Raw genomic sequence first — 40,453 nt, forward strand, 5'->3', positions numbered from 1 at the left:
GAGACCAACCAGACCCACCACGAAGACAGGAAGACGTCAACGAATCCTTAAGGGGGATTAGCTCAGCTGGGAGAGCACCTGCTTTGCAAGCAGGGGGTCGTCGGTTCGATCCCGTCATCCTCCACCACTTTGAGTTGCCGTGACTTCCCGCAAGTACCCTAAGTCGTTGAAAGACAACGGATAAATGGAAATTTGAGTTGCCATAAAGGTGCATAAGTTGCCATACAATCCGCTTCAATTGAGTACACAATTAAGTATCTCGATTGAAAAAATAAGTACATCGCCTATTTCGCTTTTTTGCTTTCAGATTCAAGCATCTAAAGCAAAAATCCTCTTAATTCAAATTTTAGGAGATAAGCGATGGCATTATCAGAACTCAGAGTTAAAAACGCACAGCCCAAAAAGAAACCATACACATTGACGGATGGCGGCGGGCTTGGTCTTTATGTCACACCCAAAGGTTCAAAGGCGTGGCATTTCCGGTACTACTTTCAGAATAAGCAATTCCGTATATCACTAGGAACTTATCCGGCTGTTGGTTTGAAAGATGCGCGTCTTCTACGTCAGGACGCACAGACGCAACTTGCCAAGGGAATCGATCCGCAAGAAGAGCGCAAGGCACTGCGTCAACAAGAATCCCCAACCCCCAATCAACTTACCTTTGCCGAATTTGCCCAGCAGTGGCAGATATTTCGCATTAAAAAACTCGGGCACGATCAATCGACACACCGGCAAAGTACAGTGGTGCAGATCGGTCGCTACATGCAAAAAGACTTCCTGCCCGCCATGGGAGATATGGCGCTTGGCGACATTACCCGCGCTGATGTACTCAAGGTCATCCGTGGTATTGAAAGCCGTGGCGCACTGTCCATGTCGGTCAAATGCCGGGGCTGGTTGAATGAACTGTTCCGGCACGCTCTGGCCGAAGGGCTGATCAACAGCAATCCGGTTGCCGATCTGGACATCGTAACCTTGCCTGCGCTACCGGCACAGCACAATCCCTTCCTTAAAACCAGTGAACTGCCCGGCTTTTTAGCGGTGCTGGCGCATTATCCAGGCTATGAGCAGACCCGTTTGGGGATCAAGCTGCTATTCCTGACAGGGGTGCGCACGGGCGAGTTACGCTATGCGGAACCGGAACATTTTGATCTGCAAAACAAAATTTGGCGGATTCCGCCGCAACTGGTCAAACAGTTGCAGCGCAAGGTACGTACTTCAAACTCCAACATTCCGCCTTACCTGGTGCCGCTGCCGGATCAGGCGGTGGCGATTGTGCAGCGTCTGCTGGAGTGCCGCTTCCCGTGGCAGAAATACCTGCTGTGCCACCAGTTCGAGCCAAAGAAAATCATCAGCGAAAACACCCTGAACTACGGCATCCGTCGCATGGGCTACAAGGACAGGCTGACGGGCCACGGCATCCGCGCCACTATTTCCACCGCGCTCAATGAAATGGGCTTCAACAAGGACTGGATCGAAGCCCAACTGTCGCATTCCGACAAGGATACAATCCGGGGCGCGTACAACCACGCTGAATACATCGAACAGCGTGCTGTAATGATGCAGCAGTGGGCAGATCAACTCGACTTGTGGGAAGCCGAAGGCTTGCAGACACAACAGTGTCAGCGTGTCGCCTGAGTCACCGTAAACGATCAACATTAACCGTCTTGTCATCAGGGCGGTTTTTTTATGCCCGATAAAAGATGTGATAAATTTGAAACATAAAATAACTTCAACATGCGATTTGTTTTCTAGAGATGAAAAATGCGCACCGCATTGTTATGCAATTATGTGCAGGCTCCCTTTTTCTTCCGTTACAAATGCACTTTTGTATTTTGAAACTAAGGGAGCCAGATGAAGTTGTATCAGCTAAGGTATTTTTCTGTTCTTGCCGAAGTTAAGAATTTTTCATTAGCCGCCCAAAAACTGCACATTGCCCAACCGCCATTGTCCAGGGCCATCAAGGAGCTTGAAAGCGAGTTGGGCGTTAAACTGTTCATCCGCAGCACCAGAAAGACGACATTGACACGCGCTGGCGCTGTGTTGCGGATGTACGCTGACCGTATCCTGTGCACACTGGATGCGGCCAAAAAAGCCGCTATTGCCGCAGGCAAGGGCGCGATTGGCGAATTACGGGTGGCGATTTCGGACTTGATCGACGCCAACAGATTTTCAAATTTACTTGTCATGATCCGTGAAGAGATACGCGCTTTGAAAATCCAACTGTTCGAGGTGGATCATGCGCATTTGCGGATGGGTTTGCAGCGGGACCTGTTTGATGTCGGCATTATGAAGAGCAGAATCAGAGATCAAGGCATTCATTGCAAACTCTTATGGCGGGACAACTATGCTGTTTTGCTCCCCCAGAGGCATCCATTGCAGTCGTTCGCTACGGTGCCAATATCGGAAGTGGTGCGGTATCCGCAAATCGTGTTGGCGTCTTCACGATTCGAAGGACTGCGGCATCAGGTGGAAAGCTGTCTGGCATCGACGGGACAAAAACCGCCCGACATTGAGCATGTGCAATCTGTTTGTATGATGATGGCGCTGGTGCAGGCTGGTTTTGGGGTCAGCCTGATCAGTTCAAAAATGTGTCAGCCGCACACCAAAGAAGATATGGTGTGCAGGCCGGTCAGCCAGACCAGTCATACGATAGATACTTACATCTGCTTGCAGATGAAAAAACAGGAAAGCCATGTGCTGGAGTTCATCGCGCAGGCCGAAAAACTGGCCTGATCTTTCGCATTCGTCAAACAAAAACTGTCGCTTTTTAATTACGTTCATTTTGGATATAGACCTATACCGAGAAAATATAAATAAACATCTTTGTTTCGCCATAATAAAAACCATAGCTGTCCATTCTGTATTTCTAATATTAAAAAACAAGAAACGTGACTAACCTGAAGTCCACGTACTTAAGGAGACACAACATGGCCTACAAAGGTTTGGCACAGGCAGGTGGAAAGCGTTTGCTCAGACGGAAAGTCGTCGAGGACAAGACAGGATTTTCCAGAACGACGATTTACCGTTTGATGCGGGAAGGGCTTTTCCCGCAGAGCGTACGCATTGGTATCCGGGCGGTCGCCTGGGATGAGCAGGAAATAGATGCGTGGATAGAAGAGCGTAAAGAGTCTTTTTCTGACGTGTAGAAGGAAAAGACGATGCTTACAGTATCAATCGTCTCGACTAAGGGCGGTGTCGGCAAAACCACGGTCGCGGCCAATCTGGGCGCATTTGCCGCCGATGCCGGGCTGAGGGTGCTGTTGCTGGACATTGATAACCAACCGGCACTTTCCAGCCATTACACGCTACGTTCTACCGCGCCATGCGGCGTTTTTGAACTGATCGCCCACAATGAGCAGCGTCTGGACAAACTGGTGTCGCATACCGCGATCCAGAATCTCGATCTGGTGATCTCCAATGACCGCGACGGTCAGTTGGGCACCATGCTGCTGCATGCGCCGGACGGAAGATTCCGGTTGCGCAATCTTCTGCCGGTGTTTGAAGCGAATTACGATCTGCTGCTGATTGATACCCAAGGGGCGAGGAGCGTGATGCTGGAAATGGCGGTGATCGCTTCAAATCGGTTGATTTCGCCGGTGACGCCCGAAGCGCTGGCCGCCAGGGAATTCAAGCGCGGCACACTGCAACTGATCGAGGATATTGCTCCCTATAAACGCCTGGGCATTGAAATTCCGGTGATCGACATGCTGATCAACCGGGTACCGACGGTATCAAGCAATGCCCGGCTGATCCAGCAGACATTGCGTGAGGTGTTCGGTAGCGCTGATGGAATCAGGGTGTTGCACACGACGATTCCGGCCATTGAAGCCTATCAACATTCTTCAACGCTCAAAATGCCGGTCCATCGCTATGAACGTTTTAAGCCTGTCAAAAGAACAGCACCTGCCGCATTGGAAACGATCCGGGCGCTGACCATTGAACTTTTTCCTCAATGGGAAGCATTATTTGCAGAAGTGAGCGGCAAAGTCCCGCAAAACCTCAGACCGGAGTTGCCAAAATGAAAAAACCAACTCCTGCCGATCTGAAACAGACCCTTCTCGTCGATGGCTTTGGCAAAAGCAACAAGACGACGACACAACTTTCCGATCCGCTCGTGGATACACCGATGGTGGTGACACTTGACGAATTGAGAGCCTATGAACTCAATCCGCGTCTGAGCAAGAATCCGCTCTTTGACGATATCAAGGCGTCGATCCGTGAACGGGGGCTGGACGCGCCACCGGCGATCACCCGCAGGCCGGGGGCCAATCACTACATTATCCGCAACGGCGGCAATACCCGATTGTCCATTCTGCGGGAATTGTGGTCGGAAACGAGGGATGAGAGATTTTTCAGGATCCACTGCATGTTCCGGCCATGGGTCAACGAGATTACCGCGCTGACCGGACATCTTGCCGAGAATGAACTGCATGGGGCGCTGACGTTTATCGAACGGGCGCTCGCGGTGGTGAAAGCGCGTGAGATTTACGAGCAGGAAACCGGATATGAATTATCCCAACGCGACCTGGCGCAAAGGCTATCCACAGATGGCTATCCCGTCAGCCAAAGTGTTGTCAGCAAGATGGAAGACGCGGTCAACTTTTTACTACCCGTGCTGCCGAACTCACTATATGGCGGTTTGAGCAAAAAACAGGTTGAGCGGATTCTCAGTCTGCGCAAGGCGGCCAACGCCGCGTGGGAGAAATTCTCCCAGGTGCCCGATGGCGCCGCCGAAGAGGTGTTTCTGGGGATCGATGGCGAATTCTCGGACGTGTTTCAAGAAACGCTGGCGATGTTTGACGATACGCCCGACCAGTTTCATTACAAGCGCTTCGAGGATGAACTGACCGGGCGCATCGCCGATCTCTTTGGGGTTGGCTACAACATGGCGGCGCTGGAGTTGTCCGAGAAGGCACGCTGGCACGAATTGCTGAGTGTACCACCAATCCCCGCCGGGGAATTTAACGAAGCGGCCCTTCTGTCCAAGCCGGAAGTTAAAAAGCCGTTGGCGACCGAAGAAGAGATTATGGCGATGGTGCTGCCCAAGTCGCCAAGAATGAGCAAACCGTCCAGAGCGGAGCCGCCGAAACCGATAACGCCTGTTGAACATGCCAGTGTATCCGGTGTACCGGAAACAGATCATTATGAGGAACAGGCAGCCTTTGTGCAGGCGCACATTGTTTCGCCTGCCGGAGAACTGCCCAGAGTCAGCGCGATGCAGGAGATGGTGGCCGGTCTGACCGGAGAGCGTCCGCCGCAGAACTTTACGGCCAATGTCCTGAAATCGATCCCCGTGCAGGCCGGTGGCCTGTATCCGATATCGGATATCTGGTACATCGACGCCGGGCAGGACGAGCCGGAGCGCCTGCGCACGCACATCGGCCAGCTTGCCATCGAGATCGCGCACGATATGGGCTGCGCGGAACACGTCGAGTCGTGCGATCACGGCATTGGCTATATTTGCCGTGCGGACGCTGACGAAATTGAAGACCCGGCTGGCCGGTTGACGGTCACGTTGCTCAAACTCATGGCCGCGCGCGATGAGCAGGAAGACCAGTGGGTGCAGGGCAGTGCCCACGCCTTCGCGTCCTTCCTCTTTGGCGCAAACGACCACCGGATCAAACATCTAACGGATGAAGCGCTGGTCAAACTGTTTCGCGTCATCCGGCTTGCCCGAAGACTGTATGAACACGAGAACGATCCCGTAGCACAAGAAATCTGAAAGGGTGATGCACCATGGAGCAGTTTCCTTTGAACCAGGCGGTTATTTCACAAATCCTGTTCGATCTGCGGCAGGGTACTTTGCGTCGTTCATTGCAAATGGGATTCACCGAAGACGATTTACGTCTGCTACGAGATCAGGACAAGGTGGAAGTGCTGTTGAACACGACGGTGAGCTGGCTGGATGTCAAGGTGAACACCGGGATCATGCGGCGGTTGGCCGGGCAGGTCAGCCGGAACCATCAGGAAGTGGCACTCATCGACCGGGCGCTGGAAATGGGTGCCAGCAGCAAGATGATCGCCGATCTCTTCGGGCTGAACCAGAGAGAGGTGGCGTTTCGCAAACGGATGCTCAATATCGACGAGAAACGCGGTCGCTGGCAGGAGCTTACGGAAACGCAGGATCATCAACTCTGGCGGCAATGGAAAGACATGATTAAAAACTATCATCTGGATATTCACGATCAGATGGATATGCTCAAAATCTGTATGGCGCTGACCAGAGCGTCCGATATTCCTTTGGCGATGATATGGCAGGCGCAAGAGCGCTGGATGGACGCGGAAGAGAAGCCAGTGACCGCGATGGAGCAGGAAAACGATGATGACGCATAGTGAAGCCCCACCAAACGACGGGTACATTTACAGCGGCAACATTCATGAGAGCGTCCCAAGGACGCTTTTTTTGGATCGGCGCATTACACCGCTGGAACGAAACGCCTGGCAGGTTATCAAGATGCAGATCGAGCCGGGTGGCATCACGTCCATGTCCACCTATGAAGGATTACGCCCGTACCTCACTTCGATGCCCGGCGCGCAGAAGGCGTCGTTCGAGACGGTAGGCAGAGCCATTACCTTGCTACGGCTGACCCGGTGGATCAGCCTGATCAAGCGGCGACGCGCCGACAATGGTGCCGTTCAGGGCAATCTATACATGCTGCACGAAGAACCGTTATCCGTCTATGAAGCGATTCAACTGGATGCGGAGTATTTCTCGCTGCTGTGCCGGTGCATCACCCACCGGAGCAAAGCGGTGCAGCGGGTGGCGCAGATGGTGTTAAAAGAAATCGAGGAAGATGCACAACTGGCCGACAAGAAACTGCCGACCCGACTGGAAATATTGTTGGGGCGATCAGTGACACAGGCGCAGAATCAAAAGTTATCCACAGATCGCCATTCCGAAGTCAGTCAAAACCACTTACTTCGGAATCGGGAAAAGCCTACTTCGGAATCCGAAGCAGGTGTCAAACCCGCATCAGAAGCGGCACTACGGAATCCGAAGTCAGTACATAGTAGTAATAGTAGTATTAATATCAATACTACTACGGCAAAAACACCGGCGTTTGATTTACCGCCACGGTTTTTGCTGTTGAAAAAAGAACAACAACAGGGCGCATTGACGGCAATGCGCACGTTGAAACCGGATATGCAGCGACAGATTGTCGATGAGTGGTGCAGGCACTGTGAGCGTAAAGCGATTGGCAAACCAGCGGCGTATCTAATGGGGATGATCCAGAAAGCGCTTCAGGGTGAGTTCAATCTACTGGCGGAACCGGCAAAGCCCGTACCGTCTGTAAAACCTGTTCCGCCGGCATCGACCGGCACACCCACTGACACAAAGGCGGATTGTCAGGCCGACCGTGAGAAGGCGCAGGTTTATATCGATCAGATCAAGGCGCTGGTCAACACATGGCGGGTGACGCCCAAAAGACATTAAGGTTTCCGCTGCCGTGACAATAAATATTACATTATTTATTGTTGTGAAATCAACATATTGCAACTCCTGAGCCTTTATGGGACAAAGTGATTCCCCCGGGAATCACTTTTGCCCAAGAAGTCCCATAAGTTCCCACGGTTGAAATTGGCGAACCAAAACATGTACACCATCAAAAAAGAAACAGGGTGTTTCCGTTGCCGTGCGTTATGACGACCATACCGAAACGGAAGGGTGATTCCCGGGGGAATCACTTCTCCGAAACCGTGCGGCGGTTGATGAAGCGCTGGAACGTACCGGAGCGGACAGACGGCGGTACTTGCGTAATTTGATAGAAAAATAATCATCGTAATGCAAGGTGTTGAGCCGTAGGAATGGGCTGGCATTAATGCCGTCATGCGCAAAATCCTATTTTGTACTGACAGCCTTCCCGCTATTGACGATGCTGCAACTTCTTACCGATTGAGGAATGAAGGAATGGCACCATGGCAGCAGAAGATTCAGAAAAAGATTCGGGTTCGGGCTTTCAGATTGGCGCACTGCGCAGCCATATCAGCATGACGATTCACACCTACCACGCTTTGCGGATGTGGAAAGGTCGAAGACCCGCAGGCAAATTACCGGGCATTATCGGGTTGGCCGGTTATTTGTTGATGACCAACAGGATGATTCGGGGGGCGGCGCTGGATGATCCGTATTCAGACTTCTGGATGCTGCGTGTCGAAGAAAAGATTGATGATGTCAAAGCCAATCTAACTGTTCTCAAGGATCAGGCGACCATCGCGTTTGAGAGTGTGCCCGCCACGCTCAATCTTGGCGAAAACCTCAACATGCAACCGGCTGACCTCACGGTGTTTGCTAATTCGCCGCTGGGCTTTCTTGGCATCTATCTGGTTGCCGACTACGACGAACTGGTGCGCAAGACCATTCTGGCACATCACACGGCATTGATCGACCGGCAGACCATGGTGCATTGGCTGGACGATGGCGGACATCATTTGCGCAGTCTCTTTACGCTGGTGCAGCGGTATCAATACTCCGGTGCCAAACGTGATGATTTTGCGGCCAACAACGCCGCGGCCCGAAGTGCGCTGGAAAAGTTTGGCACATTGCCGCAGGACATTCTCGAAGGGACACGGCGCAGCCGGTTTGCGCCGTACATCCACCGTGACCGATTGCCGAGGAATGCGCCAATGACGGATGACGCTGATGAAGACATAACCGCGGAGGTCAGCGAAGAAAAGCTCTTCGAGGGCGCGGCGGAGTCCGAAGAGGATACGGGTGCGGATGCAGCATCGGAGATTGACCCGTCCCGTGAAGAAAACACGGAGGCCGACCAGCCATGACACAGAATTTTTTCTCACCGCTGGAACAAGCAGCCTTCCAGAAGCTGAAACAGGGGGCCTTCCTAAAAGGCCTTTTAAAACCTTTTAAAGGTAATAGAGACATGGCGTTATGGGCCAGCCAATGCGAAGCCTTACGCGATCAACTGATGGCGCTGGCGCAGCAGGAAATCTTAAGCCAAGCCCAGAGTTTTCCGTTTGCGCTGCTGCCGGTGCAACTGACGATGCAGTCCACCGGATCGGGCACGGCATTTCTACGCTGGCGCAATATCGACCGCTCGGCCATGGGGGTGGCGCTCTGGGAGGAAATGATGGACAGCGTGTTGACACCCGTACATCTGCTTCCGGCGTTGCGCGCGATGGAACAGCAACGTCTCACACTCAATATGCAGATCAGTGTGCTGCACATGCTGGCACGACAGGCGCAGGAGTGCACAACCAAGATGGAATACGCGGACGCGGTTTATCAAAAACGAATCAATCAGGGTTGTTTTAACGACGAAGGAGAAGTGAAATGAGTACACGATTTATCAACGACGGCAATATCGGGTCAGTCCCGGAATACCGGGAGTTTCCCAACGGGAATGAAGAGCCAAGACGACGGTTACGGCTCAATGTCCGGTTTGACAATCCCATTCCGGCCAAAGACGGCGGTTATGAGGACAGAGGAGGATTCTGGGCGACGGTCGATCTCTGGCACAAGGACGCCGAACACCTTTGCCGGTTGTACCAGAAGGGGATGCGCGTTCTGGTCGATGGCCGGATGGTGAGTTTTGAAGGTGAGGATGAGGGAGGCAACAAGCGCCGTTATTTTTCGATTGACGCCCGCAAGGTTGCGATGCTGCCCAACCGGATCATGAGTATCACGATGGAAGCCAGCAAGAGCGCGGACGACGGTCAACCGGCAGAAGAGACGATGCCGGAACAGATTGAGGGCGACAAGAAACCGGCCAGTGGCAAAAAGAAACCAATATCCTGATTTTTGAGACAAACGGGGCGGCTGCGCCAGTTATTTCCGCCCCGAATTGCGCCAGTTCCATGATGATTTGTGCGCGACCAAATCTGTATTTCTCCGCGACAACCATCCTCGACTCGACGATCCTGTGGTTCATGTTTCATGTGAGCCGGAGGAAATCAGGTGCGACTTTATCTTTGTGAAAAACCCTCACAGGGCAAGGACATCGCCAAAGTGTTGGGTGCGACCCAGCGAAGCGATGGCTGTATTGTGGGGCAGGGTGTGACGGTGACGTGGTGCATCGGTCATCTGCTCGAAACTGCGCCACCGGAAAGTTACGGTGAACAATTCAAGAAATGGTCGCTTGACGCGCTGCCGATCATTCCACAGCATTGGCAAGTGATCGCCAAGGAAAACACTCTCAAACAATTCAAGGTGGTGCAGAAACTGCTGGGCAAAGCCACGGAATTGGTCATTGCTACCGACGCTGACCGTGAAGGCGAAATGATCGCCCGTGAAATCATCGATTATTGCGGATACAAGGGTCAGATCAAACGTATGTGGCTGTCGGCTTTGAACGATGCCTCAATCCGCAAGGCGCTCTCGGAATTGAAGCCCGGATCGGAAACGTTATCGATGTACTACTCGGCACTGTCGCGGTCCAGAGCGGACTGGTTGATCGGCATGAATCTCTCGCGCCTTTTTACGCTCCTGGGTCGAAAAGCCGGATATGAAGGAGTGTTGTCGGTCGGACGGGTGCAAACACCGACACTGGGGCTGGTGGCGCGTCGGGATCGTGAGATAGAAAACTTTGTCCCCGTACCGTATTGGGTCATCAATGTGGCGCTGGATGCCGGTGGTACGGGTTTCATGGCGCACTGGCAGGCGCCGGACAACGCGATTGATGACGCGGGTCGGTGTATCGAGCAAACGGCAGCGCAGACAGCCATCGCCAAACTCAAAAACGCCCAGGCTGCCCAGGTGTTGTCGGTGCAGACCGAGCGGATGAAAGAAGCGCCACCCCTGGCGTTCGATCTGGGTACGTTACAGGAAGCGTGTTCACGCAAATTCGGGCTGGACGTTCAGGAAACGCTGGATATCGCGCAAGCCCTGTACGAAAAACATAAAGCCACCACCTACCCAAGAACCGACTGCGGCTACCTGCCGGAGAGCATGATTGCCGAAATTCCTGCGGTACTGAAAGCGGTGGTGCAGACCGACCCGGCCATGCAGCCGGTCATCGCTACACTGGATACATCGTTGCGATCCAGAATCTGGAACGATAAAAAGATATCGGCGCACCACGGCATTATCCCGACGCTGGAAGCGGCCAGCCTTGGCGCGATGTCGGACAAGGAGCGGCAGGTTTATGAATTAGTCCGGTCTCATTATCTGGCGCAGTTCCTGCCGCCCCATGAATATGATCGTACTGTGGCGCAGTTGTCGTGCGAAGGCGAAACCTTGCAGGCGACCGGAAAACAGATCATCCTCATGGGCTGGCGCAGTCTCTTTAACCGGAATCATCAGGATAAAGATGCCGATGGTACTGATGAAAATAACAGGGTTCAGGTGTTGCCGCCATTGGCGCAGGGCATGACGTGCGCTGTGCAAGACGCGGAATTGAAAGCGCTTAAAACCTTGCCGCCGAAACCTTATACGCAGGGCGAGTTGATCAAGGCGATGAAAGGGGTTGCCCGGCTGGTGACAGATCCACGCTTGAAGCAGATATTAAAAGACACCACAGGCATCGGCACCGAGGCGACACGCGCCGGGATCATTCAGGGGCTGTTGCAGCGCGGTTATCTGGTGACCAAGGGTAAGGCGGTCCGTGCCACCGATGCTGCGTTCACATTGATTGACGCGGTGCCCCAGGCCATAGCCGATCCGGACATGACCGCACTTTGGGAACAGGCATTGGAAGCGATTGAAAAAGGTGAGATGCGGATGGAGGATTTTGTTGAAAAACAATCCGCATGGGTGCGACAACTGGTGAGCCAGTATGCACAAACCAGTCTGTCGATCAAAATCGAACCGTCGCCATCCTGTCCATCGTGCGGTTTATCAATGCGCAGGCGAACCGGAAAAAACGGCGCATTCTGGTCGTGTTCCAAGTATCCTGAATGCAAAGGGGTGTTGAACATTTCTGGTGGCAAAAGTTCCAAAAATTGGAAGGCCGGGAAAGGCCGTAAATCAGTGAAAAAGGATTGAAGCATACCCTCACCCGTAGGGTGTCGGCGTACCACCTGCGTCATGTACGCGGCTGCCGGGGCAGCTTGCAGGATACTTGTATTGACCGTCAAAAGCGGATATTGAAACAGTGAAGATGATTCAGGCGGGCGTCCTGATTATTCAGGAACTGAATAATGAAGAAGCCCGCCTGGGTTGTCGGTATTACATACCGGAGCCTGCCGGTGAAAAAAACAGGTTCCATTTGTGTGCGGATGCGTGCCAAATGATACCGGCGACAGCCACGACAAGCGCCGGGTAGGACGGATGATGGCGGCAGGGCTTTATAGCAGGGACTTGCGGCCAGCAAAGGTTCATGGTGGTTTTCTATTCATAGCCATAGAGGAAACTCTATGGCTTTTTTTCTTGCGCAAAAAACAGGGCGCTGATGAATGGCATGTGCCTGTGGTCAGGCTTCAAGCCAATACTTGTTTTCTGATACCTGAATATACGTCAATGAAAAAGCGCGTCTTTGTGGTTTGTATTTTCTGGTACTTCGTGCCTTCATTAGAAGAATATGCGTTTGTGTGTGCTGGTTTTTCAGCCCATGCAGATCAAAACAAAACAGGGCCGATGACGATGAACAACCTATGGATTAACCAATGTCACTTCGGGGACTGCCGCGATACCATGAGACGCATGGTTGCCGATCATCTGAAAGTCAACTGCATCGTCACGTCGCCGCCTTATTACAGACTGCGCGATTATGGCGTGGCCGGACAACTCGGTCTGGAAAACACAGTTGAACAATACGTTGCCGCGCTGATGGAAGTGTTCGGGTTGTGTCAACAATTACTGGCCGATGATGGGACGCTGTGGCTTGTTCTTGCCGATTCTTATGCGGGTTCCGGGAAAGGCCGCAACAGCGATGGCCTTCGCTCAAATACCATGATCGGCACATTGCAGAGTACCCATACCGGGTCGGTGACCGGCAGGATCATCAAAACAGGCGATACCGTTGCGGCTAAAAACCTGTATGGCGTGCCTTGGCGTGTCGCTTTTTCATTGCAAGCCGATGCGTGGATACTCAGACAAGACATCATTTGGGCGAAACCCAATGCGATGCCATCGAGTGTGAAAGACCGCTGTATCACGGCGCACGAATATCTGTTTCTGTTTTCTAAAAAGCCAAAGTATTACTTCGATCATGTGGCGATACAGGAAATCGCCGCCTACGACGGCAGACGCGATATCACTATGAAAGGAAGCCAGAAATATGCAGACGCAAATATCGGGCAGCGTATGCAGTCTATTTCGGCCAGAGGACATAAGCGCTGGCAGGTCAAGGACGGCCAATACGTCAGGAACAAAAGATCGGTGTGGTGGATTCCGACGCAGGCATATCAAGGCGCGCATTTTGCGGCATTTCCTGAAAAACTGGTGGAATCGTGCATTCTTGCCGGTTCGCGTCCGGGGAATATTGTCTTCGACCCATTCCTTGGCAGCGGTACAGTAGGTTGCGTCGCGCAACGCCTTGATCGTCTCTGGATCGGTTGCGAGCTGAACCGGGATTACGAACCGCTTCAACAAGCCAGAATTTATAACGCCAAAGGGTGAAATAAAAACACCTTGTCAGTTGGCGCATTTAAAAAACAGAAAACACGCGCAAGCAAAATTCCATTTTGACTGACCGATGGTGGCGGCTCAGGCATTATGGCCTTATGTTTCGCTGATTGTGGTCAGCAACATACCCAGGCAGTTGAAATCTTCAAGGTTGCGGTCGGATTTTCCGGCTGATTATTCTTATCTTATCTTGTTTTTTCAACCGTTGACGGGAGAAGTCTGTCCCGTCACGGTGGAGATGACTCACCCGTCTTTTTTTCAAAGGAGAATGTGATGTGTGAGAAATCCCATGTTTCACTGGAGCAAAATGTCTGTACCGTTTGTGGGAAACCTTTCGAGACAGGCAATATTTTATTGGATAAACGCCTGCGTAAAAGCATGGGTCGTTTTACGGTGACGGGCTGGGGGTTGTGTCCTGAGCATCAGAAGTTGTTTGATGAAGGCTATGTCGCTTTGGTCGAGTGTGATCCTGAACGCAGCGGTGTGTCGGCTGAAACGACGGCTGTCAAGCCCGAACAGGCTTTTCGGACGGGGCGTTTGGCTCATCTGAAGCGCCATGTGTTTGATGAAGTGTTCAACACGTCGGTTGATGAAAAACAACCTTGCGTGTTTATCGCGCCGGGTGTCATTGAGCGGTTGCAGTCGATGACCGCACAATGAGCCTGTGTGCTGTTGATGTGATCTGTCAACGTACCCGGACAACCCGCATCAGGGCTTTGCTCTGAAAGGGTTGCTAGGGGTTGCTTCCTATGAGACTTGCTCCCACCTTTGAGGTGGGCAAGTCTCTGTCATTTGGCTTGAGCCGTTCGAACTAAAACCTATATTTGTTTTTTTAACCCATAAGGGAATGTTCCCTTATGGGGCATTCCCTTTTTATTTTTATGAAGGGAATCTATATGGACACTTCTTATGAAACCATCAAAAAGGAATTGATCAACCTGTTCATGCAAACGGCCAGACATCGCCATCGTTATGAGGTTTTCAGCGATTTTGTCACCATGGCCGCCAACGCCATCCACAACCGTTTTATGAAGGTAGAAAAACTGGAGCAGGAATATCTCGATATTGCCAAAAAGTATTCAAGTGAAGATATGGGACGCTTTGCGCAATTGACACGGCTGGTCGCTATGGGACTTGCCGAAGAGGGGCGAGATATTCTGGGCAACGTTTTCATGGAACTGGAGCTGGGCAGTGAACAGCAGGGGCAGTTTTTTACACCGCACCCCATATGCGCTCTGACGGCGCAGTTGCAAACGCAAAATCTGGAGGAGTATTTCAGGGAGCACCGCTTTATCATCATGAGCGAACCGGCCTGCGGGTCGGGCAGCATGATTCTGGCGGTCTTTGCGGAACTGCTCAAACAGAACTACCTGCCGTTTTACCGGATGTGGGTGCAGGCCATTGATGTGAATCATGTGGCGGCTTCCATGTGCTACATCCAGCTTTCATTGTGCGGAATCCCCGGCGAGGTGATATATGGCAATGCGCTGACCACAGAAATCCGTCGGGTTCTGAAAACCCCGACGCATTACCTGTTCGATTGGGGGCAGCGCCTGAGCGAAAGCTAAAGCGTTTATTCAACAAGTTATTTCTCATCTATTCCATAGCGCTCTCATTTGAGAGCGCTTTTTTTTGCAGGTCGTCGATGATTGTGGGGGAATTACGGTCGAAAAGTGCACCACCTGCTTTGTTTCTGGAAACAGAAACGTTCGAATTTCGGATTTTCATGTGACTTTTGCTGCGGCTGGGCGCAAGATCAGGCTATGTTCTGCTGGTTGTATATCAGCAACATGCCTAGGCGGACATGATCTTCAAGTCTGCGGTATCTGAAAAAGATACAGATCAAACCACGCTTGCCACAACGTCCGATTTGCAAGCGAGTGTCAGAAATGACATTAGGGCGTATCTTATTTATTTAATTGTTAACCCATGCGGGATGATCTTTATTCCCGTATCGGGATGAAGTGTCTTCCGCTGTTTTTTTCATAGGAGAAATTAACATGAACACTTCTACACAACCTCAAAATGATAATGGGAAAAAGTACAACAACACGCTGTTCACCGGATTGGGTTTTTTGAACCGGGCGCGGTTTGTTGATGGTCATCAAGGCGAACCTTACTGGGCTGTCACTGTGGCAGGTCTTAGCGGGGAGATTGGCAAAGCCAAGAAACTGTATGTTGATTGCAATATTAAAGGCGAAGACGCTCAAAAGCTGATCGCGCTTTATAAAGAAGATATCAACAACCGTGACATCAAGGTCACTGCCAGCTTTGGTATCGGTGATCTTGAGATTGGCGTTTATACAGCAAAGGATGGCACCGTCAAACCTTGTTGTAAAGGCAATCTTTTGTATCTCAGCTATATAAAGGTTGGTGAAAATATTGTTTATCGTTCACCAAAGAAGGCACAGGAAACGCTTGCTGAAAACCAGGCGACTTCCGAGCCATCTCCTGAAACACAGGAAAGTCAAACGCCAGCACCAGCGGCTGCTTGACGCTCTCTGACGGCTCTTGAACAAAGAGCCGTTTTTCTAATGAACCCATGTCTTTGCTGTCGGTTAATTCCGGTAGTGGGGCATGTCCCTCAATGTCGCACATTACGCTGGTTAAGCAATAGACATCAGCTTTTTACAAAATGCCGGACAGACAACAAGTGTCCCGGTTTTCATTACCCACAAGGGGGAGTGCTTCTCTCTTATGGGGATGGCTCCCCTTTATTCATTCAAGGAGAGTTCACATGGGATGGAACGTTTATTCCAATACTTCAAAACGGGCGTTAATCGCCCAAGTCATCGCTCGCAGTGAAACCGATACGTACATTCGTCAGATACTGAAATACTGTATCCGGGGCAATGTCCTGTGGTCGGTCGAGAAATGTACCTACAAGGTGGATACTGAGTATTATCAAAAAGGTCAGGAACACAACTATATCGGTTGCACCCTGATCAATGGCAGCGGCAGCGAATGGGGACGTAAGGACATGTGTGAATCCATGTGGCCCGGCTATTATTCCTGCCCGTTGTCGTATCTGGACATGGTGCCGGTTGCCAGCGAACCATGGCGTGCCGAGGTTCGGAAGTATCACGACAGCCGGAAAGCCAGACAGCGCCAGCGCCGGATTCGTGTGCCCACATTAATGCGAGTGTGTGCCTGATCTCAACATACCGCCAAACATTTGTTTACCGCATTTGTGTGCCGGTTTTCATTACCCACAAGGGGAGTGCTTCTCCCTTATGGGGATGGCTCCCCTTTATTCATTCAAGGAGAGTCATCATGAAATTGCTATCCAAAAAAACCAATCAACCTAAAAAAGACCTGTACCAAGAAGTGACGGATCGCATCATCGAAGCGTTGGAGAAGGGCACGGTGCCATGGCGCAAGCCCTGGAAAACAGATGGGAAAGGTAAAACAGTACCGTTTGGTATTCCGGCCAATGCTTGCAGCGGCCATGTGTACAACGGCGTGAATGTGCTGTTGTTGTGGCTGGAGCAGATGGAGAAGGGTTATGCGTCATCCCGGTGGCTGACCTACCGACAGGCTTGTCAGGCTGGCGGAAACGTCAAAAAAGGCGAACACGCCACGATGGTGGTCTGGTACAAGGAATTTCTCAAACAGAGCAAAGACGAGCAAGGCCAGATGGTGTTCGATGAAGAAGGCCATCCGGTTCTGGAATCGTTTTGTGTTCTGAAGCACCATCTTGTTTTTAATGTCTCGCAATGCGAGAACCTGCCCGATGACATCGCGCCAGCAGGCGTCATACCTGAATCTTTTGCAGCACCTGATGAGAATAAAGTGAATGCCGAGGCGTACAACCGCATCGTTCGGATGATCCAGTCCCTAGGTGTCAGAGTTTCCAATCAAAAGATTGACATGGCGTTTTACCGATCCTGTACCGATGAAATCGTTTTGCCCAAGGCGATATATTTTCTGACCGAGAGTAATTACTTGAGTACGGCGTTGCATGAAATGGTGCACGCCACAGGCCACGAAAGACGGTTGAACCGTATCGGCATTACGTCCCAAAAACGCAGCTTCGGCGACGAGGTGTATGCATTCGAGGAACTGATTGCCGAAATCGGTTCGGCATTCGCATGTGCGGCGCTTGGTGTGACTGGTGAGTTGCAACATGAGAGCTACGTTGACCACTGGTTGAACATTATGAAGGCGGATAAAAAAGCCATCATCAGAGCTTCCAAGCAAGCAAGACTGGCGTCGGAACTTCTTTTCTCGTTTGAACAAGAAGAGTCACCAGAAGAGGCCAAATCCCGCTCTGACGAGCGGGAAGAAGAAGCGTTGGCAGCCTGACACAACTTGCTCAGGTTCAATTTTGTTTATTTTTCGTAGTGGTCGTTTTGACCATATTTCCCACACGGGGCAGAAGTCCCTTGTGGGAAGTCTGCCCCATTATTTTTTAGGAGAAACCAATGGGGTTATCACTTTATTTTTCAAAAAAACCGCGTGATCTTCCGGACATTGCGCAATTTCATGGCTTTTGGGCTTTGTTCAGATGGGTGGAAAAGCACGTCATTATGGAACCGATGGGTCCAAACGACCATATTGTTCTGGAACCGGAGCATCTGGAGCAGCTTCTGGATACTTTGAACCGGTTAACACCGAACAACTGTGCAGAGCTTTTTCCCGAAAATGGTGGTACGCATAAAGAGTACCACGACACAGACTCCGATTATTGGGTGGAGGTGTCGCATCTTAAGAATGTGATTTTCAGTTTGCTGGAAACGTTCGACTTCAAAGATCACTGTGTTGAATTGACCGCCTGGTGGTAGGAGATAGCCCTTTAAGAGCTGTTTTCCTATTTTGTCTTGATTTGAGACTTCGACGCAGTATGTTGAATATTTTTTAGGAGAAAGCACATGTTAATTTTCAAAGCAAACGAACTGATTCCTGTCATTCATGAAGCCAGAGAAAAGAAATGCAAAATTCTGCTGGTCAAAGACCATGGTGTTTATGTTCTTTCGGAAAACAGGGATGCCAATCCCGATAGTTCATGCAAGAACATCGCATACGCAAAGGGTTTCAATCCTGCGGCCGATAAATTTGACGACTGGTGGGATAAAGCCAATAACGAACTAGGCGGGGATGATTTTGCAGAACCATTGGATCCATTTGATGAAGTTTTCAACGTAATTGTGGAGCATCAGTACGACATGATCGTTGAAGCGACCAAGGAATTTTTGAGGCTAGGTTATCTGGCAAAGCAAAAACAATCCGGTTGACTTTTTTTACCCTTTTGTAGGGGCATCGCCCCTCATGGGTGGTGCCTTTGATTTTTTTATTGGAGGTTTTATGTCTGAAAGCACCACGGCCAAATCCCGTTTTTCTTTGGGGCGAATGGTCATGACTAGAGGCGTTGCCAGCCTGTTTACCGGGCGCGAACACGATCTTCTGTCTTTGCTGCGTCGCCACGCTCGATGTGATTGGGGTGGCTTGTGTGATGAAGATAAGGCAAGCAACGATTTTGCGCTTTTGTCTGGAGGCCGGTTGTTATCCTGCTATCAGGTGACACCCGATCAACAGGTTTTCATCATCACGGAACGGGATCGCAGCTACACGACGATCCTATTGCCCAGCGAATACTGATTTTCGTTGGCGGTATTGATTCATCTATTTTTTATCACCCCGCAGGGTAAGCACCCTGCGGGGTGGCTTGTCCTGTTATTTTTTAAGGAGCAAGAAATGTCTTTATTGATGAATATTTTCCATGGAGCCCCATTGAATACAAGCGGGCTGTCGCTCAAGGAACGCGAAAGTCTGATTGACGAAGAAGGGCATCAGTTTTGCCAGATCGGACGCATTCATTTTTTTGCCGGTCATTTCTGTTTGTTTTTCAACGAAGCGGAATTTTTACAGCAGGCCGCTCTAGCCACCGGTTGGAATGTGATTGATTTGCCGTCAAGCTCGAATGCTCAGGGGTTGCTGATTGGGGCCGACGAAGGAGCCGTGAAGTGTTTCAGACCGGATACCAGAGAAGTATTGAGGTACAGCGATTTATATTTTGCCAGTGAGAAACATAACGCCACCATACAGATGGTGATGATGGTCAAAAAGCCTTACGGTGAATGCCCGTTGATTCTGAACCGGATCGACGATCTGACTTTTGTGCATGGCGATTACACTGTCTGGTTTCAAAATGAAGCTGATTTCCAGCATGCAAAAAAAGAAACCGGCTGGAAAGACGGACACGATGAATTCGGACTGGTCTTGCCGCTGGATGCAATCCACAGTGCGATACTGTTTGACGCGTAGTCTGATGATGCCCTTCGGGGGCATCATTTTTTTTTGCCTGAAACTATCCACAGATTTTGTGCATAACCACATGGACAAATCCTTGGCTCAATGTCGAACTCGCATTAAAACATCAACTTAGATAGGTTGTCTGATTTTTACTCAACGAGTAGTCATTCATTGCAATATCGCATCAACAATTTTCGTTGCAGCCCATATTTATTGGTAAGATTATCGTCATGATAAAACCGACCAGATGGAAAGTGCCGCCATGCTTTCTCACTTGCCGCTTATTTTCTTTTTGATGGCTTTTGTCGGGGTTCTCGTTTTTGCCATCATCAGTTTTGTGCGTACATCGTCCGAAGAACGCTACAAGCTGGCATTCAGCAGACGTGATGAGCGGCTGTTGCAGGCGCAGTTGGCATCCGGTGATGCGGTCGAGATTGCGCCACAGCCGCGTCGGGCAATCTTAAAAGTAATCCCATGGGTGATGTTGATGGTGCCATTTTTGGCGTTCGGAATGTATCTGAGCCGATTGGCCGACTCTCAGTGCGCTGAACTTTTCGGTCTGCCGGTTTCCTATCTCAATTTGTTGATGCTCTTTTATGGATGGCCTTTCCTTTTTCTGCTTGTCGCACTATTCGGTTTGCTGCCGTTTGGATTGAACGTGCTGAAACATGGTTATTTACCGCCACTGGATTCAGTGGTATTCAGGCGAACGATTGCCCAACGCGGAGCGATATCCCGGCTTCGGGGTGCTGCCTGGCTTTTGTTGGCACTGGCGGCGTTGCCGTTTGCTATATACGCACATGTAGCTTTTGTGGATATTTCAGGTGATGCAAGTCATATCGAATTGATCCAGAAGATCAGAGATAAATGTATTCATGAGCCGTCACGGTAGAAGTTAAAAAATCGATTTGTTTGCGTTTCGTTTTTTTTAATGGATTACGTGGTTTTTACTGCGATGCTTCTCCCATATTTCACGATGGGAGTAAAGCATGGCAGCATCAATCAGCAGACTGTGTACCGTAGCAATCTTGTGCCTGTTGGCGGCAGGATGCGTTTCCACCAATCACGTTGTTTCTGAACCCGCCTGTTGTGGGCCACAAGACGATCCGATAGAAGCGTTTTTCAGTACGGTCGCCGTGCAGTCGTCGCAACCGCAAGAGCATGCGGACGTGCCGGTGGTGCGCTACGGGCGTTACCGTTTAATTGAGATCACGCCGGAAACTGCCCAGAGCGATCTGATGGCTCAGATGGTGGATATTTCAATTCCAGCCACGTTCAACAAAAAACAAACCAGTGTGGGGGACGGCATCCGTTATGTACTGATCCGTTCCGGCTATCGGCTGTGCGAAACGGGCGACGCGGTCGAGATGTTCAATCATTTACCGCTGCCAACGGCGCATACGCACATCGGTCCGATGATGCTCAAAGATGCGTTGCAGATGCTTGCCGGTAGCGCATGGGCGATGACAATCAATGAAACCGTGCGCGAAGTCTGTTTCCAGCGGACAGGCGATTCTCCATTTCCCAACGACCCAAACACAATGCCCGATAACGAAGAACCGATGACGGAGGAACACCATCATGCCGCAAACCGATAAACCGTTTTTGAACCGATCCCGCATTGCGGGCTTCATTATAGTGGCTTGGCTGTTTGTGGTCAGCGTCCTGTCTTTTTCCGACCATGCCGCGCTGTCCGAACTGTATCGGCAATCAGACCGTACCGATGAGCAGGCTATGGTTGAAGCGTTGCAAATCCATATCGCCCAACTGACGGGTCAGGTTGCGGATGTGTCGAATCGAGTGGATGAGCAGCGTTATTCTACGGACGTTGACGAAAAACTTCTGTCACTTGAACAGGCTTTTGTATTGATGCAGGAACGCTATCAGCAATCGCCGGATGTCGGTGAAGCGGTCCATGAGGTCATGAATCGTCTGGACCAGATGGACGCGCAGATCAAACTTTTGCAACAAGCGCAAAAAGCTGCTCCACCGGCACCGATCAACCCTGTCAAGAAAGACACACAAACACAAGGAAGTTACTCCGAACCGGAATTTATCTTGCTGGGGGTGGAACTGCGTGGATCACAGCAATTATTGTCGGTTGCCCCGAAGGGCAGCCGGAATATCGGAGATATCAAACTGATACAACCGGGCGACATGGTGGGCATGTGGCAACTGGAATCGTTTGACAACACGCAAGCGACGTTCACCTCGCATGGACGCAGCAAAACCTTCCCGATTCCCAAGGGGACACTATGAGACGCAACCTTTTAATCGTTCTTCTGGGTTGCTGTCTGATGGTCAATGCCATCGCGCAAACCAGGACCGCGACCGATGAAAAAAATGTTCTGCAACACAAAACCACCCCGCATGTCCAGAGCGCCGAACGTGACGTGATGGAACAGGCCAAAGTCTGGAACTTACAGATTGAGGAGTGGGCACGGTATCAAACCTTAATGAACGGTCCCTTGGGTATCTATTCGCCGGGGCTTGATCCATTGACAGCACTCGGTATTGAAGCGAGAAACGACGCCGAACGCAGGCGCTACGCGGAACTCCAGGTACAGGCCGAATCCCTGCGCGTCGCCAAGGAGCTCGCCTACCAGCAAGCCTACGATGAAGCATTCAAACGCCTGTACCCGAATCTCTTGCCGGTGGTGGGGCTGGACGGCAGTCAGAATAGCGTTGTTAGCGCGGCACACGGGCAAGCCGATAGTCGTCTGGCGGTGTTTGTTCAAGAGAACTGCCCGGCTTGCGATGAGCAGGTAAAAAAACTTCAAGCTGCCGGTCAATCGTTCGATATTTATGTCGTGGGCAGCCATGCCGACGATGCGGTGGTGCGGCGCTGGGCGACCAGAGCGGGGGTTGAACCCGACAAGGTGCGCTCACGCACCATCACGTTGAATCATGATGATGGCCGTTGGCAGCTTACCGGCGTGGGCGGAGCGTTGCCTGCGGCAATACGTGAGGTTAATGGACAATGGCGGCGCGAGTAGTAAAAACTGTTTTATGGCTGATATCGGGCATGGTGTTTCTGCCCGGCGTGGTTCACGGTCAGGAAATACCGCCACCGGCCTATCAGATCGCCGCGAGCGAAGCCGGTATTCCGTCAACGGTCCTGTACGCGGTGGCGTTGCAGGAAAGCGGCACACCCATTCGCGGAAAAATCAGGCCATGGCCGTGGACGCTGAATGTTGCGGGCAAATCCTTGTATTTCACATCGCGGGATGCCGCTTGTCAGGAGCTGACATGCGCCTTGAAGCAAACATCGGCCAAACGGGTGGATGTCGGTCTGGGACAGATCAATGTCGGTTATCACGGAGAACGTGTTACCACTCCGTGCGATCTGCTTGATCCGGGCACCAATCTGTCGATTGCCGCCACCATTATCAAAGAACAGCACCGTGATGGTCAGGACTGGCTGATCACGATGGGCAAGTATCACTCTCCGGCCAATGGAGAAGCTGCGCAGCGCTATCGCAGCAGTGCGCGGCACCACCTGTACCGTGTGCTGGGCACACGCGCCATCCATGCCGGAACATTGGGAGCATCCTTCTGATGAAAACATCAACCAACCTATTATTACCTTTCTGCATGGTACTGACCGTTCTCATGACGGGAAGCCACGCGCTGGCACAACCTGCTGAAAATAGGCTTATTGTGGTGCAGGATCGAGGGGGAACGTCGGCGCTGCCGTACTATGAAGCGTCGGGTTTGACGGCAGAACCATCTGCGATGGTGCAATCATCTGCAATGGAGCAACCATTCGCCCTGGCGCAGCCAGTGGTTTCCCAGCGTCTTGTTCCGGGAAAGGTGATGCCGCGCACGATTCACGCGCCGGGGCTGACGCCTTTTTTTATCATTGGAGACGATGATTTATCGCGCCGGTGGTTAGAAGCGCGTTACCCCGTGCTGCAAAAATTGGGCGCGTTCGGGCTGGTGGTCAATGTGTCAACGATGGACGCATTGCAATCATTGCGGCAATTGGTGCCCGGTTTAACACTTTCCGCAGTACCGGGAGACGATCTCGCGCACCGGCTGCAACTTGATCACTATCCGGCGCTGATCATGTCCACCGGCATCGAACAGTAAGGCAGGGTGCCGTGGCACAGGATCACAAAATCGAAGTGCTACTGCGTCCGGCGGTGGAACTTTATACCGTGGCGGCGTGCATGACTTCGGCGGCGTTGTGTCTGGGCGTGCCCTGGGCGCTGGCATTGTCGCCGGGGTTCGGCGCGGCTTGTGCCGCTGCATTTTTTCTTTTTGGATTGATTCGCCTTAGGGATGCTTGGATCGTGCTGCGTTACCGGCGCAACATTCGCAGATTGCCGTATTACGCGATCACCAGCAAAAAAGTGCCGATCAGTCGCAAAAGCCTTTTTATCGGACGCGGATTCAAGTGGGATCAGCGCCATACGCATCGGTTAAGCCAAACCTATCAGCCGCAGTTTCGGCGCTACGTGGAACAATCAAAACTGTATCAGCGGGCGCGGTTCTTTGAAGCGAGGATGGAATACGCGCCTCGGTATATTGCGTGGCTCACAAAACTGACCAGTTGGGACAGCCCCTTAAATCCGGTACGTCCCCTGCCGCCCGTGGGCGGGATGCCGAGGCTGCACGGTATTGAACCGCACGAAATCAATATCACCCTACCATTGGGGGAGCGTGTCGGTCATACACTGGTGCTGGGGACGACCCGTGTCGGCAAGACCCGGCTGGCCGAACTCTTTGTGACCCAAGACATCCGACGCGGCGAAACCTGCATCTTCTTTGACCCGAAAGGGGATGCCGACCTGTTGATCCGCATGTATGTCGAGGCCAAACGCGCCGGGCGGCAAAACGAGTTCTACATTTTTCATCTGGGCTGGCCGGATATTTCGGCGCGTTATAACGCAGTGGGGCGGTTCGGACGGATATCGGAAGTCGCCAGCCGTATCGCTGGTCAGTTATCGGGCGAGGGCGATTCAGCGGCGTTCCGGGAATTTGCGTGGCGATTCGTCAACATCATCGCCCGGGCGCTGGTGGAATTGGGACATCGACCTGATTACTTGTTGATTCAGAGAAACGTCATCAACATTGATGATCTCTTTATCGAATACGCGCAACATTATCTGCCAAAAAAAGAACCCAAGGCATGGGAGGTGATTGCCCAGCTTGAGAGCAATCTGAATGATAAGACGATGCCGCGCAACATGATCGGGCGGGAAAAGCGCGTGGCGGCGTTAGAGCAGTATCTGACAATGAGCAAAATCTACGATCCGATCCTGGATGGTTTGAGATCGGCAGTCCGGTACGATAAAACTTACTTCGACAAGATCGTGGCGTCTTTGCTTCCCTTGCTGGAAAAACTCACCACCGGCAAGATCGCGCAACTGTTGGCTCCGAATTATTCCGATTTGAACGACACCCGTCCGGTCATCGACTGGATGCAGGTCATTCGTCAGAGGGCGATTGTCTATGTCGGGCTGGACGCATTGTCCGATACGGAAGTCGCGGCGGCGGTCGGTAATTCGATGTTTGCCGATCTGGTAAGTGTGGCCGGACACATCTACAAATTCGGGATTGACGACGGTTTGCCCGGACAGAATGCCAAAAGAAAAGAGCCGATCAATCTGCACGCCGATGAATTTAACGAGTTGATGGGCGAGGAGTTTCTGCCGATGATCAACAAAGGCGGCGGTGCGGGTTTGCAGATTACCGCCTACACCCAGACCATGAGCGATATTGAAGCCAGAATCGGCAGTAAACCGAAGGCCGGTCAGGTGATCGGTAACTTCAATAATCTCATTATGTTGAGAGTGCGGGAAACCGCCACGGCAGAATTGCTGACCATGCAGCTACCGAAAGTCGAGGTGTACAGCGCGTTGACCATCAGTGGCGCGACAGACAGTTCCGACCCGCACAGCCATTCGGCGTTCACATCCAATACCATGAACCGCATCACCGCGACACAAGTACCAATGATCGAACCGGCGCATGTGATTACGTTGCCCAAGGGACAGGCATTTGCGTTACTCGAAGGCGGCAATCTGTACAAAATCAGGATGCCGCTACCCAAGGCCGACAAGGACGACAAGGACGAACAACTGCCGCAGGATATTCAGGCGCTGGCTGCCTATATGCGGGAACAGTATCAGGGTGCAGGCGACTGGTGGGCCGCCATCAATCCATCGGGCAACGACCAACTGCCCGATGATCTGCAAGACCATGAGCGGGAAGAAGCGAAACAACGAACCAACGATAGCGATGTTCCGGTATCGCAGGAAACAATTGTGCCTGATGCTGAAAGCCATATCAAGGATGGCGAATGAACGCCCCAGTCACCACCGCCCAAAAGCAGCAGGCAGCGCCTAAAAGTCTTTTTGCCGCCATCGTCACATTGCCGTTGACGATCTTCGGCATTCTCTGCGGGGCGTTGCTGTTGTCGATTGTGGTGGAGTGTGTCTTGATGCAGGTGTTTTGGAAAAACCATTACCCGGAGGGTGAAGGCTGGAAGCACGCGCAGGAAATGTTTTATTATGAACAAAACCAGTTTGAGCAGGGCTACCGGCGCAGCCTTCTCATGTCTGAGCCGGTGCAAAAAACACAGTGGTTGCTCAACAAGGCGCATGAATGGGTGTTTATCAGATCAGGAATTGCCGAAAAGCGTGATGCCGTACTGACATCCAAAATCACGGATTCAGTGCGCAAACGCACATTCCGGGAATATCTCGGTATGGCATATGGTTCCGTGCAGACCTATGTGCAGGCAGCCGCCTACACCACGCTGACATTCACGCTGCGGGTGGTGATCCTGTTTTTAAGTCTGCCGCTCTTCATACTGGCGCTGTTTGTCGGTGCGGTCGATGGATTGGTGCGGCGCGATATCCGGCATTTCACTTATGGGCATGAATCGGGCTTTGTCTATCATCGGGCCAAATCATTATTGATTCCATTACTGGTACTGCCCTGGGCGTTGTATCTGGCGTTGCCGGTGAGTGTGTCGCCGATACTCATTTTGTTGCCTGCGGCGATATCTCTGGGCATTGCGGCCAACATCAGCGCGGCTAGCTTCAAGAAATATTTATGATTTTTGTCGGTTAGAATGTCAGGCAGTACCGTTGACTGATAAAAATGGCACATGGGACTTTACGACAATCTGTTTTTCAAAATAGGCAATTTTATCCGGGCAGAAACAGTGCTGGGCATGTTGATGGACGGGTATCTGGTTGACGCTCGTGCCGGTGGACTTGTGATTGGTAAAAGCCACGAAGCAAGCGACAAGTGTAAGGCGCGCCTTGAAGTCATCAACCGGGATATAAGGCCGGTCAAAAAACCTGTTGTGCCCAACATCTACCACCGCGCCACACGGGTCATCAACGCCAGCGCGACACCCGACGATAAGATTCTCCTGATTGACGCACAGGGACAATTCATCGTGAACGCGGTATCCACCAAACGGTATTTTCAGGAATTGCAAGCGCTGAATGATGAATACGCTTTCAAGAGCAATTTTTGCATGAACGATTTTTTCATCAGAAAACCATAATGACAAGCAGCAGAGCCTGGGTTTTGGCGTACGTCCAAAAGAAATACAATATACAGCCGGACTACCCATGGCGCGGCCATCCGAGTTATGCCGTTTTACGCCATGCCGCAAACAAAAAATGGTTCGGGGTGGTGATGTCTGTTTCAAAAAGCCGGTTGGGGCTGGCAGGCGAAGGGCGGATCGATGTGATCAACCTCAAGTGCAGGCCGGAGCTCATCGGGGTTTTGCGGCTGACGCCGGGATTTCTACCGGCGTACCACATGAACAAGGAACACTGGCTGACCGTTGTTTTGGACGGAACGGTTCCCGAAGAAGAGATTTTTGATCTGGTCGATCTGAGTTTTACGCTGACGAAATAAAGATTATTCCCAATTTTTGAGGAGCGGTGATGGAATGTTTTGCTATTGATGAAAGTGGTTATACAGGGGCTAATTTACTGGACCCGGAACAACGGTTTCAGGGAGCTTCGGCTATTGCCATCAGCGATGAGGATGCCGCACATTTGATCCGCAAGCACTTTCCAAAGCTGGGTGCAGACGAACTTAAATATCGTGCTTTGGCACGTCGTCCCGGCAATCACGACTCATTGCTAAATTTGCTGAGGGATATTCTGACGCAACACAAGTGTGTCACATATATTTGTGACAAGCGTTATTTGCTGACGTTGATGTTCCTGAATTATGCGACAGAGCCGTTTTATTACAGACGTGGGATAAACTTCTACGAAAATGGGCAACATTTTACGCTTGGGTCATCGCTTTACCTTAAAGGCCCAACTCTCTTTGGCAAGGATGGATTTGAAGTATTGCTTGCTTCGTTCCAACGCGCGGTCAAAGAAAAAACGCAGGAAGCCATCAACGATCTTGTTTCATCAGTACGTCGTATAAAATGGAAAGAGTTACCAAAAGCGCTGGGACCACTGGCAGGCGCATTCCCCGAATGTCTGGCTGAAATAACCTTGCCCAATACGACTACCGATGCGGCATTTGCGGTGTTACAAGGATTGATTAGTCGAATGGAAGTCATGGCCGATGGGACTTACAGGGTGGCGCATGACCAGTCGAAAAACCTGCTTACTTATCATGCGTTGATACAGCGCTTTATTGATCATGATCAGGTTGCGGAATTTCGTCAATCTGAAATTGCAACCCTAAAATTTCCGCTCAAACTGTCGTCTGTAACTCAGGTTGATTCAAAGGATAGCCCGGCGGTGCAACTTGCGGATGTGTTGATTGGGGCAACTATTGAGGCCGCAAATGTATTGACAAAACTGCGCAAACCCGTGTTGGATGCGCATGTTGTTTTGAGTCTTTATTCTGACGAGCAGTTTATCCATATGATTCCGTCTCTTGATTTTGAAGGGCAAAAGAAGCTCTATCAAGGTACGCAGTCTGCTGCTGCCATTGACTATATCGCCAGACATTTACAATAGAGGTTGCTTTCAAATTGAACACCATCAAGTATCGAAAAACTTCCCCTTGAAAAAATTCTCATTGCTCAGATTCTTGACCGATAGTCTGAATATCACGCAGCCATCGGGACAGACGATTTCCTTGCAGTATTTACCGCTGCCGCCGATATTCTCCAAATCGCCGCCACTTCGAACAGCTTCCATGATGGGGAACATCATCAACATGACTTTGGAGCAAATACCCTGTCCGTCCGTATTGACAGGGCAACCGTAGGTGCAGGTGTATTTATCCCCGATCTCCTCACCATTTCGGCAATACCGCTCGGTGCGGTCGCCGCGAAGAAACCCCGTGACCTCGATTTCAAATTCGTACTCCTCGTCGTACCATTTTTTCATGATTAACCTCAAATTGAAGATTTGCCGTTAATCTGGTTTTACCACAACACAGGTATTGCGGCACTCCTATTCTTACCGATTAAAAACGGTTCACTCTTGCCAGACCATGCACGGTTACGGTCGAAAAATGCACCACCCCATGATTGGACACTCCCCACAGCGGCGCTTTTTTTACGCCCAAAAGAAATCGTGATCAGCCGAATTCGTATTTATTGAGGTGAAACCGTATTGCCGACTTCATCATTGGGACATCGTTGTTTTTGAAACAAAGCATCCCGATGAAACGATCTCTATCACTGATCTGTACCGCGCTGGCGTTGTCGGTGAGTGTTCCGGCTTATGCCGGATCGCCCAATGAACTGGAGCGCCAGCAGCTTGCGTTGATGTTGCGTCAACTGGACATGACTGTGCGCATCGCTCATGAGAGCGCGAAAGCGGCCACTCCTGAAGCATCCCGCTACCACTTCGACTATCAGCGCTTCAACGCGGATATGGCGCGGGTACGCGCAGGCATTGAGGATTACCTAACGCCGCAGCGGGCGCAACCCCGCGATCCGGTGGCGCTGGCCGGGCAGTATCGCGCAGAACAAAGTGAGGTATCCCCATGAGCTTGTCTGCCGATCAGATTCTGGCGTTTAAGACGGGTGGCGGATTCACACCGGAACAGATCGGCCACGTACTCCTGGCCTTTGTCTTTGCGATCCTGCTTCTGTGGGGCGTGTGGGCGATACGCAGCGCTTATGCGGGCTGGGTCGGCAATCAACTATCGGCACGCGAGTTCTTTTTAGTGCTGATCCGCTTTGCAGGCATGTACTGCGTGCTTGCTTTTCTTCTTCTCTCATAGAGGTTTTTATGAAACCGAAACGTTTCCGTTGTATTCCGGCAGTTTTACCCACGCTGTTCCCTGCATCGCTGTTGACCTTGCCGAAGACGGCAATCGCTGCCGGGCTTCCGACATTGGAAGACCCGTCGCGGGGTACAGGTTCGGGCATCTTTCAGACATTGCAGAACTACGGCTACGACATCATTTTGTTTGTCGCGCTGGTGGTGATCGCGTCGATGTTTGTCGGCGTGTGCTACCACGCCTACATCGTCTATTCGGAAATTCACACCGGCAAGAAGACATGGGGGCAGTTTGGCCTGACCGTCGTGATCGGCGCGATGCTGCTGGTGATCGGCATCTGGTTACTGACCGAAGCCACCGACATCCTGTAACCAACACAGATAGAACCAATGGACAGGTACGCCCTATCGCACGTTGCGCCACAGGAAATGCCGGACGGCACTGTGAATTTTCTGCCGCATCGACTGAACCGTCAACCTTCGGTTGTCCGGGGGCTGACGGCAGACGAATTGTGGATCACGGCGGGGATTACCGGCATCGCCGGATTGATTGTCGGTATTCCGCTGGCGATGTTGATCGGACAGATTGCCATCGCGCCGACCATGGTGATGATCGCGGTTGCGCTGGGCGTGTTGGTCGGCGGCACGATCTTAAGAAGGCAAAAACGCGGTCGCCCCGATACCTGGCTGTACCGGCAAATCCAGTGGCAGACGAGACTGCGTTATCCGCTGCTGTGCGCGGTGTTCGGCGGTAACGATCTGATCGGAAGGTCCGGCTATTGGTCAATACGGCGGACGCCATCTCACCGGGGAGAAAAATCATGAGTCGTTTCAGAAACGAGGTCGCGCATTTGAAATCGCACGTTAAAACACTGCGGGTGATCGGGGCAGCGCTGTTCTTTCTGGCGATCTTAATGGGTTTTGGCTGGTGGAGCGCACCGCGCGACATGACGATTCACGTTCCGCCCGACCTGAGATCAGGCAGCACGAGGAAATGGTGGGAAGTCCCACCTGAATCGGTGTATGCCTATACCTTTTATGTGTTCCAACAGCTTAACCGCTGGCCGGTTGACGGTGAAACAGACTACATCCGCAACATCCATGCGCTCTCACCGTACTTGACTTCTTCGTGCTACGCCTTTTTGCAAAACGACTACCAGTTACGGCGCAGCAATGGTGAGTTGCATAAACGGGTGCGGGGTGTTTATGAAATTCCCGGACGCGGTTACGGCGACGACCCCACAGCCAGAGTCAAAATTATTTCGGAACGGGACTGGATTGTGACGCTCGATCTGGCTGCCGATGAATATTTCGCGTCCGAGCAGGTCAAGCGGGCGCTGGTGCGCTATTCGCTCAAAGTTCTGCGCTCGGACATCGATCCTGAGAAAAACCCGTTCGGTCTGGTACTGGATTGTTACCACACACCACCGCAACGCATCACTGTCGCTGACGATGAGGTCAAACCGTCGTCCACTTTCAGAAATCCCTCTTGAGGAAAACCCCATGAGCCATTCACTTCCTCGCGTTTTTATATTGTCTCAACCGCTACGACGGTTTTTCATTCTGGTTATGCTGCTCTTTTGCCTTCCGGCCAGAGCCGTTGAGGTCATGCCGTGGGAACGGTTGCCGTTGGCGATACCGCTCATTGTCGGCCAGGAGCGAGTGGTTTTTGTCGAGCGCAATGTGCGGGTGGGGCTGCCGGCATCGATCCAGTCCAAACTGAGGGTGCAGACCGCCAGCGGTACGGTGTACCTAAAAGCCTTGTCCCCGATTGAACCCACGCGCATCCAGTTGCAGGATGCTGAATCGGGCGAACTGATTCTGCTCGATATCGTGGCGCGTGACAGCGATGTCGCCGGTGAAACCGCGCCGGAGCCGGTGCGCATTGTGTTTGAGAGTCAGAGCAACAGCACACAAACCGAAAGTACCGGCAAGACAGCCGATCAAAAAACCGCCACCCCTGTGTCCACCCCTGTGCCGGTGGTGCTGACCCGATACGCCGCGCAGAACCTGTATGCACCGCTGCGAACCGTCGAGCCGGTGACGGGTATCACCCGAACCAGTGTGCGCAGCGATCTGGATGTGTCCACACTGTTGCCGACATTGCCGATTGAGGCGAAGGTACTGGCGGCCTGGCGGCTGCAAAACCATTACGTGACGGCGGTCAGATTGCAAAACCGCAGCCCAAATTCGATTGATCTTGATCCGCGTCTTTTGCAGGGTGATTTCGTGGCGGCGACGTTCCAGCACCAATACCTTGGCGCAATCGGAAACGCCACGGACACCACGGTGGTGTATCTGGTGACGCTCAAACATGGGCTGGCGCAGTCATTGCTGCCAGCGATGAGCCGGTTTGACGCCAGCCTGAATCCGGGAGTTCATGATGAAAAGTAACGCTCTGCTCAAATGGTTGATGATTCCGGTGGCCGTGGTGGTGATGTTTATTCTGTTAAAAACGCTTTCCGGCCATAAAGATTCCGACGATGGCTTTGACGATACGCCCAAACTCACCGCCGAGGAAATGAAAGCGCTCGGTATCGAAGGCGATACACCCCGCGATACGGTCGCAACGCTGGTTGGGCAGGTCAAGCTGCTTCGCGCTGAAATGCAGGTGACGACGGACACCAACAAGGCGCAGCGCACCGAAATCGAGCGCTTGCGTCAGCGCGAAGCCGATATCGACCAGAAGATCGGTCAGGCGCTTCAACATGAACGCGACCGGATCCGGCAGGAGTCGGGGTCGGAGTCGAGACAAGGCAATGCCGATGGTCAAACCGCCGCATTGATTGAAGATATGCAGCGTCGTATTCACGAGCTGGGGCAAAACCGCGAACCGGGAATTCAAGCCATCACGCCCGATATTCCGGTGGGTCTGGGGCTGGAAGACGGCGATGCGCCGAATGCGGCGATAGTCTGGATCGAACCGTCCGACGCCAGGACACAGAACAACCGGGCATCAAGCACCGAAACGTCGAGGTTTCCAACGAGTTTCGGGCTTTCCAGTGATACGGAGGACGCATCGCTGTACGCCGGTCAGAGAATCCGCCATGAATCCTATGGTGGTGATGGCAAGACCACCAGTATCACGCCGGTCTATACGGTTCCGGCCAACGCGACGTTGATGGGTTCGTTGGCGATGACGGCATTGATTGGCCGTGTGCCGGTGGATGGCACCGTGACCGATCCGTATCCGTTCAAGATTCTGGTCGGGCCGGACAATCTCACTGCAAACGGAATTGAACTGCCCGATGTGGCAGGGGCGGTATTCAGCGGCACCGCGTCGGGCGACTGGACGCTTTCATGCGTCAGGGGCGAAATCCATTCGATCACCTTTGTCTTTCACGACGGCACGATCCGCACCATTCCCCAGACGACGGCGGGTAGCAGCCGTTCCAGTCGCGGCAGTTCCAACAGCTTGGGCTGGATCAGTGATTCTTACGGTATTCCCTGTGTGGCAGGGCAGCGGCGCAGCAACGCCCAACAGTATCTGGGCACGCAGGCATTGATTACCGCCGCTGGTGCCGGGGCTGCATCGCTGGTCAAGGATGACGACGGATCGTTCTCGTACATGAGCAGCGACGGGTCGATGGGTCAGGTCGGGATTTCCGGCAATGAAGCAGTGGGTCAAATCCTGATGGGTGGCGTGCGCGATATGTCGCAGTGGATCAACAAATTGTACGGGCAGGCGTTTGCCGCCGTGTATGTCGAACCGGGCGCACAGGTCGCCATCCACATCGATGAAGCGCTGGACATTGACTACGACGCCAGCGGCAGGAAAGTCGATCACAACCTGGGAGAAAATTATGCGCGAGAACTTGATTAAAACAATATTAGCTATTTTTGTCGGGGTATGGTTGGTCGTATCCGTTTCCGGCTGCGCCACCAGTGCCGAAGACATGCTGACACATGGCGACCGGACGATGATGGACATCTGGCATGTCGGCACATCGGGAAATACCGGGCAGGCCAACCGGCAGTTGTTGGATGCTCGGCAGGCATTGCGCCGACCGTTGACCAACATGGATATTCAACACGATGCGGCAGCACAGGCGACTTATACCCGCACGGCGCACAATGAAATTGAGCGCCAGTTTCAACGCTTACCCAATCCCGACATGCTGATGTATGTGTTTCCGCATTTGTCGGTCACCGATCCGGTGCCGGTGCCCGGTTATACGACGGTGTTTCCGTTGTACCAGCGCATTCAATACGCGATGCCCGGCGAGCGGGTGGAGCCGTACTGAGATGAAGCGCGGGCACTGGATGGATTTTTTGCAGAAGCGCCTTGGGCGTAAGGGTGGAGACCGAGGCGAGGGTCCGGCATCCGGTGGTGACGATTCTTCATTACCGGATGCCTGGGAAACCCATACCGAAAACCTCAAAGCCCACGGCATTCCCGAACCGGGAAGTTGTTTTAGTACCCCCCGTCCGGCGACATTGGCCGATGAAGCTGCGAAGTACCGTGTTGTTCCGTCGTTTGCCGACATGCTGCCGTGGGTCGAGTTTTTACCGGAATCGCAGACCATGCTGCTCGATGACGGGCAATCGGTGGCCGCGTTCTTTGAAGTCTTTCCGGTAGGCACCGAGGGGCGTGAGGCATCCTGGCTGCAAAAGGTGCGCGATTCATTAGAAAACGCGCTTCAGGACAGCTTCGATGAATTCGACACGCATCCGTGGGTGGTGCAGTTGTACGCGCAGGATGAAACCCACTGGCAGAGTTATCTGGACAACTTGAAGCAGTATGTGCATGAAAGAGCCAGAGACACAGACTTCACCGACTATTATCTCAAATTCTTTGAGCGTCACTTGCAGGCGGTCTCCAAACCGGGCGGGCTGTTTACCGACAGCACGGTCACACGCCTGCCCTGGCGCGGGCAGGTGAGACGGGTGCGTCTGGTGGTGTACCGCAGGCTGCCATCCGTATCGCGGCGCGACGTATTGAGGCCGGAGCAGTCCCTGAATGTCGTCTGCGACCGGATAACCGGCGGATTAGCCCATGCCGGGGTAAAAGTCAGACGCATGGACGTGATGGACATTCACGCCTGGCTGTTGCGCTGGTTCAATCCGTACCCGACATTTCTGGGCGACACGCCGGAAGACAGGGAACGTTTTTATCGGCTGGCCGCTTACCCGGAAGAAACGGAAGCGGGAGAAACCGAGCTTGCCAGTGGCACCGACTTCGCGCAACGCTTGTTTTTTAGTGAACCAAGGTCGGATGTCAGGGACGGACTCTGGTATTTCAACGATGCTGCGCATCGGGTAATTGTGCTGGACCGGCTGCGCACGCCACCGGCCATCGGCCACATCACCGGGGAAACGAGTAAGGGCGACGCGATCAATTCATTATTCGACCAGATGCCCGAAGACACCGTGATGTGTTTGACGCTGGTCATCACGCCGCAGGATACGCTGGAAAGTCATTTGAATTATCTGGCAAAAAAGTCGGTCGGTGAAACGCTGGCGTCCGAGCAGACCAGAAAGGATGTGCAGGAAGCCAGAACCCTGATCAGCAGTTCGCACAAACTGTACCGGGGCAGCATCGCGTTTTATCTGCGTGGTAAAAATCGGGAAGAACTCAATGCCCGCGACCTGCAACTCTGTAATGTGATGCTGGGCGCGGGCTTGCAGCCGGTGCGTGAAGAAGACGAAGTGGCGCCGCTCAACAGCTATCTGAGGTGGCTGCCGTGCAATTACGATCCGAACCAAGACAAACGGAGCTGGTACGCGCAACTCATGTTTGCGCAACACGCGGCCAATCTCATGCCGGTGTGGGGCAGAAATCAGGGGACGGGGCATCCGGGCATCACGATGTTCAACCGGGGCGGCGGTACGGTGACGTTCGATCCATTGAACCGACTTGATCGGCAGATGAACGCGCACCTGTTTTTATTCGGCCCGACCGGATCGGGCAAATCGGCCACATTGAATAATCTGTTGAACCAGATGGTGGCGATGTACCGGCCACGCCTGTTTGTGGTGGAAGCAGGCAACAGCTTTGGCTTGTTCGGAGATTTTGCCAAACGGCACGGCTTGAGCGTCCATAAAGTGAAACTCTCACCCGGCTCCGGTGTGTCTTTAGCGCCATTTGCCGACGCAATTCGGCTGATCGAAACGCCGAGCAAGGTGCAAACGCTGGATGTCGATGCGCTCGATGAAGAACAGGTCATCTTGAATAGCGCCACGGGTCGTCCCGTTGTGGATCACCGTCACGATCACGATGAACAGCGCGATGTGCTGGGTGAACTGGAAATTACCGCGCGGTTGATGATTACCGGGGGTGAGGACAAGGAGGAAGCCCGCATGACACGGGCAGATCGCAGTTTGATTCGTCAGTGCATTCTGGATGCGGCGAATCTGTGCGCGAAAGAGGCGCGTCCGGTGCTGACCGAAAATGTCCGCGATGCGTTGCGCAGAAAAGGCAACGATGCGTCATTGCCGGAAGCGCGGCGCGCCCGGCTGCTGGAAATGGCGGACGCGATGGACATGTTCTGTCAGGGCATTGACGGCGAGATGTTTAACCGTCCGGGCACACCCTGGCCGGAAACGGACATTACGATTGTCGATCTGGCGACTTTTGCCAGAGAAGGCTACAACGCGCAACTCTCCATTGCCTATATCTCGCTCATCAACGCAGTGAACAACATCGCTGAGCGTGACCAGTTTTTAGGGCGACCGATCATCAACGTCACCGATGAGGGGCACGTTATTACCAAAAATCCGTTATTGGCCCCGTATATCGTCAAGGTGACCAAAATGTGGCGCAAACTCGGCGCGTGGTTTTGGCTGGCGACGCAAAATCTCGATGATCTGCCCAAGGCGGCGGAGCCGATGCTCAATATGATTGAATGGTGGGTCTGTCTGTCGATGCCGCCCGACGAAGTGGAAAAAATTGCCCGGTTCCGGGAACTCAATGATGCGCAGAAAGCGCTGATGCTCTCGGCGCGAAAGGAAACGGGTAAGTTTACCGAGGGCGTGATTCTCTCGAAATCGATGGAAGTTCTCTTTAGAGCCGTACCGCCGAGTTTATATCTTGCCATGGCGATGACTGAACCCGAAGAAAAGAACGAGCGTTATCAGTTGATGCAAAAGCATGGCGTGAGTGAGCTGGATGCGGCGATGATGGTGGCGGAGATCATGGATCAAAAGCGCGGTATCAATCAACCAGAACACAGCATTGTCAGTCGTTCGTAGAACGGCAACAAAGCCCGTCGTCGGCTTATCGACGACACCCAAGCCTGAGAATCCGGCGGTCAGGCGTTCACAACCGTGAATGGACGCACTTTAATACAAAGCCATCGGCTTTAATTGGTTCAACCCATGCGGGAAACAGTGCCCGCAGGGTATGTGTTTCCCGTTTTTTTTTACTTTGAAGGAGAAACACAATGCAAGCGAGTAAAAAAGATGAGAAAAAATCACAGGACGATTCCATCCAACTGAATCAGATGGTGAAGGTCTTTATATTGATTATCGGCTTTAGCATCATCATGCGCTCCGACCTGTGGGTCAGCATGTGCGCGTTGATGGTGGTCGGCGGATATTTGATCCGGGCATTTCTGTTGAAGAAAGCCAAAAACGGATTCAATATCGCCAGAGCTTGGACGTTTGTTCGACAGTGGTATGAACAAAACGTGGTGAATAAAAAAGAGAGCAAGGATAAAGTGAAGAAAGCTCCTTCCAAAGAGCCGCCTTTGCAGTTTCCCGTGATCGAGTTTGAACCCAGCCCCGTACCAGCGGTGCCGCCGCTCCATCCCGGTGCTTTGTGGGATATGGATACGGCGCTGTCGATTCTTTACGGCGAACCGCAGCAGTCTCATTGTGTCCATCAGGATATCGATGATGACTACTTGCGGCGTCTGGATGTGGTGGATGTGGGTGTACTCCATCAGGAGAATCCATCATGAATCGATACGGTTATCTGGCATTGACCTATGTCGGTCTTAAGCTGCCGTTGAAGGTCATGCGCTCCAACGCGGGGTACTACATCGGAACCGAGGATGAAAGTGGCCCTTGTTCCAGGGAATCGCATGAGTATTACCGGACTTTTGACGAAGCCGAAGATGCGTTGAAGTGTCGGGGCTGGACGCAAAAAGAAACGCCCTGACCTCTTTCAATAGTATCTTTTTATGATCTTTACCAACCCCGGAGGGCTTACCCCCTTCTGGGGGAAGTCTTCTCAAATGATTTGAGGAGAATAAAATGAATCATCCACATCGTCAGACCAACGTGGAGTTTGTCACTAAATTGATGGAGTTTTCCAAATATGGCGCGATGGCGCAATTATTTGTGTTGCAGGCGCTGGATCAGTATGCGCACATGGTCGCCAACGCGCCGCCGGAGCGGTTTGCCGGTACAGAAACCTTTATTAGTGCCCAGGCATGGCAAGGTGTCGCCAAAGAAATCGCGCATAAAATAGATCATCGGTTTGATGAAAACAAGCTGTCCGCGCCTTGACGTTCTTGAGAGGCGCCAATCATGGGCGGAGATGTATTTTGCGTGACGTGCGCTTGTGCGCTAGTATGACAATGGGCCGAAGAACCAGAACCAGATAACAATCTCCCTTTATTTTCACTGGCGCTTCTCCCTGAGCGCCATTTTTTTTGCGCCCGATAAATCGGTATCGGCATGTGCTTTATAACCACTCAAAACGGAAGATCATCGTCAATGGAAGCAGGTGGTTGATCGGGAATCGCCCCTTTGGGCAGTGGCAGATGACTGACAGTGTACAGATTCAAAATATCGTCTCGATCCATAAACATGATTTGGCTTCGTTGTGAAGCGTCCAGTTTTCCACCCAGCCAATTTCTTGCCTGTTTAGTGATCTCTCCGCCAGCAGCAATAAATGCGTGATCTATTAATACTTTTTTACTAATTTCTGGATCAAATATTTCATGTCCCAACATCATTAAAACCTGATTATATATCTCAGCAATGTTGGCATTTGTTCCTTTGGTGTTTCCTGACGCATCCAACTTTCCCTTTTTTGCCTGAAGACCAAAATACAGAACGTGTTGTGTAGGCAGCATGAAACGCATCCAGACATCTTTTCCGTATTCGAGAGATTTATCTTTGTGTCCAGCAGCAGTAATTCGATGAAAACCTAGCTGACGAAACAGCGGCAACAACACTTCTTCGATCAATTCATCTTCCGAGCATTTGTCCAGATACTTGATTAGAAGTTCGCGGTACTTGATTTCATTGGGTGTAAAGGGACGATGAGGGTTGGCTATATTTGAAAGCGTTTTAGTACCGATATGACGGATATAGAGCAACCTGTCTTCGCCATAGAATGCTTCAAAACCTTCGCGGCTAAGAGGCTTATTGAGCGCTTCGAGCGCCAGCGTTCTTTCCGGGTCATCGGCTTGTGCATCGGCTTTGTGCATCAAGATTTGTAAAACATGTACAAAACGCTCTGGCAAAGTATAAGCAGCAGGCTGAGGCTCGTCCAATAATTCAGCCAGCTTGGTCGCCGTCCACGCCCATCTGGTCGATCCATCATGTACAAAATCCAGGTCACATTCTTCAAAAAACTGCGTAATGTAAGAACTTGATCGATATGGGAAGTGCTCCGCATTACCGATGATCATTTCAGCAATGGCGCGTAGATTTCGAGATTTGAATTTCATGCGAACAATCTGTTTGAGTTAAACATGATTTGTTTGTTAAAGCGTAAGCCAGGCTTTTCTTCTTTTGATGTAGCTATCATCATCATTTTGGAGCAGACAAAAGTATTCATTTATTTCCTGCATGTCGTTAACTTTGTGGGAGTAATCAGCAATCAGGTAAGCCAACCAACGCACTATTTGATAAGTATAGAAACTGCTGTATTTCTGTACTACGCGTGTTTCGAGATAATGAAATTCTAACGTTTCAATACTGTCAATTTCTGATCCGTCTTCGGCAAAGAATGGCGCCATTATGGATGGTTGCATTCCTTGAGCCACATGTTGGGCAATGTTCTCGTGCTGTTGTCTTTTTCGGTTTCCATAATGCTTTTCAAGAATGGGTTTAGCAACACGCTCCCACCATATTGTGATGGGTTCGGGTTGGCCGGACGGTGAGGCACAAATCAGGTCAAGGTTGTAATAACGTGTTTTTTTTCCGAACTCGGAAAGTGTTGTTGTGATGCCATGATGAATTTCTGAATTAGGACGCTCGACAGATGAAGGGAGTTTTTCACAAGCATCCAGCAGCCGAGCGATATCGTGACTATAAGTGTCTTTGAGGAATCGATTGTTGGGGTAAGAGCCATTTTTAATCCAGTAATCAGCGACCAAAATCAGCTTTGACATTCTTTCAAGCCCGATGGACAGACAAAAAAACGCGGTGATATATGAGGCCATGGCATCTTGTTTCGGAGGGTTGATTATGGCTTTTCTGAGAACCTGTTCACGATTTTTTATAGATAGTGCATACTGTGGGTATGAAAAGGAAAACCTACCCCAGTGATATCAGCCGTGAGCGGTTTGAGAAGATACGCCCTATTTTGGAGCAAGCGCGTAAACGG

Annotated in this window: 47 protein-coding genes, 1 tRNA gene and 1 pseudogene; 46 read left to right on the forward strand and 3 right to left on the reverse strand. The window is 51.8% G+C overall.

Features of this window, described 5'->3' with window-relative positions; all coding sequences use genetic code 11:
* Positions 1-51 precede the first annotated feature (51 nt).
* The 33 genes from AACY98_RS06575 to AACY98_RS06735 all read left to right on the forward strand — a co-directional run bounded on the left by AACY98_RS06575 (position 52) and on the right by AACY98_RS06735 (position 28,731).
* Positions 52-127, forward strand: a tRNA-Ala gene (locus AACY98_RS06575).
* Positions 128-360: 233 nt separating this feature from the next.
* Entirely contained in the window at positions 361-1,635 is a 1,275-nt protein-coding gene (locus AACY98_RS06580) for a tyrosine-type recombinase/integrase (protein ID WP_339803100.1), read from the forward strand.
* Positions 1,636-1,851: 216 nt separating this feature from the next.
* Positions 1,852-2,733, forward strand: a complete 882-nt coding sequence (locus tag AACY98_RS06585; protein WP_339803103.1) for a LysR family transcriptional regulator — start codon at positions 1,852-1,854, stop codon at positions 2,731-2,733.
* A gap of 194 nt (positions 2,734-2,927) precedes the next feature.
* On the forward strand, positions 2,928-3,146 hold the full coding sequence (locus AACY98_RS06590) for a helix-turn-helix transcriptional regulator (RefSeq protein WP_339803106.1): 219 nt from the start codon (positions 2,928-2,930) through the stop codon (positions 3,144-3,146).
* Positions 3,147-3,158: 12 nt separating this feature from the next.
* The gene (locus AACY98_RS06595) at positions 3,159-4,022 is read left to right on the forward strand and encodes a ParA family protein (protein ID WP_339803109.1); all 864 of its coding nucleotides are present in this window, start codon (positions 3,159-3,161) and stop codon (positions 4,020-4,022) included.
* Positions 4,019-5,722 (forward strand): ParB family protein, encoded by a 1,704-nt coding sequence (locus AACY98_RS06600; RefSeq protein WP_339803112.1) that lies wholly within the window; start codon positions 4,019-4,021, stop codon positions 5,720-5,722. The genes AACY98_RS06595 and AACY98_RS06600 overlap by 4 nt, the downstream gene beginning before the upstream one ends.
* Before the next feature lie 14 nt (positions 5,723-5,736).
* Positions 5,737-6,333 (forward strand): DUF2857 domain-containing protein, encoded by a 597-nt coding sequence (locus tag AACY98_RS06605; RefSeq protein ID WP_339803115.1) that lies wholly within the window; start codon positions 5,737-5,739, stop codon positions 6,331-6,333.
* A complete protein-coding gene (locus AACY98_RS06610) occupies positions 6,320-7,435 on the forward strand; it encodes an STY4528 family pathogenicity island replication protein (RefSeq protein WP_339803118.1) in 1,116 nt (371 codons plus the stop codon). Before AACY98_RS06605 ends, AACY98_RS06610 begins: the two co-directional genes overlap by 14 nt.
* A gap of 482 nt (positions 7,436-7,917) precedes the next feature.
* A complete protein-coding gene (locus AACY98_RS06615; protein WP_339803120.1) occupies positions 7,918-8,778 on the forward strand; it encodes a PFL_4669 family integrating conjugative element protein in 861 nt (286 codons plus the stop codon).
* Positions 8,775-9,293, forward strand: a complete 519-nt coding sequence (locus AACY98_RS06620; RefSeq protein ID WP_339803123.1) for a DUF3158 family protein — start codon at positions 8,775-8,777, stop codon at positions 9,291-9,293. Before AACY98_RS06615 ends, AACY98_RS06620 begins: the two co-directional genes overlap by 4 nt.
* Positions 9,290-9,754, forward strand: a complete 465-nt coding sequence (locus tag AACY98_RS06625) for a single-stranded DNA-binding protein (protein WP_339803126.1) — start codon at positions 9,290-9,292, stop codon at positions 9,752-9,754. Before AACY98_RS06620 ends, AACY98_RS06625 begins: the two co-directional genes overlap by 4 nt.
* A 159-nt stretch (positions 9,755-9,913) precedes the next feature.
* Positions 9,914-11,938, forward strand: coding sequence for a DNA topoisomerase III (locus AACY98_RS06630; protein WP_339803129.1), 2,025 nt, complete (start codon positions 9,914-9,916; stop codon positions 11,936-11,938).
* A 237-nt stretch (positions 11,939-12,175) separates the two neighbouring features.
* Complete coding sequence (locus tag AACY98_RS06635; RefSeq protein WP_339803132.1) at positions 12,176-13,513, forward strand: DNA-methyltransferase; 1,338 nt, start codon at positions 12,176-12,178, stop codon at positions 13,511-13,513.
* Positions 13,514-13,792: 279 nt separating this feature from the next.
* On the forward strand, positions 13,793-14,179 hold the full coding sequence (locus AACY98_RS06640; RefSeq protein WP_339803135.1) for an ATPase: 387 nt from the start codon (positions 13,793-13,795) through the stop codon (positions 14,177-14,179).
* A 236-nt stretch (positions 14,180-14,415) separates the two neighbouring features.
* Entirely contained in the window at positions 14,416-15,087 is a 672-nt protein-coding gene (locus tag AACY98_RS06645; protein ID WP_339803138.1) for an N-6 DNA methylase, read from the forward strand.
* Positions 15,088-15,519: 432 nt separating this feature from the next.
* Positions 15,520-16,014: a DUF3577 domain-containing protein gene (locus AACY98_RS06650; RefSeq protein ID WP_339803141.1), complete on the forward strand. Its 495-nt coding sequence runs from the start codon at positions 15,520-15,522 to the stop codon at positions 16,012-16,014.
* A 242-nt stretch (positions 16,015-16,256) separates the two neighbouring features.
* A complete protein-coding gene (locus AACY98_RS06655) occupies positions 16,257-16,673 on the forward strand; it encodes a hypothetical protein (RefSeq protein ID WP_339803144.1) in 417 nt (138 codons plus the stop codon).
* A 119-nt stretch (positions 16,674-16,792) separates the two neighbouring features.
* Positions 16,793-17,824 (forward strand): ArdC family protein, encoded by a 1,032-nt coding sequence (locus AACY98_RS06660; RefSeq protein ID WP_339803147.1) that lies wholly within the window; start codon positions 16,793-16,795, stop codon positions 17,822-17,824.
* A gap of 119 nt (positions 17,825-17,943) precedes the next feature.
* Positions 17,944-18,303, forward strand: a complete 360-nt coding sequence (locus tag AACY98_RS06665; protein ID WP_339803149.1) for a hypothetical protein — start codon at positions 17,944-17,946, stop codon at positions 18,301-18,303.
* Positions 18,304-18,390: 87 nt separating this feature from the next.
* Complete coding sequence (locus AACY98_RS06670; protein ID WP_339803152.1) at positions 18,391-18,753, forward strand: DUF3085 domain-containing protein; 363 nt, start codon at positions 18,391-18,393, stop codon at positions 18,751-18,753.
* 34 nt (positions 18,754-18,787) lie between these two features.
* Positions 18,788-19,117: a hypothetical protein gene (locus AACY98_RS06675; RefSeq protein WP_339803155.1), complete on the forward strand. Its 330-nt coding sequence runs from the start codon at positions 18,788-18,790 to the stop codon at positions 19,115-19,117.
* A 96-nt stretch (positions 19,118-19,213) separates the two neighbouring features.
* Entirely contained in the window at positions 19,214-19,783 is a 570-nt protein-coding gene (locus AACY98_RS06680) for a hypothetical protein (RefSeq protein WP_339803158.1), read from the forward strand.
* A 235-nt stretch (positions 19,784-20,018) separates the two neighbouring features.
* Entirely contained in the window at positions 20,019-20,663 is a 645-nt protein-coding gene (locus AACY98_RS06685; protein ID WP_339803161.1) for a hypothetical protein, read from the forward strand.
* Positions 20,664-20,760: 97 nt separating this feature from the next.
* Positions 20,761-21,369, forward strand: a complete 609-nt coding sequence (locus AACY98_RS06690; RefSeq protein WP_339803164.1) for a PilL N-terminal domain-containing protein — start codon at positions 20,761-20,763, stop codon at positions 21,367-21,369.
* The gene (locus AACY98_RS06695; RefSeq protein ID WP_339803167.1) at positions 21,353-22,030 is read left to right on the forward strand and encodes a hypothetical protein; all 678 of its coding nucleotides are present in this window, start codon (positions 21,353-21,355) and stop codon (positions 22,028-22,030) included. Before AACY98_RS06690 ends, AACY98_RS06695 begins: the two co-directional genes overlap by 17 nt.
* Positions 22,027-22,767: a TIGR03759 family integrating conjugative element protein gene (locus AACY98_RS06700; protein ID WP_339803170.1), complete on the forward strand. Its 741-nt coding sequence runs from the start codon at positions 22,027-22,029 to the stop codon at positions 22,765-22,767. The genes AACY98_RS06695 and AACY98_RS06700 overlap by 4 nt, the downstream gene beginning before the upstream one ends.
* Before the next feature lie 29 nt (positions 22,768-22,796).
* Complete coding sequence (locus tag AACY98_RS06705; RefSeq protein ID WP_339803227.1) at positions 22,797-23,330, forward strand: lytic transglycosylase domain-containing protein; 534 nt, start codon at positions 22,797-22,799, stop codon at positions 23,328-23,330.
* Positions 23,330-23,863 carry an integrating conjugative element protein gene (locus tag AACY98_RS06710; RefSeq protein WP_339803172.1) on the forward strand — a complete coding sequence of 178 codons (534 nt, stop codon included), beginning with the start codon at positions 23,330-23,332 and terminating at the stop codon, positions 23,861-23,863. The genes AACY98_RS06705 and AACY98_RS06710 overlap by 1 nt, the downstream gene beginning before the upstream one ends.
* Before the next feature lie 11 nt (positions 23,864-23,874).
* Positions 23,875-26,082, forward strand: a complete 2,208-nt coding sequence (gene traD / locus AACY98_RS06715) for a type IV conjugative transfer system coupling protein TraD (RefSeq protein WP_339803175.1) — start codon at positions 23,875-23,877, stop codon at positions 26,080-26,082.
* The gene (locus tag AACY98_RS06720) at positions 26,079-26,840 is read left to right on the forward strand and encodes a TIGR03747 family integrating conjugative element membrane protein (protein ID WP_339803178.1); all 762 of its coding nucleotides are present in this window, start codon (positions 26,079-26,081) and stop codon (positions 26,838-26,840) included. Before traD ends, AACY98_RS06720 begins: the two co-directional genes overlap by 4 nt.
* Before the next feature lie 51 nt (positions 26,841-26,891).
* Entirely contained in the window at positions 26,892-27,299 is a 408-nt protein-coding gene (locus tag AACY98_RS06725) for a hypothetical protein (protein ID WP_339803181.1), read from the forward strand.
* Positions 27,299-27,658, forward strand: coding sequence for an MmcQ/YjbR family DNA-binding protein (locus tag AACY98_RS06730; RefSeq protein ID WP_339803184.1), 360 nt, complete (start codon positions 27,299-27,301; stop codon positions 27,656-27,658). Before AACY98_RS06725 ends, AACY98_RS06730 begins: the two co-directional genes overlap by 1 nt.
* Positions 27,659-27,687: 29 nt before the next feature.
* The gene (locus AACY98_RS06735; protein ID WP_339803187.1) at positions 27,688-28,731 is read left to right on the forward strand and encodes a DUF3800 domain-containing protein; all 1,044 of its coding nucleotides are present in this window, start codon (positions 27,688-27,690) and stop codon (positions 28,729-28,731) included.
* A gap of 24 nt (positions 28,732-28,755) precedes the next feature.
* Here AACY98_RS06735 and AACY98_RS06740 read toward each other — a convergent pair whose 3' ends face one another.
* Positions 28,756-29,106, reverse strand: a complete 351-nt coding sequence (locus AACY98_RS06740; RefSeq protein ID WP_339803190.1) for a TIGR04076 family protein — start codon at positions 29,104-29,106, stop codon at positions 28,756-28,758.
* A 278-nt stretch (positions 29,107-29,384) separates the two neighbouring features.
* Here AACY98_RS06740 and AACY98_RS06745 point away from each other — a divergent pair, with 278 nt between their 5' ends.
* The 12 genes from AACY98_RS06745 (at position 29,385) to AACY98_RS06800 (ending at position 38,400) form a co-directional block, all read left to right on the forward strand.
* A complete protein-coding gene (locus tag AACY98_RS06745) occupies positions 29,385-29,714 on the forward strand; it encodes an RAQPRD family integrative conjugative element protein (protein WP_339803193.1) in 330 nt (109 codons plus the stop codon).
* Positions 29,711-29,950, forward strand: coding sequence for a TIGR03758 family integrating conjugative element protein (locus tag AACY98_RS06750; protein ID WP_339803196.1), 240 nt, complete (start codon positions 29,711-29,713; stop codon positions 29,948-29,950). Before AACY98_RS06745 ends, AACY98_RS06750 begins: the two co-directional genes overlap by 4 nt.
* Before the next feature lie 8 nt (positions 29,951-29,958).
* A complete protein-coding gene (locus AACY98_RS06755) occupies positions 29,959-30,321 on the forward strand; it encodes a TIGR03745 family integrating conjugative element membrane protein (RefSeq protein WP_339803199.1) in 363 nt (120 codons plus the stop codon).
* Between the two features lie 57 nt (positions 30,322-30,378).
* Positions 30,379-30,774 carry a TIGR03750 family conjugal transfer protein gene (locus tag AACY98_RS06760; protein ID WP_339803202.1) on the forward strand — a complete coding sequence of 132 codons (396 nt, stop codon included), beginning with the start codon at positions 30,379-30,381 and terminating at the stop codon, positions 30,772-30,774.
* Positions 30,771-31,442, forward strand: a complete 672-nt coding sequence (locus tag AACY98_RS06765) for a PFL_4703 family integrating conjugative element protein (RefSeq protein WP_339803205.1) — start codon at positions 30,771-30,773, stop codon at positions 31,440-31,442. Before AACY98_RS06760 ends, AACY98_RS06765 begins: the two co-directional genes overlap by 4 nt.
* 10 nt (positions 31,443-31,452) lie before the next feature.
* Positions 31,453-32,343 carry a TIGR03749 family integrating conjugative element protein gene (locus AACY98_RS06770; protein ID WP_423817539.1) on the forward strand — a complete coding sequence of 297 codons (891 nt, stop codon included), beginning with the start codon at positions 31,453-31,455 and terminating at the stop codon, positions 32,341-32,343.
* Positions 32,333-33,772, forward strand: a complete 1,440-nt coding sequence (locus AACY98_RS06775; RefSeq protein WP_339803233.1) for a TIGR03752 family integrating conjugative element protein — start codon at positions 32,333-32,335, stop codon at positions 33,770-33,772. The genes AACY98_RS06770 and AACY98_RS06775 overlap by 11 nt, the downstream gene beginning before the upstream one ends.
* Positions 33,753-34,193, forward strand: a complete 441-nt coding sequence (locus tag AACY98_RS06780; protein WP_339803208.1) for a TIGR03751 family conjugal transfer lipoprotein — start codon at positions 33,753-33,755, stop codon at positions 34,191-34,193. Before AACY98_RS06775 ends, AACY98_RS06780 begins: the two co-directional genes overlap by 20 nt.
* A 19-nt stretch (positions 34,194-34,212) precedes the next feature.
* On the forward strand, positions 34,213-37,140 hold the full coding sequence (locus tag AACY98_RS06785) for a conjugative transfer ATPase (RefSeq protein WP_423817541.1): 2,928 nt from the start codon (positions 34,213-34,215) through the stop codon (positions 37,138-37,140).
* Between the two features lie 191 nt (positions 37,141-37,331).
* Positions 37,332-37,850: a hypothetical protein gene (locus tag AACY98_RS06790; protein ID WP_339803213.1), complete on the forward strand. Its 519-nt coding sequence runs from the start codon at positions 37,332-37,334 to the stop codon at positions 37,848-37,850.
* Positions 37,847-38,050 carry a hypothetical protein gene (locus AACY98_RS06795; protein ID WP_339803216.1) on the forward strand — a complete coding sequence of 68 codons (204 nt, stop codon included), beginning with the start codon at positions 37,847-37,849 and terminating at the stop codon, positions 38,048-38,050. The genes AACY98_RS06790 and AACY98_RS06795 overlap by 4 nt, the downstream gene beginning before the upstream one ends.
* Positions 38,051-38,145: 95 nt before the next feature.
* Positions 38,146-38,400: a hypothetical protein gene (locus AACY98_RS06800; protein ID WP_339803218.1), complete on the forward strand. Its 255-nt coding sequence runs from the start codon at positions 38,146-38,148 to the stop codon at positions 38,398-38,400.
* A 188-nt stretch (positions 38,401-38,588) separates the two neighbouring features.
* Here AACY98_RS06800 and AACY98_RS06805 read toward each other — a convergent pair whose 3' ends face one another.
* Together AACY98_RS06805 and AACY98_RS06810 are read right to left on the reverse strand one after the other, a co-directional pair.
* Positions 38,589-39,572: a hypothetical protein gene (locus AACY98_RS06805; protein WP_339803221.1), complete on the reverse strand. Its 984-nt coding sequence runs from the start codon at positions 39,570-39,572 to the stop codon at positions 38,589-38,591.
* Positions 39,573-39,608: 36 nt separating this feature from the next.
* Positions 39,609-40,289, reverse strand: coding sequence for a hypothetical protein (locus AACY98_RS06810; protein WP_339803224.1), 681 nt, complete (start codon positions 40,287-40,289; stop codon positions 39,609-39,611).
* A gap of 80 nt (positions 40,290-40,369) precedes the next feature.
* On the opposite strand from AACY98_RS06810, the pseudogene AACY98_RS06815 reads away from it, so the two are divergent.
* A pseudogene (locus tag AACY98_RS06815) lies at positions 40,370-40,453 on the forward strand (IS5/IS1182 family transposase); the annotation flags it as partial.

The sequence above is a fragment of the Saezia sanguinis genome (assembly GCF_963921665.1).
In the GTDB taxonomy this organism is placed as follows: domain Bacteria; phylum Pseudomonadota; class Gammaproteobacteria; order Burkholderiales; family Burkholderiaceae_C; genus Saezia; species Saezia sanguinis.

Coding starts and splice junctions, on each gene's coding strand:
- AACY98_RS06580 (WP_339803100.1), top strand. CDS start 361: ATGGCATTATCAGAACTCAGAGTTAAAAACGCACAGCCCAAAAAGAAA.
- AACY98_RS06585 (WP_339803103.1), top strand. CDS start 1,852: ATGAAGTTGTATCAGCTAAGGTATTTTTCTGTTCTTGCCGAAGTTAAG.
- AACY98_RS06590 (WP_339803106.1), top strand. CDS start 2,928: ATGGCCTACAAAGGTTTGGCACAGGCAGGTGGAAAGCGTTTGCTCAGA.
- AACY98_RS06595 (WP_339803109.1), top strand. CDS start 3,159: ATGCTTACAGTATCAATCGTCTCGACTAAGGGCGGTGTCGGCAAAACC.
- AACY98_RS06600 (WP_339803112.1), top strand. CDS start 4,019: ATGAAAAAACCAACTCCTGCCGATCTGAAACAGACCCTTCTCGTCGAT.
- AACY98_RS06605 (WP_339803115.1), top strand. CDS start 5,737: ATGGAGCAGTTTCCTTTGAACCAGGCGGTTATTTCACAAATCCTGTTC.
- AACY98_RS06610 (WP_339803118.1), top strand. CDS start 6,320: ATGATGACGCATAGTGAAGCCCCACCAAACGACGGGTACATTTACAGC.
- AACY98_RS06615 (WP_339803120.1), top strand. CDS start 7,918: ATGGCAGCAGAAGATTCAGAAAAAGATTCGGGTTCGGGCTTTCAGATT.
- AACY98_RS06620 (WP_339803123.1), top strand. CDS start 8,775: ATGACACAGAATTTTTTCTCACCGCTGGAACAAGCAGCCTTCCAGAAG.
- AACY98_RS06625 (WP_339803126.1), top strand. CDS start 9,290: ATGAGTACACGATTTATCAACGACGGCAATATCGGGTCAGTCCCGGAA.
- AACY98_RS06640 (WP_339803135.1), top strand. CDS start 13,793: ATGTGTGAGAAATCCCATGTTTCACTGGAGCAAAATGTCTGTACCGTT.
- AACY98_RS06645 (WP_339803138.1), top strand. CDS start 14,416: ATGGACACTTCTTATGAAACCATCAAAAAGGAATTGATCAACCTGTTC.
- AACY98_RS06650 (WP_339803141.1), top strand. CDS start 15,520: ATGAACACTTCTACACAACCTCAAAATGATAATGGGAAAAAGTACAAC.
- AACY98_RS06655 (WP_339803144.1), top strand. CDS start 16,257: ATGGGATGGAACGTTTATTCCAATACTTCAAAACGGGCGTTAATCGCC.
- AACY98_RS06660 (WP_339803147.1), top strand. CDS start 16,793: ATGAAATTGCTATCCAAAAAAACCAATCAACCTAAAAAAGACCTGTAC.
- AACY98_RS06665 (WP_339803149.1), top strand. CDS start 17,944: ATGGGGTTATCACTTTATTTTTCAAAAAAACCGCGTGATCTTCCGGAC.
- AACY98_RS06670 (WP_339803152.1), top strand. CDS start 18,391: ATGTTAATTTTCAAAGCAAACGAACTGATTCCTGTCATTCATGAAGCC.
- AACY98_RS06675 (WP_339803155.1), top strand. CDS start 18,788: ATGGGTGGTGCCTTTGATTTTTTTATTGGAGGTTTTATGTCTGAAAGC.
- AACY98_RS06680 (WP_339803158.1), top strand. CDS start 19,214: ATGTCTTTATTGATGAATATTTTCCATGGAGCCCCATTGAATACAAGC.
- AACY98_RS06685 (WP_339803161.1), top strand. CDS start 20,019: ATGGAAAGTGCCGCCATGCTTTCTCACTTGCCGCTTATTTTCTTTTTG.
- AACY98_RS06690 (WP_339803164.1), top strand. CDS start 20,761: ATGGCAGCATCAATCAGCAGACTGTGTACCGTAGCAATCTTGTGCCTG.
- AACY98_RS06695 (WP_339803167.1), top strand. CDS start 21,353: ATGCCGCAAACCGATAAACCGTTTTTGAACCGATCCCGCATTGCGGGC.
- AACY98_RS06700 (WP_339803170.1), top strand. CDS start 22,027: ATGAGACGCAACCTTTTAATCGTTCTTCTGGGTTGCTGTCTGATGGTC.
- AACY98_RS06705 (WP_339803227.1), top strand. CDS start 22,797: ATGGTGTTTCTGCCCGGCGTGGTTCACGGTCAGGAAATACCGCCACCG.
- AACY98_RS06710 (WP_339803172.1), top strand. CDS start 23,330: ATGAAAACATCAACCAACCTATTATTACCTTTCTGCATGGTACTGACC.
- AACY98_RS06720 (WP_339803178.1), top strand. CDS start 26,079: ATGAACGCCCCAGTCACCACCGCCCAAAAGCAGCAGGCAGCGCCTAAA.
- AACY98_RS06725 (WP_339803181.1), top strand. CDS start 26,892: ATGGGACTTTACGACAATCTGTTTTTCAAAATAGGCAATTTTATCCGG.
- AACY98_RS06730 (WP_339803184.1), top strand. CDS start 27,299: ATGACAAGCAGCAGAGCCTGGGTTTTGGCGTACGTCCAAAAGAAATAC.
- AACY98_RS06735 (WP_339803187.1), top strand. CDS start 27,688: ATGGAATGTTTTGCTATTGATGAAAGTGGTTATACAGGGGCTAATTTA.
- AACY98_RS06740 (WP_339803190.1), bottom strand. CDS start 29,106: ATGAAAAAATGGTACGACGAGGAGTACGAATTTGAAATCGAGGTCACG.
- AACY98_RS06745 (WP_339803193.1), top strand. CDS start 29,385: ATGAAACGATCTCTATCACTGATCTGTACCGCGCTGGCGTTGTCGGTG.
- AACY98_RS06750 (WP_339803196.1), top strand. CDS start 29,711: ATGAGCTTGTCTGCCGATCAGATTCTGGCGTTTAAGACGGGTGGCGGA.
- AACY98_RS06755 (WP_339803199.1), top strand. CDS start 29,959: ATGAAACCGAAACGTTTCCGTTGTATTCCGGCAGTTTTACCCACGCTG.
- AACY98_RS06760 (WP_339803202.1), top strand. CDS start 30,379: ATGCCGGACGGCACTGTGAATTTTCTGCCGCATCGACTGAACCGTCAA.
- AACY98_RS06765 (WP_339803205.1), top strand. CDS start 30,771: ATGAGTCGTTTCAGAAACGAGGTCGCGCATTTGAAATCGCACGTTAAA.
- AACY98_RS06770 (WP_423817539.1), top strand. CDS start 31,453: ATGAGCCATTCACTTCCTCGCGTTTTTATATTGTCTCAACCGCTACGA.
- AACY98_RS06775 (WP_339803233.1), top strand. CDS start 32,333: ATGAAAAGTAACGCTCTGCTCAAATGGTTGATGATTCCGGTGGCCGTG.
- AACY98_RS06780 (WP_339803208.1), top strand. CDS start 33,753: ATGCGCGAGAACTTGATTAAAACAATATTAGCTATTTTTGTCGGGGTA.
- AACY98_RS06785 (WP_423817541.1), top strand. CDS start 34,213: ATGGATTTTTTGCAGAAGCGCCTTGGGCGTAAGGGTGGAGACCGAGGC.
- AACY98_RS06790 (WP_339803213.1), top strand. CDS start 37,332: ATGCAAGCGAGTAAAAAAGATGAGAAAAAATCACAGGACGATTCCATC.
- AACY98_RS06795 (WP_339803216.1), top strand. CDS start 37,847: ATGAATCGATACGGTTATCTGGCATTGACCTATGTCGGTCTTAAGCTG.
- AACY98_RS06800 (WP_339803218.1), top strand. CDS start 38,146: ATGAATCATCCACATCGTCAGACCAACGTGGAGTTTGTCACTAAATTG.
- AACY98_RS06805 (WP_339803221.1), bottom strand. CDS start 39,572: ATGAAATTCAAATCTCGAAATCTACGCGCCATTGCTGAAATGATCATC.
- AACY98_RS06810 (WP_339803224.1), bottom strand. CDS start 40,289: ATGGCCTCATATATCACCGCGTTTTTTTGTCTGTCCATCGGGCTTGAA.